Origin of the sequence: Halorubrum sp. DM2 (assembly GCF_901686465.1) — an archaeon.
Taxonomy (GTDB): domain Archaea; phylum Halobacteriota; class Halobacteria; order Halobacteriales; family Haloferacaceae; genus Halorubrum.
In genome coordinates this window covers 984,982-1,029,601 of the sequence record NZ_LR594487.1, presented here as the reverse complement: position 1 = coordinate 1,029,601, position 44,620 = coordinate 984,982, and the positions used below count along the sequence as shown (strand labels likewise).

The following is a 44,620-nucleotide window of genomic DNA, read 5'->3' as shown; positions in this document are numbered from 1 at the left end:
CGGCCGCGGTCGCGACGCCGGCGAGGAGACCGATCGGGAGGCCGACGAGCGCAGAGAACTCTATCGTCGCCGCGAGCAGTTCCGTGAGCGCCGCGCTCACAGTCAGGAACGCGGTCACGCCGACCCCGAGCGTCGCGACGAGTCGCCAGTTCATACCCGCCCGGTCGCGGAGAGGGCCGATAAAGAGTCGCGGCGGGAGCCGGGGGCGACGGATTTCGGGCGCACCCCGGCGAGCCCGTTAGCGCTTGCGCTCCGTCGCGCGCTCCGCCGGGGCGTCGCGCGTATCTGGAGCGTCGCGGCCGACCAACTCGTCGGACCGCGAATCGCGGTCGACCTCACGCTCCTTGGCCGCTGCGAGCCGCTGTATCCCGTCCGCGATCGCGTCGACGGCCGCGAAGATCCGGTACCAGAGGTACGGACCGACGGACAGCGCGCCGACCGCGACGAGACCCACGAAAATCGCTCCGACGATCACCAGCGAGTATGCCAGAACGAAGAGGCTCACTCCGCCGAGAACCGCGCCGGCGGGCGTTCGGAGGGCTTCGGAGGGCGAGAGCGGATCATGAACCATGGGCGCTGCTATCGGCGGCAGTCACTTAAAAATGAGCGGACGGGTGCCGGACGTTCGCGGTCCGGCGAGCGGCGCGATCAGTCGTCGGCGGGAGCCGCCGAGTCGCCCGCGGAGACGCCGGTGCCGGGACCGATGTCGATGCCGAGTTCGGCGAGCTTCTCGTCGGGGACGACGCCGTCGACCCAGTCGCGGGTCTCGTAGTACTCGGCCTTCAGCTGGTCGAGTTCGACGAGTTCGCCCTCGCTCGCGCCCGTGCCGGGGATGGCGTCGGGGTGGCCCTCGACGAAGCGGTTCGGCAGCGTGTCGTCCGCGCCGTCGAAGCCGACGAGGTTGTTGTAGTAGCGTTCGAGGTTGTAGACGCGCTCGCCCGCCTCGAACAGGTCGTCCTCCGAGAGGTCGGAGCCGGTCATGCCGTTGTACTGGAGCACGTACTCCTCGATCCCCTCCGCGAACGCGCTGAACTTACAGATGTCGAACGAGTCCGAGACGGCGTGGAGGTCCTGGAAGGTGGCGGTGAGTTCGCCTTTCCCCTCCCACTCGTACGGGTCGACCTTCTCCGGGATGCCGAGGATCTCGGCGGCCGGCGTGTACCCGCGCAGGTGGCAGGCACCGCGGTTTGAGGTCGCGTACGCGATCCCCATGCCCTTCATACAGCGCGGGTCGTAGGCGGCCATCGTCTGGCCCTTCACGGAGAGCTTGTTGCCGTGCGCGTCCTTCGCGTCGGCGACGCGCTCGGGGCCCTCCGCGAGGAGGTCGCCGAGGTCCGACGAGCGGTGGCCGATCTCCTCGATGAGGTCGATCATCGTCTCGGAGTCGCCCCAGTCGAGGTGGCCGACGCCGTCGAGTTTGCCCTCCTCGCTCATCTCCATCGCCATCGCCATCATGTTGCCGGCCTCGATGGTGTCGATGCCGAGGTCGTTACAGCGCTGGAGCATGACCGCGATCTCGTCGCGGTCGTCGTGGCCGGAGTTCGGACCAAGCGCCCACGCGGACTCGTACTCGTACGACTCCGTGCGGACGTTCATGTCTTGGCCCTTGTGGGTGACGTTGACCTCGACCTCCTTCTTACACGCGACCGGACAGGAGTGACAGGTCGGCTCGTCGACGAGGATGTTCTCGCGGACGTTCTCGCCGGAGACGCGCTCCGCCTGAACGTCGACGCCCTCGGCGTCGCTGAACGCCTCCGTGGACGTGTACTTCGCGTTCTTCGCCGGGAGCCCGTCCATCTCCTCGGTCGCGTTCATCAGGACGTTGGTGCCGTACATCGAGAGCCCGCCCTCGTTGGGCGCGGTGACGTCGGACTCCCGGATGACCCCCATCGCCTGCTGGTAGCCCTCCTGGAACGTCTCCGGGTCGGCGGGCTTCGGCATGTCGGTCCCCGACTTCACGACGACCGCCTTGACGTTTTTCGCGCCCATCACGGCACCGGTGCCGCCGCGGCCCGAGGCCCGGTCGTCCTCGTTGATGACGCAGCCGTACCGGACCTGATTCTCGCCGCCCTGTCCGATCGCCATCACGGAGACGTTGCGGCCGACCTTCCCGTCGACCTCCTCGCCGATCTGGTCGATCGTGTCGTGGACGCCCTGTCCCCAGAGGTGCGAGGCGTCGCGTACCTCGACGTCGCCGTCCTCGACGAACAGGTACACCGGCTCGTCGCTCTCGCCGTCGAGCAGGATCCCGTCCAGCCCGGCCCACTTGAGGCGCGCGCCGGACCAGCCGCCGTGGTGCGAGTCGGTGACGGTGCCCGTCAGCGGGGACTTCGTCACCAGGGCGATCCGGCCGCTCATCACGGTCTGGGTGCCCGTCAGCGGGCCGGTCATGAACGCCAGTCGGTTCTCCGGTCCCAGCGGGTCCACGTCGGGACCCTTGTCGAAGACGTACTTGACGCCGAGCCCCCGCGCGCCGATGTACTTCTCCGCGTCCTCATCGTCGATCCCGCGGTAGCTGACGTTGCTATCGCCGAGATCGACCTGTGCCACACGGTCTCTGTAGCCGCCCATTTCAGTCATGTAATTCTCGTTCGTTATGTTTGTACTGCGCACGGTTATTCCTTCACACGCCGATGAAACCGTTTACAGTTACGTACATCCGCAGTCCTCGGCCGAGAGGAAATTATACTGGCTGACAGGTTCGGGTTGATTGTGTATCGTTCTCGTTCACCACGAAACCATAAGCGTCCGAACAGAGATAGCACGTTCGTGTATATATAGCACTCAGTACCACCATCTATCCGGCATGCAAATGTTTAATAGCGTCTCTCCGTCTTACGGAAGTATGTCGAAAGACAGGCGTTCGGAGGCGGTCGTCGATGAGACGCGTCGTCGCCTGCTGGCGGCGGCCGCGGGCGGAGTAACCGTCGGTGCCCTCGGAACCGGCGCGACGGGCGGCGTGGCGGCGCAGGACGACGGCACGCTCACGCTCGTCCACGACACGCACTTCCACGGCCGGTTCGAGGACGCTGGCAACGAGGCGATAGACATCGCGCGGTACTACGCCATCGTCGAGGAGCTTCGCGGCGAGTACCCGAACACGGCCTTCCTCGGGAACGGCGACGACCTCGCGCCGTCGGTCCTCGGCCTCGAGTTCGAGGGCGAGCACATGGTCGAGGCGCTCAACGAGATGGGACCGGACGCCGTCGGTGCCGGGAACCACGAGTTCGACTTCGGCGTCGACACCGCGAGCGAGCGCTTCGAGTCCTCCGAGTTCCCGTGGGTGATCGCCAACCTCCTCACGCCGGAGGGCGAGCCGGTCCCCGGCGCGGAGCGCTGGACGACCGTCGAGGTCGGGAGCTACACCGTCGGCGTCTTCGGGATGGGCACCACCGGCTTTTACGACATCACGGACTACCCCGAGGACTGGCAGGTGCTCGGCTACACGGAGGCTGCCGAGGCCGCCGTCGAGGCGCTCGAACCCGAGACCGACTTCATCGTCTGCGCGTCGCACGTCTCAAGCGGCGTCCACGAGACGATCGCGGCGGTCGACGGCGTCGACGCCATCGTCGGGTCGCACTCCAACGTCGTCTACGAGGAGCCGGAGACCATCGAGGGGACGACGGTCGCCGAGTTCGGCGACGAGTTCGACCACATCGGGCGGCTCACCTTCGACGTCGAGACGGGCGAGCTCTCGGACTGGGAGCGGGTCGACCTGTACGACTCGGAGGCGCTCGGCGAGGACGAGTCGCCGCCGGAGTCGACCGAGAACTACACCCCGCGCGACGTGCGGTCGGTGGACCGGAACCAGCCGGTCGCAGAGATCGCCGACGGCTACCTCTCGGACCTCGAAGAGCGCCTCGGCCAGCCCGTCGTCGAGACGGAGGTCGAGCTCAACGCCAGCTTCGACAACTACGAGATCGAGACGGGGTGGGGGAACCTGATGACCGACCTGATGCGGCAGGTCGGCAACCTCGACGAGGATATCGACGTCGCGGTCCAGAACGCCGGCGGCATCCGGTCGGGGTCCAGATACGGTCCCGGCGAGCTCACCGGCAGCGACGTGATGAACATCCTCCCGTTCCCGAACGAGATCGTCGTCTACGAGCTGACGGGCGAGCAGATCCGGTCGTACGTCGAGGGATCCGTTCGCCCGATGCCCGGCGACTACGGGGCCCAGCCGGCGATTCAGGTGTCCGGAATCTCCTACGAGTGGACCGGCCACGACGGGGAGGGGCAGGTCCGGAACGTCTGGGTCGGCGGCGAGCCGCTCGACCCCGAGGCGACGTACCTCGTCTCGACGAACGATTTCGTCGCCGGCCGGAGCGAGGAGTTCGTCGAGGACTCCCGCGTGTTCAACTCGGGACAGTTCCAGGGGCCGTTCATCAAGGACACGCTCGACGCGGAGTACGACACGATCGCTCCCGAGCGCGAGGAGCGGATGATCCGCGTCGACGAGGTGATCGAGGACGCGACCGTCGAGGGGTCCGAGGGGACGCTCAGGGTCTCGTTCGCGCCGACCGACGCGGTCACGTCGGTCGTCGAGGACACCTACCGGCTCGTGGCACCGGGCCACGGGACCGTCGAGGCGTCGTCGGTGTCCGGGGGCGACGAGGTCGTCGTCGAACTCGCGGCCGACGCCGTCGTCGAGGCGTTCGACGCGGCCGAGGCCGACGCGCTGTCGCTCGTCGGCGGGTTCGACCCGAACAGCGAACACTACGGCTACGAGAACGACGACGGCGAGTTGGTCGAACTCCCCGTCAACGCGAGCTACGACTACTACGAGCTGCGGACCTCGCTGTCAGGCGAGGACGTGCGAGCGACCGTCGGCGGTGACGGTTCCGACGGCGACGACGCCGACGGATCCGACGACGGAGACGATGGTTCGGGCGATTCGGACGGCAGCTCCGGCGGCGACGACGGCAGCTCCGACGGCGACGACGGGATGGACGGCGGCGACTCCGGCGGAGACGGCGGCGAAACCGCCGACGGCGCGCCCGGATTCGGTCCGCTCGCCGGTGCCGCCGGCGTCTCGGGCGCGGCGTACCTCTACGGGAAGTACGGCGCGAGCGACGGGGCGGACGACGGCGCGGGCGACGAGTAGAGCGAGGACGGTCACACGAGCGAGACTCGTCGCCCGGCCGGTCGCCGACGCCGTCTTACCGACCGGTCACGAACGACCACACGACAGGATGGAACTTCCGGATCCGAACTCGGTGCCCCGTCGCGAGTTCTGTAAGGCCGCCGTCGCGCTCGGCGGGGCGGCCGGACTCAGCGCCTGCCTCGGCCGCGACGACGACGCGGACGGGGGCGCGGTCGACGGCGGCCCGCTCGACGGCGTGCCTGCGGGCGACCCCGGCGACCCCCCGAAGCGCCAGCACGCGTGGAACGACGTGCTCGACCGCGACGGCGCGGGCAACCTCGTCCCGCCGACCCACCACGTACTCCGGTACGTCGACATTGACCGCGGCGACGCCACGCGATCGGCGGCTCGGGAGCGCGTCGAGGCCGCCTTCACGGACCTCGAACGCGCGTTCGAGCGCTCGCCCGCCGGACTGCTGTTCACCGTCGGCTACTCGCCCGCGTACTTCGACCGACTGCCGGGCGCGCTCCCGGAGTCGGTCGGCCTCCCGGCCTCGCGCCCGCTGACCGGGCTGGAGGACCCGACGTTCGACGAGGCGGACGCGCTGGTCCATCTGGCCGCCGACGAGCCGGTCGCGGTCCTCGCGGCCGACGAGGCGCTGTTCGGCGAGGCGACCGCCGCCAACGGCGTCTCGGTGACGGACGCGAGCGATCTGTTCGACCCCGACGACCGCCGAACCGGCTTCATCGGCCCGGGGCTCCCGCGCGAGCGCCGCGACGTCGACGGGATCCCGGACGACGCCCCGATCCCGGAGGGGGCGAAGCTGTTCATGGGCTTTGCGAACGGCTTCGCGGAGTCGCAGGCCACCGAGGACCGGGTGACGATCGAGGCCGGGCCGTTCGCCGGCGGGACGACGCAGCAGGTGTCGACGCTGCGGACGCAGCTCGACGCCTGGTGGTCACAGGAGAGTCACGCCCAGCGGGTGGCGAAGCTCTTCAGCCCGACCCACGCGGACGAGGGGCGCGTCGGCGAGTACGGCGAGCGGCTCGGAAACGACCCGGGGGTCGCGGACCTCCCGGAGGACGCGGTCGCGTACGCCCGCGAGGAGGGCGTCGTCGGGCACGCCCAGAAGGCGGCCCGCGCCCGCGAGGACGGGGAGCCGCGCCTGCTCCGCCGCGACTTCCCGACGACGGACGGCGACCACACCGGGATCCACTTCCTCACGCTTCAGGAGTCGATCGCCGACTTCGTCGCCGTCCGCGACGCGATGACCGGCGCGGACATCGCCGACGAGACCGCGGTGGGGAACCGGATCAACAACGGGATCCTCCAGTACGTGTTCGTGCGGAGCCGCGGGAACTTCCTCGTGCCGCCGCGCGACCTGCGCGCGCTTCCCGATCCGGACCCGCGGAGCGAGCCGTGACGCGGCCGGATCGCGGCGGATCGGCTCCGAGACGGCGTTCGGAGCGACGGAGACACCACAGATGACACGCGACACGACACCCACCGACCGGACCGAACCGCAGCGATCGCACAGCCGCCGCCGCGTGCTCGCGCTCGGCGCGACCGCCGGAGCGGGCGCGCTCGGAGGATGTCTGACCGACTTTGGCGACGACGGGGCGGCCCCGTCGCTTCCGCGGGTCGAGGACCCGCCGGCGGCGACGTACGTCCCGACGCACTTCGAGGCGATGCGGCGGTTGGACCCCGTCGAGGCGGGCGAGTATCTCCTCGAACCCAGAGTCACGTACCCGCACCGGTTCTGGAACGTGACCGGCGACAGAGTCGAGGCGGCAGCCCCGACCGACGACCACGACGTCCACCTGATGGTGACGGTCCGCGACGCCGAGACCGGGCGAATCCTCCCGGCGGAGACGGGGCTCCGGGTGACGGTCGGTCGCGAGGGCGAGTCCGGGACCCCCCACACCCCGTGGCCGATGGTCTCACAGGAGATGGGGTTTCACTTCGGCGACAACCTCTCGCTGGGCGGCGACGGCACATACGAGGCGACGGTCCGCGTGGGGGCCGTCGACGCCCGGAAGACCGGCTCGTTCGCCGGGCGGTTCGCGGAGCCGGCGACCGGTTCGTTCACCTTCGAGTACGATCGGGCGTTCCGCGAGTCGGTGATCGGCGACATCGTCTACGTGCAAGAGGAGTCGGACTGGGGCGTCCCCGGTGCGATGGCGAACGGCCCGCTCGGCGGCGACGGCGGGCGGAGCTACGGGGACGCCGACCGCGGCGGCCCGGACTTCGTCGACGCGCAGCGACAGGACGCCGAGGTCGACCACCGCGGCGAGCCGCGCTGGGAGGCGCGCGTCGGCGACCGCCGCTACGGGACCTACTGGCGTCCCCCCGAGGAGGGCGAACTGCCCCCCGCAGCGCACCTCCCCGGACGGCTTCAGGGGGAGCCGGTCGTCGGCGACGCGCTGCTCGCGACCGCTCTGCTCCCCGCCGGGTCGCGGTTCGTCGACGGCGACGAGCGATACCTCCTCGTCTCGCCGCGGACGCCGTACAACCGCTCGATGCTCCCGATGGCCGCGCTCGACTACGCCGTGCGCCGCGACGGGACCGCCGTCGCGTCGGGGGCGCTCGACCCCGCGCTCGACGACGCGGTCGGCTACCACTACGGGACCGCGCTCGACGACGTCGCGTCCGGCGACCGCCTGACCCTCTCGGTGGCGACCGCCCCGAACGTCTCGCGGCACGCCGGCTACGAGACGGCGCTTTTGGAGACGGGCGAAGCCACGCTGACCGCGGAGGTGCCGGAATGAGGTCGGGTCGCCGACGCGTCCGGACGGCGCTCGTCGCTCTCGTGGGAGTCGCGCTGCTCGTCGGCGCGGCCGGCGCGCTGGCCGCCCCGGCGAGCGCCGGCGACACCGCGGGCGCGCTGTCGGTGTCGCCGGAGTCCTTCGACGTCGAGCCCGGCGACACCGTCACCTTCGAGGTGGCGATGGTCAACGACGGCGAGCGCGACGACGACGGAGTGTACGGGTTCACGCTCCGGCTCGACTACCCGACCGAGTACCTGACGGTCATGGAGGTCGAGTCCGCGGACTGGTTCCGGGAGGCCCCGTCCGGCGACGACAGGTCCCAGTCGGACGTCGAGGTGTCCGAGTCGGTCGAGTACGACGACGAACGCGGGGCCGCGCGGCTGGTCCAGTCGCTCGCGGACCCGACGACGGGCGTCACCGGCGAGGCGGTCGTCGCGACCGTCACCGTCCGCGTGGAGCCGGACGCCGAGCCGGCGGTCGCCGAGGTCGGGACCCGGGAGACGAGCACCGAGCTGACGAGCCGACGCGACTACCCGCAGCCGCTGGCGACCCCCTCGGCGACGTTCAACATCTCCGGCGGCGGCGGCGACGGCGAGGTCGTGACGCCGGACTACGACGACGCCGCGTTCGCGGACGTCGGCGACGACGGGGACGCGAGCGACGGAGGAAACGGGAGCGACGCCGACGGTCAGGGAGATCTCGACGCGAACGGGAGTGACGGAACGAACGGGAGCGAGGAAGCGAACGGGAGCGACGAGGCGGCCGAGGACGCGGGAATCGACGGCGACGAGACCCCCGAAGGCCAGACCGGCGACGAGGCTCCGGCACCGATCGGCGCGGCGGTCCTCGGCGTCGTCGGGGCCGCGCTCCTCTTCGCCAGACGGTGAGCCGCGCCGACGCGGACCGGTCGTCGGTGAAGCGGGGCGGAGCGTGGCGGCCGTTCCTCGCGGGGGCCGCGGTGGTCCTCGTCGCGTCGGCGCTTCCGGTGCCGGACGCGCTCGTCGGCTCCGGGGGCGGCCCGGTCGGCGGCGCGCCCGTCGGTCTCCTCGCGGCCCTCGGTCCGACAGCCGCGTTCCACCTGATCGGCTACGCGGGGTTGGCCGCGCTGGCGACGCGGGCGACCGGTCCGGGCCGGGGAGACGCCCCCTCGGTAGTGCGTGGCGTCGTGCCCGCGACCGTCGCGGCCGGCGCGTCGGTCGCGGTCGGCTTCTGTGCGGAACTGCTCCAAGCGCCGCTCTCGTGGCGGTCGTTCGCGTGGGTCGACGCCGGGGTGAACGCGGTCGGTGCGGCCGTCGGCGTCGCGGCCGTCTGGACGTTCGTCGCCCTGCGGCGGGCGGCCGGCTGAGGCGTCACCGAGCCGTCGCCGAGCCGTCACCGGCTCGGGCGCTGCGCCGGGGTGAGCGGCGATGACGACACCGCTTTACGCGCGCGGCCGCTTCCTCCGGCAATGAGTCAGCCGAGCCCCGACGCGTACGAGCAGGGGCGCGGGATGGACGCGCACAACGCCGTGATGCGCGACATCCGCGCCGAGCGCTCGGAGACGTACGACCCGACGGAGCCGACCCGCGTGTGGATCGACGAGGACAACACGCCCGACGGCGTGGTGAACTCCCTGACGATCATCCTCAACACCGGCGGCTGCCGGTGGGCCCGCGCGGGCGGCTGTACGATGTGCGGCTACGTCGCCGAGTCGGTCGAGGGTGGCAGCGTCGCCCACGAAGACCTCATGACCCAGATCGACGCGTGCCTCGACCACGAGCGCGAGGAGGCGGACGAGCCCGCCGAACTGATCAAGATCTACACCTCCGGCTCCTTCCTCGACGAGCGCGAGGTCCCGGCGGAGACGCGGGCGGCGATCGCTTCCGAGTTCGCGGACCGCGACCGGATCGTCGTCGAGTCGCTGCCGGACTTCGTGAGTCGGGAGAAGATCGCCGACTTCGCGGACCACGGCATCGCGACCGACGTGGCGGTCGGGTTGGAGACCGCGACCGACCGCGTCCGCCACGACTGCGTGAACAAGTACTTCGACTTCGCCGACTTCGAGGACGCCTGCGCGGAGGCCGCGGAAGCGGACGCCGCGTTCGACGCGGACGTGGGTATCAAGGCGTACCTCCTCATGAAGCCGCCCTTCCTCGCGGAGCCGGAGGCGGTCGAGGACATGATCGACTCTATCCGCCGCTGCGCCGACGTCGACGGCTGTCACACCGTTTCGATGAACCCGACGAACGTCCAGCGGTACACCATGGTCGACGAGCTGTTCTTCGAGGGGGGCTACCGTCCGCCGTGGCTCTGGTCGGTCGCACACGTGCTGGAGGAGACCGCCGACGCCGACGCCATCGTCGTCTCCGATCCGGTCGGGCACGGCTCCGACCGCGGCGCGCACAACTGCGGCGAGTGCGACGACCGCGTCCAGACCGCGATCAAGGACTTCGACAAGCGACAGGACCCGAGCGTCTTCGAGCAGGTGTCCTGCGACTGTGAGGCGACGTGGGAGTACGTGATGGAGGCGGAGACGAGCTACAACATGCCGCTGGCACGATAGGGGTCCGTGAAATCGGGAGGCGATGGGGCGGCGACCGGCGATCTATTCCGGAACGATGGTGATAGTTGGCGATCAGTTCGTTCCTGTCTTTCGAAATGTTCGATCCGTTTCAGAGACGATCGTGAAAGAGATCGGCATTATAATCCCGATCATACCGAACGATCAGGTCGAAAAAGACCCTTATAGCTCCGGCCCCTACGATAGAACATGAACGCAGACGCCAGCGGTCCCCGGTCCTCCCGCGGGAAGTCGGTCCTCTTCTGTGCGGAGTGTCGTTTCGAGAGCGCCCTGTCGGACGGGTGGCTCGTCGTCAGCGACGGCGACGAGCGCACCGTCGTCTGTCCCGAGTGCGGGCACGTCGCCGACCACCGGTCCGAGCGGTCAGCGCCGACGCCGCAGCACGCCGACTGACCGAGCCGAGCAGTTCCGGTTTTTTCGTCGTCGACCGCGACCCGTCACAGCCTGTGGGCCGTCAGTCAGCTACAGTCCGCGACTTGTCAGTCAATCAGTTCTGGGCGCTCGCTCCCGAAGCACCGGGATCGCGTCCAGCCGCTCCTCGCCGAGCACGTCCCAGTCGACGCCGGACGGGCGGGCGTACGGCGTGTCGATCCGGATCGTCCGCTCGGGAGTGATGACGAGGTCGAGGGGGACGTCGTAGGCGTCGGGCTCGCGGAGGTCAGACGGACTCCCGCCGACGGCCGATTCGGGACCGTCAAGGACGGAGAGCTCGTGAACGGTCGTCGCGACCGTCGTGTCTCTGTCGACCGAGTCGATCTCGCTGAGGACCGCCCACTCTAGGTCGCTGTACCCCTCGCCTTTCCCGATCCGGGCCCCGTCGGTCGTGACGCCGACGGAGCCGGCGACGATCAGGTCGACGTGCGCGACGTCCTCGGGCGGGGTCGGCGTCCCGTACTCGGAGATCCCCGAGACGGTCGTCACGTCGTCGATCTCGTCCGGAGGGATTTCCGCGGGGTCGAGCCGGAGGAACGGGTTCGGGTCGCGCAGCCGCGGCTGCGCGACGTAGACGGTCTTCCCGGCGCGGAGCGCCGCCCGGCGGACCGGGAGCTGCGGCGCGTCGGGGTTCGCCTTCAGCGTCTCCGCGTCGCGCCACTCGGGCGTGTCGGCGAGTTGCTCCGCGGCCGCGTCAGCCCCGGCGAAGTTGGGGATTCGGTCGTGCGGCGGGAAGGGGAACCGCGCCTGATCGCCCTCGTCGAAGGCGTCCCACACGGCGTCGCGGACGGCCTGTTTGTCCATGGACGGATATGGGTGTCGAGCGACAAGTAGCCAGCGCACGGGAGCGCGCCTGCGGGCGATTTTTTCGTCGACGTGCCGCCACGTTTATGTACCAGATCGGTGTTTCGTTCGGGTGTGCTCGAAGACGGACTCGGCTATCCCGTGCGGGGCGACTGGGTCGGGCGGATCATCATCGGCGGCGTGTTGGGGTTGCTCTCCGTACTCGTCATCCCGACGTTCGCCGTGTTCGGCTACCTCGTTCGGGTGTTGGAGCGGACGGTGGCCGGCGAGGAGGTCCCGCCCGAGTTCGACGACTGGGGCGACCTCTTGGCGAAGGGCGTCGTCGCGACGCTCATCGCGCTGGCGTACTCCGTGATTCCCGTCGTCGCGTACGGGATCTTCATCACGGTCGTCGCGGGGATCGGGAGCGGGATCGGCGGTGATATCGGCGCGCTCGTCGGTTTCACTGGCGCGCTACTCGCACTCGCGTTCATCCCGGTGCTGTTCCTGATCTACTACGCCGTCCCCGCCGCGCTGACGGCGTACGCCGCGCGCGGCGAGGTGAGCGCTGCGTTCGACGTCGGCCTGCTGAAGCCCACGCTGTTCAGCGTCGACTACCTCCTCGCCGTGCTGATGCCCATCGTGGTCGCGATCGGGGTGTTCGTCGCGTCGGTCGTCCTCCTCGTGACAGTCGTCGGTGCAGTGTTCGTCCCGTTCCTCCAGTTCTACGGACAGGTCGCGGTGTTCCGGATGTTCGGGACCGCGTTCGCGGACCAGAGCGACCGGCTTCAGGCGAAGCCGACCGGCGGCGACGGCGCGGCCGCGACATCGATCTGAACCGGACGCTCCGACGACGCGTCTTTTAAGCGGTTCAGGCGCGCACGGTCGGACATGTTCGAAGACCGGCCGGACCGCGACGCCGAGGTCGTCCTCGTGGGACGATCGAACGTCGGCAAGTCCACGCTGATGCGCGAACTGACCGGACACGACTTCTCGACCGGCGGCAAGCCGGGCGTCACCCGACAGCCGAACCACTTCGACTGGGCCAGCGAGAGCTTCATGTTCACCGACCTCCCCGGGTTCGGCTTCATGTCCGGCGTCGAGGACGAACACCGCGAGCAGATCAAGACGGACATCGTCCGCTACCTGGAGGACAACGCCGACTCGATCCTCGCGGGCGTCGTCGTGCTGGACGGGAAGGCCGCGGTGGACATCATCGACCGCCACCGCGAGCGCGGGAACATCCCCCACGACGTGGAGATGTTCGGCTTCTTGGAGGACGTTGGGGTCGAACCCATCGTCGCCGTCAACAAGACCGACAAGATCGACGACCTCGACGAGCGGCTGGACGCGATCTGTGACCGCCTTGGGCTGTACCCGCCGTGGCAGCAGTGGTCCGACCGGGTGGCCCCGATATGCGCGAAGCGCGGCGACATCGAGGCTCTGGAGGAGTGCCTGCGGACGCGGTTCCACGACCACAACCGCGACGACCTGCTGAAGTTCGTGTCATAAGGGGTTGAGTCGGATCGGAGCGACACGACCGCTGAAGTCCTAGTCGCTCGGTTCGACGCGGTTGCTGTCGACGACACGACCACCGAAGCCCCAGCCGGAAGGCGGGCGCACGCTCGCTGCGGTCCTCACTCAGTCGCTGTCGCTCCTTCGTTGCGGTCCTTGCGTCGCCTGCGCCCGCCTTCCGACTGCCCCTTCGAGTCCCGCCCCGCACAGCACCGCACGGCCTCACGCCTCCCCAGCCTCGTCGGTGGTCCTCCGCTTCGCTTCGGACCACCGACTCCCTCGCGCGGTGCTGCTTCGCGGTCGCCACAGACGACCGCTCGCAGGCACGCGCCACCGCAGAACGGTTTATAATCGGTCGAGCAGCAGTCCGCCCAGTTCGCCGGTCTCAGAACTCGAAGCCGACCGCGTCGCGACTCGGACGGAGCGGACTCTTGGGGTACGGCGGTTCGGCGTCCGGGTCGTTGAACGCCCCGGGCGCAACGTCGTTCGGGCCGTCGGGGTAACAGAGCGCGGCTATCGTCTGGATCGCAGTGCGCCCGCTCGCCAGCTCGAACTGGCCGCCGCCGTACAGCTCGATCCCCTCGCGCTCGCAGTAGGCGATCGTCTCGAACAGCGATTCGAGGGTGCCGAACCGAGAGGGTTTGATGTTACACCACCCCGGCTCGACGGGGAGCGATTCGAGGCTCTCGACGCCGTCGATCGGGTAGTCGAAGGAGAGCCGGTCGGCCTGCGGCTCGACCAAGGCGCTTGTCGCCGGCGTGAACGCGGGGTCCTCCACGACCGCGGCCGGGAACGCCGCGAACACGTCGCGGTACAGCTCCGGGTCCGGCTCGACGTCGACGTCGGTCCCCTCGTACCACCCCTTCAGGTCGAGGATGCGCACCGCGTCGGTCTCGCGCAGCGTCTCGAACGCCGCCTCCGGCCAATCGGGAGTCGGGTCGAGCTTGAACTCCAGGTCGGGGTTGCGCGCCAACAGCTCCTCGACGCGGTCGGTCGACGGCGGGTCGCCGAGCCGCGTCGAGACGACGAACCGGACCGGCTCCGGGTCGATCCCGAGGAACTCCCCCAGCGACTCCTCGCGCTGGCGGAGCGCCAGGTCGAGCGCCGCGCTCTCGACCGCCCACCGGCGGTAGTTCCGCGAGGTCTCGTTCTCCGGTGGGTTCCCGTGGAACAGGTCGATCTCATCGAGGCGAGCCGACAGCTCGTCGATCGTCCACTCCCCCTCGACGTCGATCGGGTCGGTCCCGGCCAGCGCGTCGTGGTCGGCGGTCTCGTAGGTGACGTCCTCGCCGCGTCCGACGAGGCCGTCGCCGGAGAGGCGGTACTCCGTTGTCGTCCGCTCGAAGCCGCTCGTCGTGTCCGCGGTCTGTCGCCGGCGAGCGACCGACTCGATCGTCACCGACAACTCCGCAATCTGCTCGTAGAGGCTCATGGATGATCCGACGGCGGCCGGTCACTTAAATCGATGAGCGCGGCGGGACGCCGAGAGCGGTCAGCGTCCGGCGTCGCTCGAATGATTTCGAAGCGTCGCGATCCGCGTTCCGAGGGTCCAGAACAGCGGGACCACGGTGAGCACGACCGCGCCGGCCGCGGCGACTTGGAGGACGGTCGTGGTGAACCACGGCTCGGCGTCGGCGTACGGCAGCGCGGTGTGGGTCACCTCGCCGATCACGGGGACGAAGTAGTCCATCAGCAGGTCGACGGTGTACCACGCGGTCGCGACCGCGACCGCCCGGAGCGGGAAGTCGGTGATACGGTGGAGGACGAACGCCTGAACGACCATCGCGAGGTGGCTCACGAGGAGGAACGCGTACAGCGCCGGGCCCGAGTTCGCGAGGAACTGCGGGTAGAAGACGACGAGGACGTACGGCGTCCACAGTCCGAGCTTGACGTTGCCGAAGAACGCGAGCGCGGCGAGCGTGTCGCTCGACCGGCCGAGCGCCCACGCGCCGAGCGCGAGCGCGATGAGCAGCGTCGCGCCGGGGCTGTCGGGGATGAAGACCCACATCTCGGTCGGGAGGGCCTGAAACTGAAACCGGTAGTACCAGAAGCCGAAGGCGGTGCCGACGAGGTTGATGGCGACGATGACCCACGCGAACCGGAAGGCGACGTCCTCCAGTCGCTTCGGGAGGGGGGCGACCCATCGCGGGAGCGACTCGCGGTCCGGCGGGTCGCGGCCGAGCGCGCCGACGATGTCCATATCCCCGGCTCGGACCGGGCGGCCAAAGCCGTGGCGGTCGCGGCGGGCGCGCCTGGCGGCCGCGACGAAAAGGGCTATGGGCACCCGGCGGGAAGGCGGGGGTATGCGCCCGCGAACGCTGCTCGCGCTGCTGCTCGTCGTCCCCCTCGCCGACGCGCTGTTTCTGATCGTGGTCGCGACGCGGCTCGGGTGGCCGGTGACGGTCGCGCTCGTCGTGTTGACGGCCGTCCTCGGGATGCTCCTCCTCCGCGCCGAGGGCCGAGCCACCCTCGCGCGGATCCAGCGGAAGGTAGCGCGGGGCAAGCCACCGACCGACGAACTGCTCGACGGCGGGCTGTTGATCGCGGCGGGCGCGTTCCTGCTCACGCCGGGGCTCGTCACCGACGCGGTCGGCTTTCTCTTCGCGTTCCCGCTCTCGCGGGTCCCGATCCGGATGGCCTTAAAGAAGTACGTCGTCGTCCCGTACATCGAACGCGAGACGGACGGGTTCCTCTCCGGGAACGTCTACATCGGCGGCTTCCCGGGCGACGGCGAGGGCGGCTTCACCATGGGCGGCGGCGGCTTCGCCGGCGGCGGTCCCGACGGCGGCCCGGGTGGATTCTCCGGCGGCGACGACGGCGGCGCTGCGGGGGGCGCAGACTCCGGCGGCGCGGCCGCGGACGACGACGTCGTCGACGTGGATTTCACCGTCGAAGAGGAAGACCAGAAGCGAACCGACTGACGGCGCGGGCCCCGAGAGCCCCCGTGAAACCGCCACACGGCGGGGCGGCTCCCGAAAGGAAACCCTTAAAATCCTACCCGCGCAACGACTGAATGCGCTCACCTGGGCCAATAGCTCAGTCAGGTTGAGCGCTCGGCTGATAACCGGGAGGTCCACGGTTCAAATCCGTGTTGGCCCACCTCAGAAGCGGTCGGCGTTATGCCACCGCGGTTGGGGCCGTACAACTCCCCAGCCACCTAATTTCCGTACTTCCGCTACTTCTAGAGAGGGCCGTTTCTCGTTGTCCCGCCAGAACTCTTAGCGACCCCCAGAGCCGTCGGCGGGTTTCCGGCACAGGAGGTGTCGGTGCGTGAGCCTCGGATACTCCGGTTCGTTCACAGCCGAGAAGGACCGCGAGTTCTTCTGTGACACCTGCGGCGCACGCTGTACTCGCAGCATCAACGGCGATCTGGAGTACGGTCACCTCGTCGGGTGTCCGAACCGTCCCGACCAGTTCACGGTAGGCACCGCCGACAGCGCGTACAAGTACACGCCCGACGACGGCGACGCCGACACCGACGGGGGTGCGTCCGCGTGAGCGACGACGATCCCGGTCACGCGAGTACACTCGCAGAGCAGCTCCGGCTCGCCGAGGAGAACGGGAACCTTCCCGACGAACTCGCCGACGAGGACGATTCGGAAGGTGACGAGGAGGTGGACGATGTCGAGTGAGACGCGCTTGGCTCCCGGCGTAGGTCACGTCGGCCCGCTGCTCGTGGCGAAGTGTACGAATTGCGGAAAGACCACGGAGAAGCGGACCGCCGAGATCGTCGGCGACCCATCGAACGGGTCGTTCCAACACGTGTGCCACAGCTGCCAGCTGGTCACCTGGTGGAACGTCCTCGACGTGCTCGAAACGCCCGACGGATCGGGGGGTAGCCCATGACGGGGTGTCCGCACCCGACTCAGCGACCGAGCGGGTACTGTCGCATGTGCTCGGTCGAGCGGCAGTTCGACGACGTTGACCTCAATGACCTGGCCGAGTACGAGTGTCCCGAGTGTGGCGGTGATACCTCCGGGCGCGGTGTCGTCTGCTACAGGTGTCGAGGTGATTCCGAGTGAGCATCGACGCGCCCTCGACGCCCGATGCGTCGATCGGCTCGCTCCCCAACCCCCGTATTCAGGACCGACACGGTCCCGAGCCCGTCGCCCACGGCGCGGCGGTTCAGGCCGTGTTCAACGACGTCGACCGGGAGCTCTCGGTTTACTCTGCCGTTCACCAGCTGTGGTACGAGGTCGTCGGCGACCGCGACCAGGAGCCGGGGATCGTCGCCGAGCTCGACGAGCGGGACCACGAGTGGCTCGACGCTCCGACTCCCGGCCGCGAGTGGGTCGTGAAGCTCACCTCGTCGCGGTGGAAGGCCGGAACCGGCACCGGCGACGACTACTCCGCGTACTACAAGTACGACCTCACCCTCCGCGAGCGCGACGAGGACGGCGACCTGTACAAGACCGGTCGCGCGTGCTCGCTCCGCGTGCTCCCGCAGTTCGCGGATCTCAACTACAAGGACGGGAGCGATCTCACCCTCCAGTACGGAGAGGGTTCGCTGGTCCGCTGTTCCACGACGTGGGCCGACGAGTCCGAGGAGGTCGAGGGACGGATGTTCGATCTCCTCGAGGCCGCCCTCGACGTCGATCGCGGTCGGCTCCTCGCGGACCGCGACGAGGACTCGCGCCGGATCCAGAAGGCGGAGGCGCACCACCGGTTCGACATCGGCTGGAAGCGCCAGGTCGTCGAGACGCTCGACCGGACGCGCGAGTTGATCGCCTACGGCGGCATGTCGGAGATCGACGCTCACCAGAAGCGCCAACGAGAGGGATATCTAGAGGCGCTCGTCGACGCCGACCGGTGGCACCTTCTCGGATTCGACCGCACGCGCTTCGACATCGAACTGAAGTGCTATCAGGCCGCGGGGTGGGCGGAGATCCCGCGCGAGGACCCGGCGCACCACCCGAAGCTCGAGGCGTCGTTCGCCGGCGTCGACGGCGACGGAGCCCTCCCGCACGTCGACGAGTGGGACGACGTCATGTCGACGCTCCGGACGATCGTCTCGTCTCACCTCGACTGGTCCGGCGTCGGTCGCGACGAGCTCGTCGCTGACGACTTCCAGAACGGTCCCGGTCTCCCCGAGTACCGGTACCCGCATCCGACCGGTCGCCGTGAACAGCTCCGTGAGCGCTTCGAGGCCGTCTCGACCGAGGTCTACCGCGAGGCGCTGAAAGCGAACACGCAGGCCGTGTACGACATCCTCACCGTGGTAGCCACGGAGAGCGGCGCGTCGTACGACACGCTTGAGGAGCGGACCGGGCTCGCCCGCTCAACGATCCGCTACCACGTTTCCCGGCTCGCGGAGATCGGTGTCTGTGAGAAGATCTCGAATCCGGTCCTCGTCGTGTTCCCGTCGCCGGCCGCGCTCGAGAGCTCGAAAGAGATCCTCCGGCGGATCTACCCGGACGACCAGATCGAGGACATGATGGAACGCGCCGAGGAGCGCCGCGAGCGTCGCGAGGAGCGCGACGATCCGAGCTCCGTCGGCGACGGCGACCAGGAGGAGAGCGACGACGACCTGGAAGACGTCGACGACGCCGGCGACGACGATCGTGGTCGGAGTTCCGAGTGGGCGTACTTCGAGGACCTCTCGCTGAAGCCGCACCAGCTGGCGAACGCGCTCGAGAAGGAGTACCTCGACGGCGACGAGGTCCGCGTCCGGACCGATCGCCGCTCCTGGATACAGTAGGTCGCTCGCGGCGCGGTGTTCGCTCTCGGTCGACAGCTGTTGCTCCGTCTCTTTTTCGCGTCTTAACCAACACTTCGCGCCGTCTCGCGTCCGATGTTGGTTAAGCCGGCGTGTCGGTGGCCGTCCGATCCGCCGCTCCGTGCGTTCCGCTACCCCACCGACCGAATTTTAAAACATAATGGTTCTTAACTCCATCCACCGGATCGCGTCTCTCGGTGCGTCGAGCGTCGCGAGAACGGCCGTTTCAGCGGTTGCGGTCCGTGGGTAGGTTAGCAGGGGACCCTACGGGTGTAGCCCCTAAGGGGGGAGACAATAACGACCGGAGCCAGAACGGCTCCGGTCTACCGCACCGCACCCCTCCGCACGTGGAACGTACAGAACGGTCGTAGGATACCCTCTCCGTGGTTTGAGCGCGGTTTTTCGGTGATGGGAACCGTGAGAAGGCAGATTGTCAGATTCCCTTACGACGTGAAGTCTTCGAGATGGTCGAAAACTGCTACTGTATCTACTCATCGACAAGATCTACTTTCCGGCCCGTTCATCGTAAGCCTGAGACCAGCCCGAGGTGAATATCACTCATGGCAACCTCTTCTGAAACCCTCGAAGACCTCTCTCACGACTTCGCAAACGTGATCCCCGACGTTGACGTGACGGCCGAACACGAGCGGTGGGATCCCGGCTTGGGGCCATTTGAGGAGGAGCGACAGCTCGAAAAGATCCTCGCTGCTCTCTCAGACGGCGGTCCGGTTCCGTCACACATCGAGCGGGAGGTCACATATCCCGGCAGCGGTCGCCGCTGCGATCTCGTGATTGACACCGGCGACCAGAAGCTTCCCGTTGAGGCGAAGCTGCTCCGGTTTCGCCGCGACAACGGGAACATCGACCCGAATATGTACAAGAGTATTTTCAGTCCGTTCCCGGAGCGCAGTTCGTCATCACTGCTCACCGACGCGGAGAAACTCACACAGTCCGCGTTCGGCACCCCAGCAGGCCTCCTCGGCCTCTACTACGAGAAGAACGACGAGGAGTACGAGCAGCTCCGTGCCGAGCGCATCGCGGAGAAGTTCGCACTTGATGTCGAGTACTGGTACGACATCGACATCGAGACTGTTGCGATAGAGACCTTCGACGGACTCCAGCACCCGCATCACCAGAAAGGGGCGGTCATCGGCTGGCTCGTAGAATAGTGTTATCTGAGTAATCAAATACTTCCTGCGGTGTTTTGTGGGATTCGTCTGTGGAACATCCCAGATTGGTAGTAAACGCTCACAACGACGCAGCACGCGCCGAGAAAGCGCCGCCAGTTCGCGACCGGGGCTATGCGGCCGCGACGTCGTCGAGCCGCTCGACAGTCTGTTGGAGGACCCACTCGCCGACGAGATCGTAGAACGCCCGCCCCGCAGCGAGCGTGTCGCCGACGATCTCCGAGACGGGCGGATCCCAGTAGCCGAGCACGACCAGCAGCACGAGCGTCGCGAACACGCCCACGACGACTGTCGCCACCGACGAGACCGCACCGACCGCGGCACCGCCGACAGCCTTGTACCGGCGGAACCGCAGCAGCACGAGCGCACCGATCAGGACCGCGAACACGGACTCGCTCGTGTACTCCGCGAGCAGGCCCGTGACGAGGACGGGATCAGTTCCCGCCATTGTTCCCCTCGTCGGTCGTCTCCACCTCGAACTGGTTGACCGTGTCCGGCGTCGACGCCTCCGCGCGCCACGCCGACAGCGCTCTCCACCCGAGCAGGATCACGCCGGCGACGATGATCACGCCCGCCTCGTCGGCAATCGTCTCGAAGACGTCGGGCGCGAGCACGACCACACCCAGCACCGCGACGACCGCGGTCGAGCCGGCCCATACGCGGAAGTCAAACGTCCCGAACTGGCGCAGCGCGAGGTACATCGCGACCGGCACCGAGCCGAGCGCGACGATCAGCCGCTCCGTCGGTCCGAACACACCCGACGAGAGCAACCATGCTCCCGCGCCAAGCATCAAGACCGCGACGACGATCTCGTTCTCTAACAGGCGCTCGACGAGGCCGCCGGCACGGCCGCCCACGTCCTTCGCCGCGTCAGCGACCGCATCCGACCGCGTGCCCTCGTCAAACAGGCTCGTCTCTCGCGAGAGGACCGCCAGCCCGACGAGGCCGGCGAGTCCGACGACGACAACGCCCGGTCCCGGGATCAGCCCGGAGAGCGCGCTGAACGGTCGCGAGTTCGTGACCATCGGGGCCGCGCCGCCGGCGACCGAGCCGATCGTGCCGCTGTCGCCGCTTCCGGTCGCCGTGCCGTCGTCTTGCCGGAACTGGATGACGTGCGGATCCTCCGGTTCGGTCGCCGACAGCGTCAGCGGACTCGACGCGAGTCCCTGGTCGAGGACGATGTCGTCGCTCTCGTCGAAGAGGACGTACGGCTTCCCGTCGGCCGCGTCGACGTGCGTGACCGAGTACTGGTCACCGGTCCGGTCGCCCGGTCCGATGCGGTAGACCGGCTCCGCGGTGTTCACGCGCTCGTCGGGCACGTCAACGTCGACCGCACCGCTGTTCACGTCGAACGCGAGCGGGAGCGTCCGCAGATGGGCCTCGCCGTTGTCCGGCGCGTTCGGGATGTGGATCTCGTTCGTCCCGTCCGCGCTGATCCGGCTCGCCTCTGCCGTGTCCCACGACGCGTTCGAGAGGTAGTGGAGCTGCTGTCCCTGCTCGGTCGCGCCCACTCGAAGGTAGACGTCGTCGCCGGGGTTGTTCAGCCGCACCGTACTGTTCAGGTCGTTGCCCTGCGCGGTCGGCTTGAGGACCGTCAGGTCCGCGTTCTCGACTTTCACCTTCGAGCCGGTCGCGGAGACGGTCGTCTCCCAGCCGGCTTGAACGTCGCCGAGCTCGACGACGACCGACCCGTTCTCGAACGCGTACGTCGGCGAGTCGATCGTCTGAACCACGTTCCCGTTGGCGTCCCGGTGTTCGACCGTCACTGACCGCAGCGAGATCACGCGGTCCGACGCCCACGGAATCGTCAGCGATGCGTTCGCCGTGTCCTCGTTCCATGACTCCGAGACCGCGTAGCGCTCGCTGAACGCTTCTCCCGTGTAGTCGATGGTGCGACTCTTTGAGACATCGTGGTGGTAGTCAAGCGCCACCTGCGGCGCGGGCGAGCCTGCCGCGAGCGTCCCGTCGCCGACCGAGACGTTCACCGTGTTCTGCCCCTCGGCGATCCACGAGTCATTCGCCGCTAGCGGGACTATCTCGCCATCTGCGAGCGTACCGGTGTACGAAACGGTCTCGCCGTTCACTTCCACGACGGGATCGACCGTCTGTGTCGATTCGATGAAGATTGTCTCGATCGATTCGACGCCGGTTGAGTCGATTTCAACCGTGTTCTGTCCATCACTAAGCGGGATCTCTGTTTGATTGTTTGTCGCAGAGTCGTAGTTGGATATTGTCGCGGTTTCTGACCCACGAGTAACGGTGACAGAGTCAGCGGCGGCTGGTCCCGTTGCTATCAGATCATATCCGTTAGTATTTCTGAAATATGCCGCATCATTATCGGATGACACTTCATAGGTGAGACTTGACGAGATTGTTTCGTTATTATTTAGCGTGTAATCAAACGACCTCTCGCCGTCCTCAGCGGGCAATGTCGTACTCTCAGAGAACACGGTCGTCCCGTCGACTTTGACCGAGACGGTCGCGCTCACCTCAGACACATAATTAGAGTAAATCGTAATTGTCCCGTTTTTTACGGCGGCTGGCGGTTGGTCGAATGTATATGAAGTTGAGCCGTCTCCGGTTTCCACAACGGAGGTTGTGTCGCCTAACGCTCCGTTCACTCTTACCACAGGGTTAGACGCTCCGCTCGGGGGTTGGGGGGGCTGGTTGCCGCCAATATCAAAGGTTGACGATGTTGACGACGAGGTCACTACCCGACGTCCTGAATTTGATACGCCCGTCACATTGATCGACAGGTCGTCACCGCCGTCGGTCGCGTTGTAGGTGAACGAGTCGCCGTCCGTCGCCGTCGCCGAGATCGTGAACTCGCCGGAGAACGTCACCGTGTTCGTCGAGAACTCCTGAACGTAGAACGCTGCCTCGCCGCCGCGCGTCTCGATCGGCGACGCGTACTCGCTTCCGTTCTCGTGTTCGATGTACGCCGCTTCCGGCACTTCGCCGACGTTCTCGTCGAACCACGAGGTCTCGATCGCGACCCACCGACCCTCGTGCGTCCGGTCGTCTTCGAGGACGATCGCCGGCTCGCCGTCCCGCATCGTCGTCTCGACGCTCATCGTCTGACTCCCGGCCGAGGTCCGCACCTCGTTCGGTGCTGGCGGCGCGTCGGACGTGAGGCTCCCGAGCCGACTCGTCACAACGTTCCGGTACTCGCCGTCGTCGACGGGCTCGTAGGTCGTTCCGACGACCGGCTCGGTCCCGTTGTCGATCGGTCCCGAGTCGCTCGCGAACGGTGCCGCGGGTCCGAGCGCGACGGCCGCGAACAGCAGCACGACCACAAGCGCGAGCGGCTTCAGCGCGCGCTTCGGCACGGACACGCCCGAGAGCGCGCCCCGCAGCTGCGGCGCGAGTTCGTTCGTCGCCTGCGCGAACTCGTCTCGGACGCGCTCGACCGCGGACTGCGCCCGCGGTTTTACCCACGCCCACAGCGCGAGGACCGCGAGTTTCGCTCGCGTCGCGAGCGTCTTCTCGTCGCTCTGTTCTCCGTCGCTTTCGTCGCTGTTTGTGTCCGTGTTCTTAGGCATGGCTCACCCCTCCCCCTGCGGTTCTCTTAGGAACGCGCGCGTGTGGGTCTCGCTGTGCGCGGTCGCGAGCGATTCCGACGCGGCCGATCTCGGGAGGGTCAGTTTGTTTCGACGCCGAAAATCGACCGTTCAAGCCGTCGAAACGGCCAGAATCGGCCGCCTCTTGAGGTCTAAAGCGCATCGAGAGCCTCCTCCCGGTGCGGGTATCGTACCGAGATCTCGCCGCGGAACTCGAAGTTCCGGTACGGGTTCGGCCACTCGATCGGTGCGTAGTGTCGGTTCCGCCAGATCACCGCCCGGCCGGTCCGGTCCGCGAACCGGTTCACGTAGCTCATGTTGATCGGGACGTTCCCGATTCCCGAGAGCGACGACGCCGGCGGCGACGTCTTCGGCATCGTGACGAACCACCGGGTCTTCTCTCGAACGCCCTCGTCGCATCGAGCGACGCTGTGCGAGAGCGTCATCGTCGAGAGGTTCTTCTTCCGGCCCTTGCCCTGCGAGACCGGGTAGCCCTTCACCTTCCGATTCTGGTCGTTCTCGTCGGCCTCTGGGTTCAGCGGCACGAGGTCGGAGAACTCGTCGTGGACGATCGTCGTCGGGTGAAGGAACTCGTCGTCCTTCGCTCTCGTCTCCATGAACGCGAAATTAACGTCGCGGAGCGGCGTCACCTCAGCCGGCTCCTCGGCTTCTGACGCCGGTGTGTAGGTCGCCTGCGTCAGCTTCTCGCAGCCGCGGAACTGCGGGTCCGGTAGCACCGCGTAGAGGCCTCCGGGCACGACCTTGGTCATGAGGTCCCGCGGGTTCCGGTACTCGATCGTGTCCCGGAACACGTCGGTCAGCGAGATCTCGGTCGTCGGCAGCGTCGGGTTCCGCGGCTTCGCGTGGACCTCGTAGTCGACGCCTTTCGGTACCGCGACGGTCATGTACGGTGCCAGCGGGAGACACTCCAGCTCGTCGAGCGTGAGCATCCAGAGCAGCGTCTCGTTGTTGATCTCCGGCATCCGGATGCCGCCGATGACATTCGCGAACGACGTCTTCCCGCCGCCGGGCTTCGAGTGCGCCCAGATGTCGGTCCCGCCGTCGCCCATCGCCTTCAGGACGTGCTCGTTCTCCGGCTTCGCCAGCCAGTTCAGCACCTTCCGGCGAGTCGGCGGCTGCTCGGCGAGGATGTCGTCGTCGGTCCGCCCGTCTTCGAGCGCCCACAGCTCAGCGTCGTCGACGTGGATGATCGCGTCGAGGTACGCGCTCGGGTAGCGGTACACCGGGTGTGCGTTCTCGATTCCGCTGATCCGCGCCGTCCGTTCGAGCGACTTCAGCTTCTTGTGGAACGGCTTCAGGCTGTTCCCGTCGCCGTCGCTGAAGTCCTTGTAGATGCGCTCGCCGTCGTTGTGGTACTGCTCCAGCCGTCCCCACGACTTCTCGGTCGCGTGGTACCGCGCCTGTCGCGACTTCTCCCACGGCACGAAGTCCTCGTGGAGCCGGTCGAGCACCTCCTGTTCACCGCGCTCTTCCTTCCGTCGACTGCTGATTGACCTACTCATGAGTTCCACGCTCCGTGTGGGCTTCCGCTGCTGTCCGTCCGTTCGCTGCCGGTGAGCGAGCGCGCCGCCGCGAGAAACGGCGGGAGCAGCTCGTTCACCGCGAACCGATACCGAATCCGCTTCGCGTCGTCGCCCTCCTGGTCGAGGAGCGACTCCAGCAGTACCGGCGACGACACGATCATGTCGAGGAACCGCTCGGGCGTCTCGCCGTGTGTCGGGACCGTCAGCGACCGGACCCACCGCCCGATCGCCTGCCGGTTCTCGAACCCGTTCCACAGCTGGAGCAGCGCCCCCGCCTGCGACCGGTCGAGCCGCTGGAAGGCCGGGCGCATCAGCGGGTTCTGCTCGCTCTCCGGGTCAACGTCCTTCCACGAGGTCGCCTCGCTGTCCTCGACACGTTCGTTTGCTCGCTCCCTGAACTCCCGGTAGGCGAGGTCGCACGCGTCGTTCAGCGCCTCGACCACCCGCATGCGGGCGTACTCCGAAACCTGCCCGCGCTCCGCGATCAAGTGCTCGAACACGTCCGAGATCGGGAGCATGTGCCGCGGCTCAATCACATCCTCGACGTGTCCAAGCGTCCGAACCCCGGCCGCTTGATACCAGAACAGCGCCTCGCGGTAGGTCCGAAAGCCGTCCGAGAGCGCCCGGATCGGCGGGTCGCGCGAGGTGTCCCCTCGGTAGAGCAGCCGGTCTTGGTCGTGGTCGAGGACGTCGAGCGCTGGCCGTGTCGTGCGAGCCGTGTACGGCTCGGCGTCGGCCTCAGTCATCGTCGTCCCCCGCGACATCGCGTCGGCCCTTGTCCTCGAACTCGAAGTCGGTCGGTTCGGCCTCAGGCCGGTCGATGTCCTCGACGTCGAGGTCGAGTCCGACCTCGTTTTCGAGGAAGCGCTGAACGGCACTCTTGTCGCGGCGTTCCTCGATATCGCGAGCCTCCAACGCGGTCGACATCCGCTCGTTCCACGCGATCTCCTCGTAGTCCTCGATGGTCCGAGCGTTCGCGTGCTCCTTCTGGAGAACGGTCAGCGACGCGTCCGCCGTGATGTCGTGGCGCGGAGCCGGGACGAAGTCGATCGACCCGTCGACGGCCTCGTAGCTCTCGATCGCGAGCAGCACGAGACCGAGTCCGAACCCGACCGTCGGCGTGTTCATGAGTGTACCGCCGACTCGCCATCCGATGAGCGGCAGCCCGATCATCGCGATCGTTAGAACGCCGAAGAGCCCGCGAGTGACCCACGACAGCTTCTCGCCCTCGTCAGGCTCGGGGAGCCGGTGCCACACGGGCATCCGACGCCGTAGGTGCGCGGGTTTGTGGTCGACCGCGACATCCTCCTCGGGATCGGTGTAGATCTTCTCCGAGGCAGATCCGGACACTTTGACCTTCGTCCGGAGCTCGCTCAGGTCGAGTCGAGCGGCGCTCGCGAACAGCCGCGCGAAGAACGGCCGAATCCCCTTCTTCGGCAGGAGCCGACCACCGTTGGGCGCGCGGACCGTGGTCAGGATCGACATGTCCTCGTACAGCTCGTCGTGGTACCCCTCGTCGGGAATCTCGACGCGGTCCGCCGCCGTTGCCGTCTCGCCTCCGTCCGGGACCGCTTCGCCGTCAGAATCGTCGGCGTCCTCGCCCCGGCGGAGCGACAGCGCGCTCGTGAGCTCCTTCCGCTCGAACGCGATCCGTTCGGTCGGCGGCGACATCCGAAGCCCGCCGCCGTAGGCGATCGGGAACAGCGAGAGTCCGAGCAGGATGTCGAAGTTCGCGACGACCGTTGCGACCTCGTAGTAGAGGCCCGCGAGCGCCATCAGCACGCCGAACCCGGAGACGATCCCCCAGGTCGCCAGCGAGTACCGTGGTCCAGTCCCCGCCAGCTTCAGCGTCGCCTTCGCACCCGACAGACCGGCGAGGATCCCTGCGATTCCCGGAATAAGGACCGTCGTGAACGCGTACCACCACGCGTCCGCTTGCGTCTCGATCTGAACCTGCTGAGACGCGGGTGCCGAGGCGTGCGTGAACCGCCAGCGTGCGCCGTCGACGACCTCGCCGTCGCGTTCGAGCCACATCGTCGCCTCGACCGACTTGTCGTAGTGGCTGTTCAACGCGATCGGGGCGCTCGCGTACCCGGCCTCGATGTTGACTGTCGCTCGCTGAACCTCCTGATTCGCCGCGTACTCGACGTTCGTGCCGTTCACGGTCTCCGTCTTCGGTTCCCAGTAAACGATCACCGCTTCGTACTCGCCGGTCGCTTCGTCGCCGAAGACCGTCGAGTAGACCCGGATCTCGTCGCCGTTGAGCGTTGCTCCGCGCTGGAGGAACACCGGCTCGTTCGAGAGCGGATCAGCCGGAACGTGCCTGATACCGACTGCTCCCGCGGTCGAGCCGTCACCGACGTATCGAACTGACGGCGGCGCAGCCGACGGGTGATTCCCGCCTGTCCGCAGCTCCGAGATCTCGAACGGCCCCGGCGCATCGAACCCCGTCTCGCTCGCGTTCTCTACCTGCGCCGTCGGCCCGTCACTCGGCGCTACGGCCGCCAGTGCGGGCGTCGCCGTCATCGTGACCAGAACGACAGCGAGGCTTACCGCGACGACCGCAGCGCCGCGGCTCATCGTTGACCCTCTCGTCGGTCAAGCTCGCTCGCCTCCACGTAGGCAACGAAGAAGGCGAACAGCGTCGCGGCTGTCAGCGATCCGACTCCGAAGCCGCCGACCGTCGTCGACGCGAGGTCGTTCGAAAGCGCCGCTCCCGTTGCGATTGTCCCTATGAGTCCGAGAGCGACACAGAACGCCCACACCGCGCCGACCGGCCACAGCTGGCGGGTGTCTTCGGTGGTCATCCGCATCTCAGTCGTCACCCCCGAAGACCGCCCACGCGGCGAAGAACACGACGACGCCGAGCAGGAGGAACTGACCTCCTGTGATGCCGCCGAGGAAGCCGCCGGTTCCGAGCGCGCCGAAGATCCCCGTCAGCGCCGCGAGCGAGAACCCCGGCTCGGCGAGTACCAGGTTCAGGAGGTCGTTCCCGAACTGGAGACCGAGACCGGCACCGGCCGCGCCGGCCGCAGCGCTTGATGTCGCACCGCGCTTCAGCCCGGAGCCGGCCCGTCTCGCTCCCGAGCCGGCCCGTGCGGCCGCTTCTTGCGTCTCCTCGACGCCGACCACGTAGACCAGCACGCCGAGCGCCACGAGGCCCAGCGCCACCGTCAGCATCTGCTCTCACCTCTGTTCGTTCGCGTCCGATTCGTCTCGGTTCGTCCGCTCGTGTTGTGTGTCATGTTGCTCTGTCGAGGTTTGCGTAGACCTGCCGGCCCAGGTAGCCGAGGAACAGCGCTGCGGCCGCGACGACGGCCCACTCGACCGGCGACGTCGGCGGCAGCACCTGCGGGAGCGTCAGCGCACTCACTGAGATCGCCGAAAATACCTGTGGCGCTGACGCGAGCAGTGCGTCGAAGAGCGCCAAGAGTACTTCGGGGTTGAGGAGCGCGACGATCCCGCTGATTCCAGCACCTAACTGCGCCAGCGGGTCCTTCGCGATTTGCTTGATGTTCATTCTGTCAGCCCTCCGAGTTGGAGGAAGTCGGCGATCACGTAGACGACTCTCCGCAGTACGACGATCGCGACGATCGCCTCAACGCTGATCAGGACGATCAGCACGAGCGGCCCGAAGGGGCCGACGGCTGCCGCAGCGTCCGCGATCGTAGCGTTGAATGCTTCGATGCCGCCGATGATCGCGTCGCCGCTGAACCCGCCGGCACCGATGAGCAGGTCCGCGACGGCGACCGGGAGATCTGCGAGTCCGATCGTCTCGTTCGGCGCGTTGAACCGCCCCGGTTGCGAGCCGCCGACAAGCAGGACCAGCTGCGAGACGACCGTCGTCACGATGCCCGTCACCGTTTCGAGGATCGTCGTTGCGACCGCGCCGATAACGAAGCCCCGCGGGTTCTCCGCGAAGGCGCGGATGACACTGCTCGCGTCTTGGAGCCAACCTGGTGCGATGTTTCCCCAGACGACTCCTCCTCCGCCACTATCGGTTGAGCCGTCGTCTGAGTCGGAGCCGAGTCCACCGTCACCGGTGGTTGACCCGTCACTCCCGCCTCCGCCGGTCGGTTCGTTGAAGCTCACTCGCGTAGCACCTCCGACACAGCGTCGAAGCCGCGAGCGGCCGCATAGAACGTCAGCAGCACGAGCGCGAGTCCGGCGATCCACGCCGCAAGTCCGGTATCGGGCAGTGCGGAGTTCCACGCCGCCCGCATCGGCATCGTGACACTCTCAGTGAGCGTCCCGATCAGGCCATCGGTCTCGCGGTAGACGGGACCAGGAGCGATGTTGCTCGCGATGCCCGTCACCAGCTCACGACCGCCTCCGATGAACCCAGCGAGACTGTCGAGGACGCGCGTCCACGCCTCGGCGACACCACCGACGAGCGTCGCTGCGACACTCGCGAGTGCGAAGCCGATCGTTCCGGCGACCGACCGCGCGACGTTCCCTGAATCGATACCTTCCGCTGCTCGGAAATCCACTCCGTCGAGCGAAGAGGACCCAGAGAGCAGGAACGACTGCTCATCGTCTCCGAGGCTCGTCTGGTTGTCGTCAGCCATCGCTTTCTACCCCCGCGTTCGGGTCGGAACGCGATGGTCCTCTCATGGATTCAGCCCTCGTCGTTCTCTTCTTCGACGCCGATGAAGGGGATATCCGGGAACCCGGGCACGACGAACGTGTCTGGGGTCTCGTCTTCCTGAAGGAACTGAACGATCACCAGGAAGCCGCCGAGGACGATCACGAGCCCGACGAGGAACGCGAACACGCCGAACTGGCTCTCGACCGATGCGGCCGACGCCTGTGCGCCGGCGATGATGATCCCAAGCGGTTCGATCACTGTCGCGTCGATCGTCGCGATCGTCGCCTCGGTAGTCGCGTCGATCGGCGACACGACGAGGTTGAAGATACTCTGAATGAGATTGACGCCGCCGGTGAACACCGAGACGAGAGTCCCGAAGATCGCCCCCTGAAGGAGCGTCCCGAGCGTGCCGTCGGCTTGAAGATACCCGATCGTACCGGTGAGTACCGCGTTCGGAGACGGGTCGTCTCCGGTCGGGAGCTCGTCGGCGGCTCCAGACATTACGACCCTCCGCGGAACAGGCTGAACAGGCCGATACCGGAGATCGCCGAGACGATCGCGCCGAACGGCTTCGTAACGAAGCCCCAGATACCGGCGAGGAACCCGCCACCGTTCGAGGACATGATCGCCGCGCCACCGCCGTCAGCGGCGCTCTGGATCGCCGAGACCTCTCCGTTCGTCAGCACGACGTCGTAGGCCACGACGTAGCTCGTGTCGGTCGAGACGGTCGCGTCGAGGCTGATCTCTTCGCTCCCGTCGTAGCTCGACGTCACCGAGGTGTACGACTCGATCTCCGAGAACTCCGTGTCGCCCGTGTCCTCGGCGACCTCGACGTTCTTGTAGCGCTCGCTCGGCAGCGACGGCTCGTCGACGAGCTCAGTGTCCGAATAGCTCAGGTCGAACGCAGTCGGGAGTTCGAGCCGGAACGCCAGCTCACCGAACTGGTCCCACTGCGGGTAGTCGTTCGACGAAGAGAACTCCGCGCTCACGTCCGCGTCGTCGCGGAGGTCAGCCGCCTCGAACTCGGCGTCGACAGTGATCCCGAAAATCGTCGCGTCGGACATCACTGCGTCGAGCGTGTCCATGCCGGTCACCGAGTACGCACCGCGCGGCTCGGTGATCGTCACGGTCTCCAGCTCGTCATCGTCGTCGGTGTCGGCGAGCCGCTCGCCGAACGTCAGCTCGCGCGTTCGCTCGGCGTCGAGGACCGACACGTCCGCATCGATGTCGCCGGAGATCGTGATCTCTTCGGCAGAGCCAAAGGTCCCGTCACCGGAGCCCTGAACGGTCAGGTCGCCGACCTGGTGCTGAAGCACCTTCCCCTCGCCCGTGCTGTTCGCAAGGACATTGTCGTCGCTCGCGGTCGCTGTGGCGTCGTAGAGGGTGACCTCGACGTAGTCGCCGTCGCCGTCGACGAGCTGGAGCGTCGGCGTTCCGGTAGCCGAGTTGATGTCGGCGGCGAGCGTGATGTACGACTTCTCGCCGTCAGCGACGCTGAAGTTCGAGTAGGTCGCCGAGTCCGAGGTCGCGGTCCCGGCGTAGTTGAGCGCGTCGACGCCCGGCGCGGTCGTCGTCGAGCTCACGGTCGCGCCCGAGACGGTCCACTCCGAATCGTCGAGCGCGGACGCCGAGTTCTCACCGTCTTCGTCGTCGTTTCGCGGGAACTCGTTGCGCTCGTCGAAGTCGATGTCAGTCGCAGTCAGCGTGACCGGGTTGTCGTTCGATTCGTTTACCGAGGCCGGCAGCGTCGCAGCGTCACCCGCGTCGTCGTAGTACTCCAGTGCCGACGAGAACTCCGAGTTGTCCCACTCGTCGACCGTCACGTCGGCCTCGATCGTCGGGTTCGGCGTCTTCGCGTCGTCTCCCCAGCCGATATCGCCGGCCGCCGCGACTGGTGTCGCGACGACCGACAGAAGCATCGTCAGCGCGATCAGTGCCGCGAAACCGCTCCGCTTCAGCTTAGTGTTCATGTGATTCCTCCGTAGCCGCCGCTGGTCCGTCGTGTCATGATGGTGTGATAGCAGCCGTGTTTGCGCGCCAATTCGACATTGAGTGGGTACCGCTCGCGGAATTCCACGAGATACGAAGCGAAGGCTTCCGAGACTGCGATCCCGTCGGCAACGCCGCTCACTCGTCTGCCCCCCGAACACGAGTGTGAGTCACTGCTTCTCTCCGTGGTTCCGCCAGTCTACCCACCGCTTCACCTCGTCGTCGGACTCGTCGCGCGAGTCCCTGTCGGCGTCTGTCATAGCTTCAACAGCCGAACCGGATCATCGGCTCGACAGACGCATGTCACGGGTACCGGAGCCTAAATCACAGAAATTTGGGAGGTTTCGCGCAGGATCTAACGGATTCTGGTGGGTTCTGCCGATTTATATTCGGACCGTGGAGAGTGCCTGTATGGGCATTCAGAACAGATTTGCCGACTGTCGCACGGCGCAGGAAGGAGACGGTAGCGTCACGGTGACGATCCCACGACCGCTTGCGGAAGAGTGGGAGATCGAGCAGGGAGACCAGATCCCGTTTTTCGCAGAAGAGGGATCAGACACGGCAGAGATTCGACGTCCCATAAAATAGAGAATATTTGGATAGCGAAAATCAGATCTCAGAGCTTAGTTCACTAATATTTGTCAGAGCTACGAGCATCACTCCAGAGATGTAGGTTACAATAATTCCGATCCAGATCGCGATCCAGTATTGAATTACTAGGAGAACAAGATAACCCCAGACGGCAAATAGAACTGTTTGGGTAATTGCTTTGAAGATACTCTTATTCTGATCACTATAACAACTGTATTTCAATATAATTGTAGAAGTTATTAATGAAAGAGATTCAGCAACAAATAGTAACATTATCGGCAATAATATATCCTGTAAATGCTGTTGGGAAAAGTCAGGCGAATAACTTGTTGCTTTAATGCCGGGAAGGAACCCCATTATTTGGGTTGGGGCGAATAAAAATTGGATAGTGATTAGTAATACACCATATATGATCACTAATTTATAGATAGAGTCTTCTGAATTATCAGATTTTATTGTATGACTTAGCGTTGCCAAGGCGACCGCTCCGAAGGTTGCAACTAATAGACCAAACCAGATGTTATAGAAGTTTGAAAACCATATTGGTGTGACTATACTACATACTATTGAGATTAGGGATACTACTACCAGGATAAAATCACGAAATTTTGAATCTGTTTCAAGGTTGCTGAGTTTGAACACAGAGGGGAATATTACACATCATACATATTATTTTCTAAGTAAGCATCTTCCCGCGATACCTTTCCAACCCTGTTACTCCTCACAAATTTATCATTTTAATATACAAATATAACAATATTTATTCCAATATGAAATGATATTATTTTAAATTGTTTCTGTTCATATCATCAAATGCGTTATTTATCACTTTAGTAGTTGGACTATTAAGATACGGTTCTATCGCCTGAAACGAGTCCCACCCGCCTACGGCCATAACGACACGAGGGTTCATTTGCTCGTCGACGAGAAGCCGCTGCGCGAACCGGCGTCGGAGGTCATGACTCGACACGTGGAGAAAGTCGTCATCGCCGGTCGTCTCAACCGCACGCTCGGCCGTGCGTTTGACCGCTGCCCGGACACCGGTCACCGAAAGGTCAACGATCGGCTCGTCGCGACCGATCTCCTCGCTAGTCACGTACCGGTGGATGTCGCCCTCGACGTCACTCGGAAGGTAGGCGTCACGAGGCTTTCCACCCCCGCCGGTCGTGTCTTTCCCCTCAGGTACGCGCAGTCGGAAGTGGTCACCGTCAGGAGTCCGTTTCACGTGACGTGGACATACCTGCGGGATCTCGAACGCGCGGAGTCCCACATACCCGCCGAGTTGGATAATCAGGTCGTCGCGGTGACCGCCAGCCACCCGGCGGAGTTCGCCGAGCTCATCGTCGCGGAGCCACACTTTGTACTGGTCTGATTTCCCGGTCGCTTCGAGGCGCATGGGAAGTTCTCTAACAAGGTCATACATAAGACGGCAGAACCCACCCGCGGATCGGCGTGATTGAGGCGATATGCGGGGGTTGAGTGACGACTTCTATAACAAGTCGATAGAGTTCAACAGTGGACGAGAGGTCTCATCAATTCGAAGGTAGATTGAGGGAGAGATGTATCGGTAAGTGGACTTTTACCGGTTGTAGTATACCACTTTTTTAATGAGCGATCCATCCTCGACTGAAGAGTATGTAATTGATATCGAGTATACCGACGCAGGAATGAGGTTGATAATGGACATGGATGAATGGGCAGAAAAAGTGAGTGAAGATTTTGGAACATTTGAATCTATCAATGACTTCTATCGGAAACCAATCGGTGATTTGATTGATGACTTTGAGCAAGGGATGAAAGAGGTTGATTCCGATGATACCAGCGACGAGCCAGGGATTCTGATAAGAAACATTCCGAAAGAATGGCAGGAGGATCAATCCGAGTTGGCTGAAATACTAGGTCTAATCCATCAGCAACTTGTTCGACTTGGTCTTGGTGATTTAATATATGATGAGCTTGAGGCAGAAGAAGATTTTCTTGAAAACGACCTATACAAACCACTTCTCATCCGTCAAAGTGCTTTTTATGAGGATTTCCTGAAGATGCGTTCGCTCCTGAGGTTACAGGAGGAGAAGGGGGACACACTCTCTACCAGAGAGTTTGAGATCGTGGATAGGATGGGCCACCGCGATCGAATTCGATTCGCACATTTGTTCGGAATCCTTGACGAAGAGGAGCATGGAGTTCTCCAGCAGATGGCCTCTTTCAGGAATGATTTGGCACATAGTGCTTGGCCAGAATTCAGTTCACAGGAAGAAGCTCAAATCAAGAGTATTGCGGAGCAAGTGAACGAAATGCTGAGTGAGGAACTAGCGGATGGAGATCTCAACTCCGGTTTAGATCACGATGAAATTGTTAGTCCCGATTCCGGGATCGGCTTCGAACAGCTGGGCACTAAACTACAGCTTCTTCAACTCAGTATTGCTGATATCGTGCGCGAGCAAGGAGGCACAACCACAGTGGAGTATATCAAGAACGGACTCGTAAACCCGAATGAGAATATTGAGCAGCGTATTTTACGTATGAAGCATATCGGTTACATTCAACTGGAGGATGACACAGTTCAGTTGACAGAGCAAGGCGAGCAACTGTTAGAGGATTATTGGTACTGAGGAAAGTCCTCACCAATCGGGTCATTCGGAACCATCCGGAAGGCCTGACCGTCGGCTTATATCCCCGCGCCGTGACCGACCGAAACGTGATACGCGACGGAACGGTGTTCGACGACGACCACCTCCCCACTTCGATTGTCGGCCGGAACAGCCACATGAACGAAGTGACGGACGCGCTGGCACCGATTCAGGACGGCTTCCGCGCCGAGAACTGTTTTCTCTTCGGCCCCTCCGGCGTCGGGAAGACAACTGTCGCCCGCGCCGCTGTTCGCGAGCTCCGGCAGGAAGTCCTCGACGTCCCGCACGCCTACGTGAACTGCTGGCAGGACTACACACGGAACGCAGTCCTCGAACAGATCGCTCGAGACCTGGTAGGCGCTGCCCTCCCGCGGACAGCCTCGACCGGCCGGCTCGTCGACCTGATCACGGACAACCTCCACGGGCCGGGCGTCGTCATCCTCGACGAGGTCGACCAGCTGCGCGAGACGAAGGTACTCTACGACCTCCACGAGATCCGCGGGCTCTCGTGGATCGGCATCGCGAACCGCGAGGTCGATCTCTTCGCCGACCTCGACGATCGAATCACCTCCCGGATCAGTGTCGGCTATCGGGTCCACTTCGACTCCTACGGCGAGGATACGATCGCGGAAATCCTCGATCGACGCGCTCGCGAGGGACTCGGCCCGGGAGCCGTGAACGAAGACGTCGTCTCGCAGATAGCGCGCCTCTCCGAAGGGGACGCACGCCGGGCGATCGCGGCGCTTCGGGTCGGCGCGCGGATGGCGAGCCGCGAGGGACTGTCGGCGATCCCGTCTCGGCTCGTAGAGGACGCGGTCACCGACGCCAAGTGCGAGGTCCGACAGAAGACGATATCGAAGCTGAACACTCACCAGCACGCGCTGTACGAGGTCCTCGCCGAGGAGGACGGGCTCATCCAGAAGGAGCTGTACGCCCGATACGAGGAGGTACACGACGACCCGGTGACGCTCCGGTATCTCCGAGAGAATCACCTCCCGAAGTTGGAACACTACAACCTCGTCGACATCGAGCGACACCGCGGGACGAAGCGGTACCATCTCGTCGACGTCGACCATCCGGAACAGCATCCCGAACACGTCTAACTCCGACACGTCCCGCGATTTGTGGGTGTTCGGAACCGATCGGAACCCTGCGGGTCAGGCTAAACCACGGCCGACGACCAGCGCCCGGTATGGCTTCGAGACAGCCGGCCCACGGCGGTAGCGCACAGTCGAAAGAGATCCACGTCGACCTCGTCGCGGAGGGGATTCGCGAGTACAGAGGTCCCCATCACGCGCTCGCGGTCGTCAGCGTCGACGCGAACTCCTCGCTTCGGATCGAGATCTCGGCCGCGAGCGAACTCGACTGGCAGCTCGACGCGCGGATCGCCGGCGGGTCGGTCGAGGTCGGCCGGGTCTTCTGCGAGGGCGACAGCGTCCAGGACGTCGACGTGCCGGACTGGGTCGAGCGCGTCGCCGGCGTCGTCGGCGAGCGGCTCGACGGGGGTTCGTAATGGCGGACGCCGTCTTCCCCTATCCCGGCGGGAAGAGTCGCTTCGCGTCGTGGATCCTCGACCACGTTCCGGAGCACACCTGCTTCGTGGAAGTGTTCGGTGGCGGGGCCGGCGTCCTCGCGAACAAGGACCCGGACACGAGCACAGTCGAGGTGTACAACGACCGCGACGGCGACCTCGTCCAGTTCTTCGAGGTCCTCCGCGATCGGTGCGACGAGCTGGTCGAGTGGCTCGACCGGACGCCGTACTCGCGGGAGCTCCACGACGAGTGGGCGCACAAGTTCTTCAACGGCTACCGGCCGAGCGACCCGATCGAGCGCGCCGGCCAGTTCTTCTACCTCCGGTACACGCAGTGGGGCGGAAAGTACGACGGCCCGGCCGGGTTCGGGACCTCGAAGGTCAGCAGTCGGGCGCTGTCGTACGCGAACAAGGTCGACCGGCTCGACGAGTTCGCCGACCGATTCGGAGATGTCGTCGTCGAGAACCTCGACTGGGCCGACGTCTTCGAGAAGTACGACAGCGAGGACACCGTGTTCTACTGCGACCCGCCGTACGTCGGGTACGAGGACTACTACCTTGTGAACACGATCGATCACGCGGCGCTCGTCGACGGGCTCGCGGGATTGGAGGGCGACTGGATCTGCTCGTACGAGGATCTGCCGGAAGGGTTCGAAGAGGTGTACGTGGTCGATCGCGACGAGAAGCGGTTCATCAACAGCGGAAAGCGTGGAGAAGCGAAGGACGCGAAAGAGCGGTTGGTGATGAACTTCGAGCCGGAGGGTGTGTGAAGATAGTGAAACTTACTTGGAAATAGAGGTCTGAATCTCATAAGACCCTAAGCACAATTTGTTCAGATTATACAGTATATAATACCTGTGTCAATAGGAAACTGATGTAGAAGCAGTATTCACTTAACGAAATATGATTAATCAAAATCGGTGTCTTGTGGAACTTTATCACTATCTAATTGTATCAGTGCAGACTTTCGGAGCCCTCTCACACGGTCCAGTTGCCATTTCATATATCGATATTCAGATGACGGAAATTCCGCACCGTTTGTTTCAAATTCTCTAATAGAAGAGACCATGTCGTTTAGAATAATTGCATTACTGTAATAATTGACGACCGCTGTACGTTCTTTTTCATCAAGGAATCCGAGTTCAATTGACTGACCTTCATATAACGAGGTGGAGACTGCCGAGCTATATGGCATGTTCTTCTTTTCACTTTCCACATCCTCATTTTCATCTTCCTCATCAGTTGCTCCCTCTCCATCACGTTCGTAGTCTAGATAAGAGCCGATATGTTGAAGCCGTTCTGCTGATTCTATTTCTGTTCGAATTGCTGATCTAAGAGCTTCTTTTTTATCCGCCTGTTTCTGAGAATATACGGTATAGCTACCAACTACGGCGAGTAAGGCAGGAACAAATAGGGAAAAGAACTGGAGAAGAAGCTCGACTGCTGTTGGTCCTTGAGGCATGTGAAAAGTTCATGAGCCTATGAAGGTAATTGTTGGTAGTGTATCAGAGCATACTCACATATCTAATAGCAAATCCGGTCAAGCCCATTCCAGCTGACTCACCATCTATGCTTCTTCAGTAAATATCTCTAACTCGGCTCTATCGTACCCGTACTTTGCCATCACCTGCTCAATTCTCCGAACGCAATCGTTCGCAGAAAAGCTGGTTTCGAGGTACAGCCCGGTGTCCGGTATTTTTCGAGGTCTGATGAACTCCGATTGCTGGCCTTCCTTGGCAAAGTAGGTCCGCTTACGGCCCCTAATCTCCAAGACCCGTTCGTGGTCCTCGACGTCCCGAAGTATCTCCGTCACTGCCGTGGCGAGGGTATCCGACCAGGTATCAACATCGTAGGTCTCACCGAAGATCTTGAGAACGGAGGGTGTTGTGCCGGTGTAGTCGTCGGCCTTACTTGATCTGCGTGAGGTCGACTCGTCGGCAAGGTCTTGTCGACTGGCGTTCTGGAGGAGCTTGTTCATCGTCTCCGCGAAGTCCTGGTACGCGCCTTGGAGGAACACGAACTTCTCGCTCTGTTTGTCGTACGCGTAGCGCTCGGCGACGTCGTGGACGCCGCGCTCGGCCGTCGAGAGAGTCTTGTCGGGATTCGGGCGCCACATGTCGAGCAGTTCGATATCCCTATTGCCCCGACTGTACTGGCTGAGGGTGTTGTCGATGTTCGTGGACTTGCCGATCTTGATGTCCATGATCTTCAGGCCCGAGTACTCCAGATGAGAAATCCGAATCGCGTAGACCACTTCGTTCACAGACAGGTCTTGCGTGACTGGTCTCTTGAGGTTTTCCCGACACACGTTGGAAGGCCTCAGCGGTATAATCTACGTCGACCGCGGCGAGCAACTGTGTCTCCGGTTGCTTCGGCAGCGACTCTAAGACGGGTGCGCGTTCCTGCTGTCGGACGCGGAGCGCGGGCTCGATGGCGAATTCTGGGAGCCGCAGGAGGAGTTAGCGTTCCGGCGATTCGCCGGGTCGCTGGTAGGGCATATTAAGGGGTATCTGGAGTTTCAGGAGACAACGCAGAGTAGCTTAGATATTGACAGATAGCCCGATCAGGAGCCGATACCGAGTGAGAGGTTGGATACCCGAGCCGCGAGATATCCGAATCCGCCGATGACGCCGAGAACGAGAGACGCGGCCGGCCAGATGAGGCGGTTCGGGCGGAACGGTGCTTTCTGATTGTGAAGTGAAATCGCGTCGAGACCGACCACAACAGGGAGCGCCAGCCACGTTCCGAAGGCGACGAATCCACCAAGCAGAAAGAGCGAGTCACCACCAGCGAACATCAGCCCTGCCCCGAGGATCCATCCGGCGGAGACCACCAGAATCGCAGCTGGATAGATCCCGGAATCGACCTCATCCGCGGGAATCGAGTCGGTATACCCCGAGCTCGGGTCCGGCACGGTACCGTCGTCATCCATCTCCTCCGGGTCCCACTTCCGCAGAGTTTTCGAGACGTGTGAGTCTGAACAACCGACCGCATCGGCGATTTCTGCGTTCGACCAGTCCGGATTTTCGGCGGCCTTGTGGAGGATCGCCTGCTGGGTCGGTGTCAGTTTCTTTCGTTCAGCACTCATGGTGACACCTCGGATTGCCACTCAACATAGGGGACGCGGTCTTGTGATGTGAGAGATCTCGCGCACAACACATGTATTCCATACAGACACTTGCCCGAGAGCTATCTGTATTAAGCTATCCTTTCGACGGATAGAGTGAACGGAAAACGAGGGTGTACCGATCAGCCACGGAGCACTGTTCGACAGGGTGGCGTGGCTGGGGGGCAACTGGATCTGCTCGCACCAGTACCTGCCCGTTGGGTTGTGAACAGGTCCGTATCAGGATTCGGTAAACCACACAATAGTCAACCAGCAACCTCAAGCAACTGCTCAATATCAACAATATGAAGCCACATTTCGGAGGAGTACTCTGATTGGATCGAGTCGTTAATTCGTTCTATGAGTGGCCGGCTTCCTAGATCGGACAGCGAATCAGGGAGTTCTCCACCATCCGTCATTAGGTAATCCCCTAGACCGTCTTCGTCAGCGAAGTCGCCAGTATCAGAGGTGGCAAAGGCATTGCCAAATTCCTTAGCGTGCCAATCAGCAGCGTGACAAAGGATTCTACGGTCATTTCCGTTATCAATATCCATCTGTAACTGCTTCTCGAGAGAGATACGGAACTCAAGATCGCGGACAGTAACGAGTGCATCCTTTCCGTCGAATAAGAGCTCAACACCCCGCTGGTACGTTCTTTTCCGCTGATTGAGACGGCGGAGTGCTTCTGCCTCAGAACAATTCCGCAACAACTTATCTCGGTACTGTCTCAACGAACCTCGATCGTTGGGTGTCAGAAAATCCAGTGAGTGGAACGAGAATTTCGATAGTTGGTTTTCAGCAGCAAATTCTTCACACTCTTTGATCGCTTCAGCGCGGCGTTCAGCAACCTTTCGATACTCTCGTTCACCAGCGGCACTCGTTATTTTATTGATTTCAGGATACTCATCGAAGAGGGTTTTGGCTTCTTGGACTGTATCTTTCGTGTAGTCATACAATACAGACGTGTCAAGAAAGACTTCCTCAGTCTCCACTGGCGGGATTTTTTCTTTATTCATTGTCATCACCTGTAGTCGATTCAGTCGTCAGGTTTCGGATGGCAGCGTCATCAACCTGAGCCATGAACTGTTCAGCTGGGCCAGCACCTAATTCAGCAGTATTGTACTCACTCATCGCGGGAAGGAGGCCTTGTTGATGTAGGTTAGTCCGAAGCGACTCAATTTGACTGGGGCATTCCTCCGCAAACTTGGCAATACGCTTCCGAGAGTCTTTCCGCCAAGACGCTGCCCGCGGCCCGACGACTGTTGCGTGAGAAATATATCTTGCAATCCATTCCCATAGCTTCCCATCAAGGAACTCATCAACCTGTTTGATCACTCGATAATGTCGGGTGCGAATATTGACTGAATCCAACTTGGTCAGTGCGAGAAGGAGATCTTCAACCAGGTCTGTAAACTTCAAAACAGGGTCAATGAGGCTATCCGGAACAATGGAACTTTGTCGGATTGCCAGACGAAGCTTGACAGCTGCTTGTCCGGCATCACGAGCATACGATTTAGGCGTCCAGTCGACATCAAGATCGGTATCGCCCGTTAACAACTTTGCGCGGTTTTCGTCGATGTGCTGTGCTGTCTGGTACGCATCCGTGAGAGTCTGTCGGAGAGCAAGATTCGCGAGGTACAGATCTTGTACTTCAGGGGGCGCATTATCAATGTAATATGGCTCGAGGAACTCAAGATCCGACTTGTTAACCCAGTGTTCTTCGTCAAGCGGTGGCGACAGATCTGTGTCGAGGAAAAACTCGGTGAATTTTGCGGACTGGTGATCAGCGATCGGGTGCTGTGCCGGTGGAACACCGGTTCCCTCTTCAGGGACTAAGAGTTCTCCAGAAGGTTCGAATTCCGTTTTGAGCTTAGCTTCCCAATCTTCAGATGACGAAGAGTTCGCTTCTGTTAGCGTACGCGCTTCTTGCGATTTCTCCCTAGTGGTTAAGTTCGTTTGAAATGTACTCGCCGTCTGTACGCAGCCGTACTTGTACCAACTCCGCGTAATCGGCGAGCGTTGCCCTTCTTCTGTTAAAATCGGACCAATATAGTGGTTGAGAGCAAGGTCAACGTACTTCTGTTTCTGGATTTTGGTTCCGTAAGTCCAGTTTAGATTATGTCCTTCGACCGCATCACGGAGCCCGTCTCGGATCCTTGCGAGGATATCATCCTCACTGAGATTGGTGGTCATTGGATGTCACCTCTGAATGCCGTACCGAGACGACTATCTGATACCATGTTTAGTATAGACCGATATACATCTTGTTGTTTTCTGAGAGAATTCATCGCGTAACCTTCTCAGCAATTCGACCAAATACTCTGCGACCAAGGTCTTCTGGGATAGACGCAGCTTCGTGGGCTAGGACAAGCGGGATGATCCCATCGGTGTACTGAACAGTCCGAAGCCGCTCGAGTAGACTAATGGCCCGTGCGAGCTCTTCATAAGCATCGGGATCTTGTACAATCGTTGCGTCTCCTTGCTTCTCACCTAAGGGCCCCTCCTCGTACCGGCGTGGAATCAAAAACGGGAGGCAATGGCCAGTTCCGTTTCCTTTTGCCGATTTATACAAGAAATTCTTGCCGTAGTACGTTTTGATGGCATATTCGGCAGTTCGGTCGCCAGCGATGACGTGCTCATAGATATCTTCATTTGAGAGAGGCAGTACGGTCGGGCCATCTAGATAGTCGCGAACCTCCTGTGCGTAAGCCGCGAAGTCGCCCGTTTTGTGGATCCCCATGTAGACGAGTGGCTGGCGACCGTTATCTCGGAGATATCGTTGAAACTGAGACAGCTTATTATGAATTGGTTCGTGGATCCAAGCCGCGGTATCGAACTGTGCGAGCGGGCCATCCTTGATGAAGGCGGTCGTCTCAAGTTCCGCAGGGTTGTCGTACCAGACGTTATCAGCTGCCCCGAGAAGAACCATATGCTCAATCAATCCCATCAGTACATTCAGTGCGGCTTCATTTGATTGCGATCCAGTCACACGTTCGTGGACGCGTAGTGGATCAGTCGGATATATTGTGGTCCCACAGACTGGGCAATAGTCTGGACTGGTTGAGTTAACGAACTGGGGTCCATGGTTACAGTCTTGGGCAGGACACTGCTCGATTCGAATCCGATTGTTGTGAAACCGACCAGCACGCTCGAGAAGATTGAAGTAGATATCGAACAGTGTTTGATCGAAAACCGACTTCTCCTGGAAGTTATGAAACGTCATCTTTCGCCAACTCTCGTGGACTGTTGGTGCTTCATAGCGTGTGTTGGTACTTGGAAGCGCCATTCGAACGTGATGTTCTGTCCCGAGGCCATCTACCTTCGAGGGGGTAACATACGCCTTGCGCGCCTCCTCGTTGAGCGTCCCAATGTCGAGGTTGATCAGGGCGATATCAATCACCCCGATCCGCTTGTTGAATCGGGGATCGCCAACAGGGATTTCAACACGAGAACCATCAAGCCCGTAGACACTCTCGAAGGACGGACCGAGATCATCAGATCCTGAGAGTTCACGAGCAGGCACTGAATCGAAGTCGTTCGCTTCTTCAGGAGATGGAGGATCGTACTCGAAGTTGCCGAGGTCCTCAATGAGCGTCTCGTCCTTGATACTCTCGACGTGCCCGATACTGTTGGGTACCTGTGACGGATACGGCACAATCAATCCTCCTGAGTGGGGGGATCAACTATATACTCGTCGTCTTTCCAGACACCGAATTCGGTGTTGTTCGATACCCAATCAGCATTGAAGAGGGAAACTGAAATTGGAATGATGTACTCCCCACGGTATGTCTTTGCTCGAGCGTAACCCACATCCTCAACATTTCGAATGGATTCAGCGAAGTCCTCAAAGTTGTAGTAGCGGCCGAGTTCTCTCGTTTCTTTCTTACTATTGATGTGGGTGACGATCCAGTTTGCTGTGTTCGCCCGGACTCTAGAATCGACACTGCTGACTTCCTGGGTCGCATACGTCATTCCGATATCGAATTTGGCACCTTCCTTTGCGAGCGTGACAAAGGGGTTCATGTCGTCATCATCTCTGTATTCCTCGAAGTGCTGGTGGGCCTCCTCCAAGTAGACCTGAATCTTAGGGAGCTCCTCATCGCGATCGATATCACGGAACCGGTTCATAGATTCCTTGAGTACTCTGGAGACGATTCGCTCTGTCTCTGAGGTAACGACTTGGTCAAGCCCATTTGAGATGTCAACTATCACCATCTCACCATTTTCAAGCTCTTCATAGATCTCCGTGGGAACGTTCACGTCCCGAGCTGAACTGTGGTAATCAGCGAGTCCATTGAGCTTGTTGTACCCTGTTCGGCTTCCAGAGGTTTGGAGCATTTTCAGGATTTTCTGTAGTTCCTCACCGATCCAGTCTCCATCATCAGCTACACTATTGATTTCCTCCTTATTTCTCGCGACAGTTTCCCAAAAGTCGACGAGAGTGTTATTTCTGCCATCCTTCTTCAGCTCAATACTCCCAAATTTTGTGGGGATGTCATAATCCAGCTTCTGATTGACCGCTGTCTGTACGTTACTGTCGATTGATATATATTCTCTGAAGGATTCCGGAAGGTCGCCGATAGCTTTGGATATCACCGCAAAGAAGGCGGTTTGCCGTCTTTTTGCACGTTTCTTACGTCCTCCTTCCATATCGTCAATCTCCTCATCAGTGGGAATATCGGCCATCGCAAAATTGTCTGCATATTGCGCAGAATCATCAACCAACTCTTGATTTACATAATCCCGGACAATATTCAGGTTACTGGTGGTCAGAAGATTCGTACGGAGAGGCCGGAATTTCTCGTCAGCATCTGCAGCAAACTTATACACGCTTGAAATAGATCCAGTTTCATCATGTAATTCTCCTAATGCGGCCTCATCTTGATCGTTAACATATGCGTACTCGCCACTCGGATCAAAGATTAACTGGCCGATATCTGAATCGGTCTCTTCGATCGCCCCAGCAATAATCTTCATCGTGTTCGATTTCCCTTTCCGAGTCATCCCGAACACGGCCGTCTTAGCACCGATGAACTC

Annotated in this window: 46 protein-coding genes and 1 tRNA gene (1 of these 47 cut by a window edge); 21 read left to right on the top strand and 26 right to left on the bottom strand. The window is 63.1% G+C overall.

The genetic code is table 11. The annotated features are described in order from the left end of the window. Positions 1-238: 238 nt before the first annotated feature. Both QOL69_RS05295 and QOL69_RS05290 read right to left on the bottom strand, forming a co-directional pair. Complete coding sequence (locus QOL69_RS05295; RefSeq protein WP_283402315.1) at positions 239-571, bottom strand: DUF8066 domain-containing protein; 333 nt, start codon at positions 569-571, stop codon at positions 239-241. Between the two features lie 77 nt (positions 572-648). After that, complete coding sequence (locus tag QOL69_RS05290) at positions 649-2,580, bottom strand: aldehyde ferredoxin oxidoreductase family protein (protein WP_283402314.1); 1,932 nt, start codon at positions 2,578-2,580, stop codon at positions 649-651. Between the two features lie 265 nt (positions 2,581-2,845). Here QOL69_RS05290 and QOL69_RS05285 point away from each other — a divergent pair, with 265 nt between their 5' ends. The 7 genes from QOL69_RS05285 (at position 2,846) to QOL69_RS05255 (ending at position 10,804) form a co-directional block, all read left to right on the top strand. Next, positions 2,846-5,104 carry a bifunctional metallophosphatase/5'-nucleotidase gene (locus tag QOL69_RS05285; protein WP_283402313.1) on the top strand — a complete coding sequence of 753 codons (2,259 nt, stop codon included), beginning with the start codon at positions 2,846-2,848 and terminating at the stop codon, positions 5,102-5,104. An 88-nt stretch (positions 5,105-5,192) separates the two neighbouring features. After that, the gene (locus tag QOL69_RS05280; RefSeq protein ID WP_283402312.1) at positions 5,193-6,506 is read left to right on the top strand and encodes a DUF7405 family protein; all 1,314 of its coding nucleotides are present in this window, start codon (positions 5,193-5,195) and stop codon (positions 6,504-6,506) included. A gap of 61 nt (positions 6,507-6,567) precedes the next feature. Next, positions 6,568-7,851: a DUF7350 domain-containing protein gene (locus QOL69_RS05275; RefSeq protein WP_283402311.1), complete on the top strand. Its 1,284-nt coding sequence runs from the start codon at positions 6,568-6,570 to the stop codon at positions 7,849-7,851. After that, positions 7,848-8,738: a cohesin domain-containing protein gene (locus QOL69_RS05270; protein WP_283402310.1), complete on the top strand. Its 891-nt coding sequence runs from the start codon at positions 7,848-7,850 to the stop codon at positions 8,736-8,738. The genes QOL69_RS05275 and QOL69_RS05270 overlap by 4 nt, the downstream gene beginning before the upstream one ends. Further along, the gene (locus QOL69_RS05265; RefSeq protein WP_283402309.1) at positions 8,735-9,196 is read left to right on the top strand and encodes a hypothetical protein; all 462 of its coding nucleotides are present in this window, start codon (positions 8,735-8,737) and stop codon (positions 9,194-9,196) included. Before QOL69_RS05270 ends, QOL69_RS05265 begins: the two co-directional genes overlap by 4 nt. Positions 9,197-9,298: 102 nt before the next feature. Beyond that, a complete protein-coding gene (locus QOL69_RS05260; protein WP_283402308.1) occupies positions 9,299-10,393 on the top strand; it encodes an archaeosine biosynthesis radical SAM protein RaSEA in 1,095 nt (364 codons plus the stop codon). A gap of 207 nt (positions 10,394-10,600) precedes the next feature. Continuing rightward, positions 10,601-10,804, top strand: a complete 204-nt coding sequence (locus tag QOL69_RS05255; RefSeq protein WP_048076525.1) for a DUF8106 domain-containing protein — start codon at positions 10,601-10,603, stop codon at positions 10,802-10,804. A 90-nt stretch (positions 10,805-10,894) separates the two neighbouring features. Here QOL69_RS05255 and QOL69_RS05250 read toward each other — a convergent pair whose 3' ends face one another. Continuing rightward, positions 10,895-11,647 carry a 5-formyltetrahydrofolate cyclo-ligase gene (locus tag QOL69_RS05250; RefSeq protein ID WP_283402307.1) on the bottom strand — a complete coding sequence of 251 codons (753 nt, stop codon included), beginning with the start codon at positions 11,645-11,647 and terminating at the stop codon, positions 10,895-10,897. A 114-nt stretch (positions 11,648-11,761) separates the two neighbouring features. On the opposite strand from QOL69_RS05250, the gene QOL69_RS05245 reads away from it, so the two are divergent. Together QOL69_RS05245 and engB are read left to right on the top strand one after the other, a co-directional pair. Then, a complete protein-coding gene (locus QOL69_RS05245; RefSeq protein ID WP_283402306.1) occupies positions 11,762-12,463 on the top strand; it encodes a DUF4013 domain-containing protein in 702 nt (233 codons plus the stop codon). Positions 12,464-12,517: 54 nt separating this feature from the next. Next, positions 12,518-13,138 carry a GTP-binding protein EngB gene (gene engB, locus QOL69_RS05240; RefSeq protein WP_283402305.1) on the top strand — a complete coding sequence of 207 codons (621 nt, stop codon included), beginning with the start codon at positions 12,518-12,520 and terminating at the stop codon, positions 13,136-13,138. A 388-nt stretch (positions 13,139-13,526) separates the two neighbouring features. Here the strand turns inward: engB and QOL69_RS05235 are convergent, their stop codons facing one another. Further along, positions 13,527-14,573 carry an enolase-like domain-containing protein gene (locus QOL69_RS05235; RefSeq protein WP_283402304.1) on the bottom strand — a complete coding sequence of 349 codons (1,047 nt, stop codon included), beginning with the start codon at positions 14,571-14,573 and terminating at the stop codon, positions 13,527-13,529. Positions 14,574-14,633: 60 nt separating this feature from the next. Continuing rightward, positions 14,634-15,341: a DUF1405 domain-containing protein gene (locus QOL69_RS05230; protein ID WP_283402303.1), complete on the bottom strand. Its 708-nt coding sequence runs from the start codon at positions 15,339-15,341 to the stop codon at positions 14,634-14,636. A 103-nt stretch (positions 15,342-15,444) separates the two neighbouring features. Between QOL69_RS05230 and QOL69_RS05225 the strand changes: the two genes are divergently transcribed. The 7 genes from QOL69_RS05225 (at position 15,445) to QOL69_RS05195 (ending at position 20,026) form a co-directional block, all read left to right on the top strand. Further along, entirely contained in the window at positions 15,445-16,062 is a 618-nt protein-coding gene (locus tag QOL69_RS05225) for an FxsA family protein (protein ID WP_283402302.1), read from the top strand. Positions 16,063-16,166: 104 nt separating this feature from the next. Further along, a tRNA-Ile gene (locus QOL69_RS05220) sits at positions 16,167-16,240 on the top strand. Between the two features lie 171 nt (positions 16,241-16,411). Then, a complete protein-coding gene (locus tag QOL69_RS05215) occupies positions 16,412-16,639 on the top strand; it encodes a hypothetical protein (RefSeq protein ID WP_283402301.1) in 228 nt (75 codons plus the stop codon). Then, positions 16,636-16,773 carry a hypothetical protein gene (locus QOL69_RS05210; protein ID WP_283402300.1) on the top strand — a complete coding sequence of 46 codons (138 nt, stop codon included), beginning with the start codon at positions 16,636-16,638 and terminating at the stop codon, positions 16,771-16,773. The genes QOL69_RS05215 and QOL69_RS05210 overlap by 4 nt, the downstream gene beginning before the upstream one ends. After that, entirely contained in the window at positions 16,763-16,987 is a 225-nt protein-coding gene (locus tag QOL69_RS05205; protein WP_283402299.1) for a hypothetical protein, read from the top strand. Before QOL69_RS05210 ends, QOL69_RS05205 begins: the two co-directional genes overlap by 11 nt. A gap of 172 nt (positions 16,988-17,159) precedes the next feature. Next, the gene (locus tag QOL69_RS05200; protein WP_283402298.1) at positions 17,160-18,839 is read left to right on the top strand and encodes a winged helix-turn-helix domain-containing protein; all 1,680 of its coding nucleotides are present in this window, start codon (positions 17,160-17,162) and stop codon (positions 18,837-18,839) included. Positions 18,840-19,417: 578 nt separating this feature from the next. Further along, complete coding sequence (locus QOL69_RS05195; protein ID WP_283402297.1) at positions 19,418-20,026, top strand: hypothetical protein; 609 nt, start codon at positions 19,418-19,420, stop codon at positions 20,024-20,026. Between the two features lie 130 nt (positions 20,027-20,156). On the opposite strand, the gene QOL69_RS05190 is transcribed toward QOL69_RS05195, so the two are convergent. From QOL69_RS05190 to QOL69_RS05135, 12 genes are all read right to left on the bottom strand, one after another. Further along, positions 20,157-20,492, bottom strand: coding sequence for a hypothetical protein (locus QOL69_RS05190; protein ID WP_283402296.1), 336 nt, complete (start codon positions 20,490-20,492; stop codon positions 20,157-20,159). Continuing rightward, positions 20,479-23,586 (bottom strand): hypothetical protein, encoded by a 3,108-nt coding sequence (locus tag QOL69_RS05185; protein ID WP_283402295.1) that lies wholly within the window; start codon positions 23,584-23,586, stop codon positions 20,479-20,481. Before QOL69_RS05185 ends, QOL69_RS05190 begins: the two co-directional genes overlap by 14 nt. Before the next feature lie 170 nt (positions 23,587-23,756). Beyond that, positions 23,757-25,127: a hypothetical protein gene (locus tag QOL69_RS05180; protein WP_283402294.1), complete on the bottom strand. Its 1,371-nt coding sequence runs from the start codon at positions 25,125-25,127 to the stop codon at positions 23,757-23,759. Next, a complete protein-coding gene (locus QOL69_RS05175; protein ID WP_283402293.1) occupies positions 25,124-25,894 on the bottom strand; it encodes a hypothetical protein in 771 nt (256 codons plus the stop codon). The genes QOL69_RS05180 and QOL69_RS05175 overlap by 4 nt, the downstream gene beginning before the upstream one ends. Further along, positions 25,887-27,728: a hypothetical protein gene (locus tag QOL69_RS05170; RefSeq protein ID WP_283402292.1), complete on the bottom strand. Its 1,842-nt coding sequence runs from the start codon at positions 27,726-27,728 to the stop codon at positions 25,887-25,889. The genes QOL69_RS05175 and QOL69_RS05170 overlap by 8 nt, the downstream gene beginning before the upstream one ends. Continuing rightward, positions 27,725-27,955, bottom strand: a complete 231-nt coding sequence (locus QOL69_RS05165) for a hypothetical protein (RefSeq protein ID WP_283402291.1) — start codon at positions 27,953-27,955, stop codon at positions 27,725-27,727. Before QOL69_RS05165 ends, QOL69_RS05170 begins: the two co-directional genes overlap by 4 nt. A 7-nt stretch (positions 27,956-27,962) precedes the next feature. Beyond that, positions 27,963-28,328, bottom strand: coding sequence for a hypothetical protein (locus QOL69_RS05160; protein ID WP_283402290.1), 366 nt, complete (start codon positions 28,326-28,328; stop codon positions 27,963-27,965). A gap of 61 nt (positions 28,329-28,389) precedes the next feature. Further along, on the bottom strand, positions 28,390-28,668 hold the full coding sequence (locus tag QOL69_RS05155; protein WP_283402289.1) for a hypothetical protein: 279 nt from the start codon (positions 28,666-28,668) through the stop codon (positions 28,390-28,392). Then, positions 28,665-29,240 (bottom strand): hypothetical protein, encoded by a 576-nt coding sequence (locus tag QOL69_RS05150; RefSeq protein ID WP_283402288.1) that lies wholly within the window; start codon positions 29,238-29,240, stop codon positions 28,665-28,667. Before QOL69_RS05150 ends, QOL69_RS05155 begins: the two co-directional genes overlap by 4 nt. After that, positions 29,237-29,716 (bottom strand): hypothetical protein, encoded by a 480-nt coding sequence (locus QOL69_RS05145; RefSeq protein ID WP_283402287.1) that lies wholly within the window; start codon positions 29,714-29,716, stop codon positions 29,237-29,239. Before QOL69_RS05145 ends, QOL69_RS05150 begins: the two co-directional genes overlap by 4 nt. A gap of 50 nt (positions 29,717-29,766) precedes the next feature. Then, a complete protein-coding gene (locus QOL69_RS05140) occupies positions 29,767-30,237 on the bottom strand; it encodes a hypothetical protein (RefSeq protein WP_283402286.1) in 471 nt (156 codons plus the stop codon). Then, the gene (locus QOL69_RS05135) at positions 30,237-31,706 is read right to left on the bottom strand and encodes a hypothetical protein (protein ID WP_283402285.1); all 1,470 of its coding nucleotides are present in this window, start codon (positions 31,704-31,706) and stop codon (positions 30,237-30,239) included. Before QOL69_RS05135 ends, QOL69_RS05140 begins: the two co-directional genes overlap by 1 nt. A 430-nt stretch (positions 31,707-32,136) precedes the next feature. On the opposite strand from QOL69_RS05135, the gene QOL69_RS05130 reads away from it, so the two are divergent. Beyond that, positions 32,137-32,313, top strand: coding sequence for a hypothetical protein (locus tag QOL69_RS05130; RefSeq protein WP_283402284.1), 177 nt, complete (start codon positions 32,137-32,139; stop codon positions 32,311-32,313). Between the two features lie 21 nt (positions 32,314-32,334). On the opposite strand, the gene QOL69_RS05125 is transcribed toward QOL69_RS05130, so the two are convergent. Beyond that, positions 32,335-32,958 carry a hypothetical protein gene (locus QOL69_RS05125; protein WP_283402283.1) on the bottom strand — a complete coding sequence of 208 codons (624 nt, stop codon included), beginning with the start codon at positions 32,956-32,958 and terminating at the stop codon, positions 32,335-32,337. 139 nt (positions 32,959-33,097) lie between these two features. Beyond that, positions 33,098-33,712 carry a site-specific integrase gene (locus QOL69_RS05120; protein ID WP_283402282.1) on the bottom strand — a complete coding sequence of 205 codons (615 nt, stop codon included), beginning with the start codon at positions 33,710-33,712 and terminating at the stop codon, positions 33,098-33,100. A gap of 211 nt (positions 33,713-33,923) precedes the next feature. Here QOL69_RS05120 and QOL69_RS05115 point away from each other — a divergent pair, with 211 nt between their 5' ends. The 4 genes from QOL69_RS05115 (at position 33,924) to QOL69_RS05100 (ending at position 37,247) form a co-directional block, all read left to right on the top strand. Further along, positions 33,924-34,928 carry a hypothetical protein gene (locus QOL69_RS05115; RefSeq protein ID WP_283402281.1) on the top strand — a complete coding sequence of 335 codons (1,005 nt, stop codon included), beginning with the start codon at positions 33,924-33,926 and terminating at the stop codon, positions 34,926-34,928. A gap of 86 nt (positions 34,929-35,014) precedes the next feature. Next, positions 35,015-36,049: a Cdc6/Cdc18 family protein gene (locus QOL69_RS05110; RefSeq protein WP_283402280.1), complete on the top strand. Its 1,035-nt coding sequence runs from the start codon at positions 35,015-35,017 to the stop codon at positions 36,047-36,049. A gap of 89 nt (positions 36,050-36,138) precedes the next feature. Then, the gene (locus QOL69_RS05105; RefSeq protein ID WP_283402279.1) at positions 36,139-36,459 is read left to right on the top strand and encodes a hypothetical protein; all 321 of its coding nucleotides are present in this window, start codon (positions 36,139-36,141) and stop codon (positions 36,457-36,459) included. Continuing rightward, on the top strand, positions 36,459-37,247 hold the full coding sequence (locus tag QOL69_RS05100) for a DNA adenine methylase (RefSeq protein ID WP_283402278.1): 789 nt from the start codon (positions 36,459-36,461) through the stop codon (positions 37,245-37,247). The genes QOL69_RS05105 and QOL69_RS05100 overlap by 1 nt, the downstream gene beginning before the upstream one ends. Before the next feature lie 137 nt (positions 37,248-37,384). Here the strand turns inward: QOL69_RS05100 and QOL69_RS05095 are convergent, their stop codons facing one another. From QOL69_RS05095 to QOL69_RS05065, 7 genes are all read right to left on the bottom strand, one after another. Further along, positions 37,385-37,939, bottom strand: coding sequence for a hypothetical protein (locus QOL69_RS05095; protein WP_283402277.1), 555 nt, complete (start codon positions 37,937-37,939; stop codon positions 37,385-37,387). Positions 37,940-38,044: 105 nt separating this feature from the next. Then, on the bottom strand, positions 38,045-38,740 hold the full coding sequence (locus QOL69_RS05090; RefSeq protein ID WP_283402276.1) for a hypothetical protein: 696 nt from the start codon (positions 38,738-38,740) through the stop codon (positions 38,045-38,047). Positions 38,741-39,040: 300 nt separating this feature from the next. Next, the gene (locus QOL69_RS05085; RefSeq protein WP_283402275.1) at positions 39,041-39,565 is read right to left on the bottom strand and encodes a helix-turn-helix domain-containing protein; all 525 of its coding nucleotides are present in this window, start codon (positions 39,563-39,565) and stop codon (positions 39,041-39,043) included. Between the two features lie 284 nt (positions 39,566-39,849). Then, the gene (locus QOL69_RS05080; protein WP_283402274.1) at positions 39,850-40,599 is read right to left on the bottom strand and encodes a DUF8169 family protein; all 750 of its coding nucleotides are present in this window, start codon (positions 40,597-40,599) and stop codon (positions 39,850-39,852) included. Then, entirely contained in the window at positions 40,592-41,776 is a 1,185-nt protein-coding gene (locus QOL69_RS05075; RefSeq protein ID WP_283402273.1) for a DUF8098 family protein, read from the bottom strand. The genes QOL69_RS05080 and QOL69_RS05075 overlap by 8 nt, the downstream gene beginning before the upstream one ends. A gap of 91 nt (positions 41,777-41,867) precedes the next feature. Then, positions 41,868-43,238: a hypothetical protein gene (locus QOL69_RS05070; RefSeq protein WP_283402272.1), complete on the bottom strand. Its 1,371-nt coding sequence runs from the start codon at positions 43,236-43,238 to the stop codon at positions 41,868-41,870. 2 nt (positions 43,239-43,240) lie between these two features. Further along, a protein-coding gene (locus QOL69_RS05065; RefSeq protein ID WP_283402271.1) for a helicase HerA domain-containing protein crosses the window boundary here: on the bottom strand, positions 43,241-44,620 show its 3' portion. It continues 732 nt past the right edge of the window; only the last 1,380 of its 2,112 coding nucleotides appear in the window; its start codon lies beyond the right edge, outside the window; the stop codon is at positions 43,241-43,243.

Bases quoted from the DNA above. Each gene is read 5' to 3' on its own strand.
- QOL69_RS05170 (WP_283402292.1), bottom strand. From the start codon at position 27,728: ATGAGCCGCGGCGCTGCGGTCGTCGCGGTAAGCCTCGCTGTCGTTCTG.
- QOL69_RS05175 (WP_283402293.1), bottom strand. From the start codon at position 25,894: ATGACTGAGGCCGACGCCGAGCCGTACACGGCTCGCACGACACGGCCA.
- QOL69_RS05165 (WP_283402291.1), bottom strand. From the start codon at position 27,955: ATGACCACCGAAGACACCCGCCAGCTGTGGCCGGTCGGCGCGGTGTGG.
- QOL69_RS05105 (WP_283402279.1), top strand. From the start codon at position 36,139: ATGGCTTCGAGACAGCCGGCCCACGGCGGTAGCGCACAGTCGAAAGAG.
- QOL69_RS05225 (WP_283402302.1), top strand. From the start codon at position 15,445: ATGCGCCCGCGAACGCTGCTCGCGCTGCTGCTCGTCGTCCCCCTCGCC.
- QOL69_RS05080 (WP_283402274.1), bottom strand. From the start codon at position 40,599: ATGAATAAAGAAAAAATCCCGCCAGTGGAGACTGAGGAAGTCTTTCTT.
- QOL69_RS05230 (WP_283402303.1), bottom strand. From the start codon at position 15,341: ATGGACATCGTCGGCGCGCTCGGCCGCGACCCGCCGGACCGCGAGTCG.
- QOL69_RS05075 (WP_283402273.1), bottom strand. From the start codon at position 41,776: ATGACCACCAATCTCAGTGAGGATGATATCCTCGCAAGGATCCGAGAC.
- QOL69_RS05095 (WP_283402277.1), bottom strand. From the start codon at position 37,939: ATGCCTCAAGGACCAACAGCAGTCGAGCTTCTTCTCCAGTTCTTTTCC.
- QOL69_RS05195 (WP_283402297.1), top strand. From the start codon at position 19,418: ATGGCAACCTCTTCTGAAACCCTCGAAGACCTCTCTCACGACTTCGCA.
- QOL69_RS05115 (WP_283402281.1), top strand. From the start codon at position 33,924: ATGAGCGATCCATCCTCGACTGAAGAGTATGTAATTGATATCGAGTAT.
- QOL69_RS05130 (WP_283402284.1), top strand. From the start codon at position 32,137: ATGGGCATTCAGAACAGATTTGCCGACTGTCGCACGGCGCAGGAAGGA.
- QOL69_RS05260 (WP_283402308.1), top strand. From the start codon at position 9,299: ATGAGTCAGCCGAGCCCCGACGCGTACGAGCAGGGGCGCGGGATGGAC.
- QOL69_RS05160 (WP_283402290.1), bottom strand. From the start codon at position 28,328: ATGCTGACGGTGGCGCTGGGCCTCGTGGCGCTCGGCGTGCTGGTCTAC.
- QOL69_RS05155 (WP_283402289.1), bottom strand. From the start codon at position 28,668: ATGAACATCAAGCAAATCGCGAAGGACCCGCTGGCGCAGTTAGGTGCT.
- QOL69_RS05100 (WP_283402278.1), top strand. From the start codon at position 36,459: ATGGCGGACGCCGTCTTCCCCTATCCCGGCGGGAAGAGTCGCTTCGCG.
- QOL69_RS05275 (WP_283402311.1), top strand. From the start codon at position 6,568: ATGACACGCGACACGACACCCACCGACCGGACCGAACCGCAGCGATCG.
- QOL69_RS05270 (WP_283402310.1), top strand. From the start codon at position 7,848: ATGAGGTCGGGTCGCCGACGCGTCCGGACGGCGCTCGTCGCTCTCGTG.
- engB (WP_283402305.1), top strand. From the start codon at position 12,518: ATGTTCGAAGACCGGCCGGACCGCGACGCCGAGGTCGTCCTCGTGGGA.
- QOL69_RS05295 (WP_283402315.1), bottom strand. From the start codon at position 571: ATGGTTCATGATCCGCTCTCGCCCTCCGAAGCCCTCCGAACGCCCGCC.
- QOL69_RS05135 (WP_283402285.1), bottom strand. From the start codon at position 31,706: ATGAACACTAAGCTGAAGCGGAGCGGTTTCGCGGCACTGATCGCGCTG.
- QOL69_RS05140 (WP_283402286.1), bottom strand. From the start codon at position 30,237: ATGTCTGGAGCCGCCGACGAGCTCCCGACCGGAGACGACCCGTCTCCG.
- QOL69_RS05255 (WP_048076525.1), top strand. From the start codon at position 10,601: ATGAACGCAGACGCCAGCGGTCCCCGGTCCTCCCGCGGGAAGTCGGTC.
- QOL69_RS05180 (WP_283402294.1), bottom strand. From the start codon at position 25,127: ATGAGTAGGTCAATCAGCAGTCGACGGAAGGAAGAGCGCGGTGAACAG.
- QOL69_RS05285 (WP_283402313.1), top strand. From the start codon at position 2,846: ATGTCGAAAGACAGGCGTTCGGAGGCGGTCGTCGATGAGACGCGTCGT.
- QOL69_RS05235 (WP_283402304.1), bottom strand. From the start codon at position 14,573: ATGAGCCTCTACGAGCAGATTGCGGAGTTGTCGGTGACGATCGAGTCG.
- QOL69_RS05185 (WP_283402295.1), bottom strand. From the start codon at position 23,586: ATGCCTAAGAACACGGACACAAACAGCGACGAAAGCGACGGAGAACAG.
- QOL69_RS05085 (WP_283402275.1), bottom strand. From the start codon at position 39,565: ATGAGTGCTGAACGAAAGAAACTGACACCGACCCAGCAGGCGATCCTC.
- QOL69_RS05250 (WP_283402307.1), bottom strand. From the start codon at position 11,647: ATGGACAAACAGGCCGTCCGCGACGCCGTGTGGGACGCCTTCGACGAG.
- QOL69_RS05280 (WP_283402312.1), top strand. From the start codon at position 5,193: ATGGAACTTCCGGATCCGAACTCGGTGCCCCGTCGCGAGTTCTGTAAG.
- QOL69_RS05290 (WP_283402314.1), bottom strand. From the start codon at position 2,580: ATGACTGAAATGGGCGGCTACAGAGACCGTGTGGCACAGGTCGATCTC.
- QOL69_RS05190 (WP_283402296.1), bottom strand. From the start codon at position 20,492: ATGGCGGGAACTGATCCCGTCCTCGTCACGGGCCTGCTCGCGGAGTAC.
- QOL69_RS05205 (WP_283402299.1), top strand. From the start codon at position 16,763: ATGTCGAGTGAGACGCGCTTGGCTCCCGGCGTAGGTCACGTCGGCCCG.
- QOL69_RS05120 (WP_283402282.1), bottom strand. From the start codon at position 33,712: ATGCGCCTCGAAGCGACCGGGAAATCAGACCAGTACAAAGTGTGGCTC.
- QOL69_RS05145 (WP_283402287.1), bottom strand. From the start codon at position 29,716: ATGGCTGACGACAACCAGACGAGCCTCGGAGACGATGAGCAGTCGTTC.